This is a genomic window from Streptomyces sp. SAS_270 (genome assembly GCF_052543295.1).
This window is the reverse complement of sequence record NZ_JBMNDS010000027.1, coordinates 1-57,056: the sequence shown is the minus strand read 5'-3', so window position 1 is coordinate 57,056 and position 57,056 is coordinate 1. Positions and strand designations below refer to the sequence as shown.

The window sequence follows — 57,056 nt, the reverse complement described above, 5'->3', positions numbered from 1 at the left end:
CGGACCCCACGGCTCAGAAGGCCGGCGCGGGCGCCAAGGGGCCGCAGGAGCTGCGGCGGGACATCGAGCAGACCAGGGGCCAACTCGGCGACACTGTCGAGGAGTTGGTGGCCAAGACGGACGTGAAGGCCCGGGCCAGGGCACGCGCCGCCGAACTCAAGGGCCGGGCGGGCACCATGACCGTTCAGGTACGGGAGACGGCGACGCACGCCGGCCACACGGTGCAGGACAAGGCGGCCCACGCCGGGCACGTCGTGCAGGACACCGTGCCGCCGCCCGTGCGGACCGCGGCCACCACGGTCGTCCGGGCAGGATTGCGGCACCCCCGCCCGGTGCTGATCGCGGGCGCGGGCGCTGTGGTCGCGGCGGGTCTGCTGCGGCGGCGCCGCAACGGGCACCACTGACGCCGGCACGCCGAACGGCTGAAACGGTGGGCGGGACCGCAGGAGCGGTCCCGCCCACCGTTTCAGCCGGTTTCCGTTGTCCGGCCGGGTCTCCTACGGGTCCGTGCCGTCCGGCGTGGTCGGCCGCGTCCGGGCCCGTGCCTCGCGCAGGGCCTGCAGCCGCGGCGGCCACTTGCGGGTGTCGCGCGGTTCGACGTACGGCTCCTCGGTGGGCGGCTGTCCGCCGGTGATCGCCCGCTGGCGGGCCAGTTCGGCGTCGAACTCCAGGCCCAGCAGGATCGCCAGGTTGGACAGCCACAGCCACACCAGGAAGACGATGGCGCCCGCGAGTGTGCCGTAGGTCTTGTTGTACGAGCCGAAGTTGGACGCGTAGAGGGCGAACCCGGCGGACGCGGCCAGCCAGATCAGCGTCGCGAGAACGCTGCCGGGGCTCACCCAACGGAAGCCGCGACCACGGACGTTGGGGGCGGCCCAGTACAGCAGGGCGATCATCAGGATCACCAGGAGCACCAGGACCGGCCACTTGGCGATGCCCCAGACCGTGATCGCCGCGTCGCCCAGGCCGATCGTGGTGCCCGCCCGCTCGGCCAGCGGCCCGGTGAACACCACGATCAGCGCGCTGGCCGCGAGCATCAGCATCAACGTGATCGTCAGCACCAGCCGCAGGGGCGTGATCTTCCAGACGGGGCGGCCCTCCGGCAGGTCGTACACCGCGTTCGAGGCGCGGATGAACGCGGCGACGTAACCGGACGCGGACCACAGGGCCGCGATCAGGCCGACCATCGCCAGCACGCCGCCCGTGCCGCCGCTGTCGCTGAGCTGCACCACCGCGTCGTGCAGGATGTCCCGGGCCGGGCCAGGTGCGAGGTCGCCGATGTTGTCGAGGATCTTGTCCGTCGCGTGCTGCCCCACCACGCCCAGCAGGGACACCAGCACCAGGAGCGCGGGGAACAGCGACAGGACGCCGTAGTACGTCAACGCGGCGGCCCGGTCGGGGAGTTGGTCGTCCTGGAACTCCTTCGCCGTGCGCCGCACCACATCCCGCCAGGATCGCGCGGGCAACTCGGAGGGGCTGTCCTTCTCGTCCATGACCTGGCGAGTCTCCCGAATCCGGGGGGCGAATCGCGGGGCCGACCTGATTCTTGGACCGGCGACCGGCGACCGGCGACTCCGACCGACAACTTAAATCGTCTGGACAAAAAAAGTGTTCGGTGGGATGGTGGAGTCATGTTGGACGTGACCGTGATCGAGGACCCTGCGGCAGCCGCCGTCTCACTGGACCCGATACGGGCTCGGCTGCTGGCCGAGCTCGCTGTCGGCCCCGCGTCGGCCGCCATGCTGGCCGGCAAGGTCGGGCTGCCCCGGCAGAAGGTGAACTACCACCTCAAGGCGCTGGAGCGGCACGGCCTGGTGGAGCTGGCGGGGGAGCGCCGCAAGGGCAACGTCACCGAGCGGCTGATGCGCGCGACCGCCGCGTCGTACGTCATCTCGCCGCTCGCGCTCGCCGCCGTACAGCCCGACCCGGACCGCTTCCGCGACCAGCTCTCCGCCCGCTGGCTGCTCGCGCTCGGCGCCCGGCTGGTCCGTGACGTCGGCACGCTGATCACCGGCGCGGCGAAGGCGCGCAAGCGCCTGGCGACCTACGCCCTCGACGGCGAGGTGCGCTTCGCCTCCGCCGCCGACCGGGCCGCGTTCATCGAGGAGCTGACGGCGGGCGTCAGCGCCCTGATCCGCAAGTACGACGCCCCAGGCACCGACGGCGGCCGGGACCACCGGATCGTCGTCGCCGTCCACCCCACGGTCAAAGCCACGGCCGAACCCCAGCCCGCCCCGGAACTCGACCAGTAACCCCGTAGTACTCAGGAGCCACCATGTCCAAGGAATTCGAGATCGTCTGCGAGACCGAGATCGACGCCACGCCCGAGGAGGTGTGGGAGGCCTTCACCAACGGCACCGGCGGCTGGCTGTGGCCGATGGAGGCCCCCGAGCCGCGCGAGGGAGGCAAGGGGCCGTTCGGTTCCACGATCACCACCTGGGACCCGCCGCACCGCTACGTCAACCGCGTCGAGGACGTAGACGGGATCTCCGAGCAGACCCTCAACCAGCTCGACTACACCGTGGAGCCCCGCGACGGCGGCAAGCGCGCCTGGGTGCGGTACGTGCACAGCGGCATCTTCGTCGACGACTGGGACAACCAGTACGACGGTGCGAGCAGGCACAACGACTTCTATCTGCACACCCTGCGCGAGTACGTGACGCACTTCGCGCGCCGCCCGGTCGCCTTCACCACCTTCGACGGCCCCGAGGCGTCCAAGACCCCCGACGCCTTCACCGCCGTCGGCCGGGCGCTCGGCCTCGCGCAGGACACGGAGGCGGGCGCCCGCGTGCGGGTGCAGGGCCCGGGCGGTCAACTCCTCGACGCCGTGGTCGACTTCCGCAACCCGTACTTCATCGGGCTGCGCACCGGCGACGCCCTGATCCGCTTCTTCGGCCGCAACCACTGGGGCGCCCCGGTGGGCATCTCCGTCCATGACTTCGCGGCCGGCGCGGACGCCCAGGCCGATGAACTCGCCTGGAAGGGCTGGCTGAACGCGGCCTTCGCCGCCTGAACCGCTCGACTCACCTGAGCACTCGACTCACCTGAGCAAGGGACGAGCCCGGCCCCCCGGACGACGGGGCCGGGCTCGTCGGCATGCGGCGGCCGAAACCGCCTGCAAGGACTACGGCTTGAAGCGCAGCACCTGCGGGTCGTGGTCGCTGATCTGGTCGTTGAACTCCGAGTTGACGTGCACGGAGTCGTAGTCGAGGTCGCAGCCGCGCCGGATCGACGGGCTGACCAGGATCTGGTCGAGGACCTGCTGGTTGCCCTGGTAGTCGTACGTGTAACGCTCGCTCTTCGGCAGCGACTTGATCGCCGACCAGAGCTCGCCGTCACCCTCCAGGATCTTCGCGGTGTCGGAGAACTCGAAGTCGTTCATGTCGCCGAGCGCGATGACGTCCGCGTTCTTCTGCACGTCGAGAACGCTCTTGACGAACGCGTTGACCAGCGTCGCCTGGGCGTGGCGCTGGACCTCCGAGCTGCGTACCACCGGCTGGTACTGCGAGGTCAGTCCCTGGTCGCCGCCCTTGGAGTTGAGGTGGTTGGCGATGACGAAGACCGTACGGCCGCGGAAGACGAACTCGCCGGCCAGCGGCTTGCGGCTGGACTTCCAGGCGGTGTCGGCCGGGGCGATACGGCCGGGAGAGGCCGTCAGCTGCGCCTTGCCGTGCACCTTGGTGACGCCCACCGCGGTGGTGGAGTCGCCGCCCGCACGGTCCGTGAAGGAGACGCGCTCCGGGTTGAACAGGAACACCTGGCGGATGTTGCCGCCGGGCTCGCCGCCGTCCTGGTCGTTGACCGGGTCGATCGAACGCCAGTCGTACTTCGGGCCGCCCGCCGCGACGATCGCGTCGATCAGCTTGTTCACCGTCACGTCGGCGGCGACCGTGCCGTCGTCCGTCGCGCCGTTGTTGTCCTGGATCTCCTCCAGGGACACGATGTCGGGCGACTGCAGGTTGTTCACGATCGCGGCGGCGTGCGAGGCGAAGGTGGCGTCGGACGGGTCGAGGTTCTCGACGTTGTACGTCGCGACCGCCAGCTCGCCGCGCGACTGCTTCTGCGTCGTCTCGCGCTGCAGGCCGCCGCTCTTCAGCGTGCCGAGCTCGCTCGCCACGAGGGTGTAGCCGCCGAACTGGTTGTAGTCCAGCGGGCCGGTCGTGGCGCCGGTCAGTGTGTCGCCGACGTTCGCCTTCGGGAAGTCGGCCGTCGAACCCAGCGACTGGATCTGCAGACGGCCGGTGTTCTGCGAGTCGTACGAGCCGTAGAGGGTGCCGCCGCGGCGGGTCCGGTTCTCGTGCGGCTTCACCGTGACCCACACCTCGGAGTACGGGTCGGTGGCCGTCACCACGCGGGCGTCGGCGACCTGGACGTTCATGCCCTCCAGGGACTCGTAGTAGTCCAGGGCGTACTTCGTCGGCTCCAGCGTCAACGCGTTGATCGAGCCTGCCGCGGCGGTGTCGCCGGCGGGGGTGTACGCGGCTGGGACCGAGTGGGCGTCCACGACCGTGGCGGCCGGTACCGCGTTGCCGCTGGAGAGCACCGTCACCGTCGGCTTGGTGATCTCCGTCAGCGACTGGTTGCCGGTGGAGACGCCGCCGGGCACGTACTCGGAGACCGTGCCCGTCACGGTGACCGAGTCGCCCACGGCGACCTTCGGGGCGGAGCTGGTGAAGACGAACACGCCCTCACTGGTGGCCGGGTTGTCGTCCGCGTTCGGGTCCTGGAGCCAGAACCCCTTCGACGAACCGTAGGTGCGCAGGGCCGTGACGACACCGGCCACGTCCGTGACCTTCTGGCCGGCCAGCGGGGATATCCGGGTGGTGCCCTGGATGTCATGGATGCGTACGACGTCGGCGTGGGCCGGCGAGGTGAGGACCACCGTGGACACCGCGGAACAGACGGCGGCGACGGTGAGCGCGGCGAGGCGCGAGGAAGACTTGCTCGGCAACGGGATCCCTCCGGGGACGTGCAGAAGCGCCGGGACGAGGGTGGAGCACTGGACGGGGGTGGAGCACTGGGGGGAATGCAACCGGTGGGGCGGTTGGTGACGCGCGTAGAAACCGTTCCAGGAGCTACCGGTGAGTTTCTACGCGCGTCAATCTCGTGTGTGGGTCGGCCACTTGTCAAGGTTTCGGCCATGTCCGGAGCCGGTCGAGGAGATGAACCGGGCGGCATGGGGCGAAATCCGTCTAGGCTGAGCGTGCATTTTTCCCGGGGCGTTCCCCCGGTCCGCAGGTACGTCCGGAGGAGACCCACCCGATGTCAGACAGCGCCCCCCTGCCGCCGGTTCGGCTGCACTCCGAAGCGGAGCTCGCACGGGACGCGCTCGCCGCGCCGTTGCTCTCCCGCGCCGCCCGGCTCGCCCGCTGGGCGAGCGAGGACACCCGGGTCGGAGCGGGCGGCGAACTCGTCGAGGAGCAGCTGCCGGAGGCCGCCGCGGAACTGGGTCTCACCGGCGACGACGCGGCCGCCTACGCCTCGGAGGCCTGGCAGGTGGCCGTCGACACCGGACTCGTCGAGATCGTGGACGAGGAGGAGGGCACGGTCGCCGCGGGCGAGGACCTCGCGCTGCTCACCTCCGGAGCACCGCAGGACGTGCTCGGCGTATGGCTCGCCGCCCTGGAGACCGTCATCGCCGACGCGAGCGTGCCCGACCTCGACGACCTCGTCGGTGCGATGGACGAGGACGGGGAGGTCGACTTCTCCCAGCTCGACTGGGACCCCGAGGCGGAGGCCGAGTTCCTCGACGGCGTGCTCGGCAACCTCTACCTGCTCACCGTCAGCGAGGACGGCGCCGCCGACGGCCCCGTGCCGCTGCCCGCCCTGGCCGCGTCGATGATCGTGCCCGACGACATGGGGGAGCCCACCAACGACGTACTGGAGCAGGTGTCGGACGCGATGATGCGGCTCGACGACCAGTTCCGTCTCCTGGAGCCCGTCGGCCTGGTCGATTTCCAGCCCGTCGACGAGGCACTGATGGCGGACGCCGACGAGGGCGAGGAGCCGACGGCGTCCCTCGACGACACCGACGTCTCGCGCTACGGAATGGTGCGGCTCACCCCGCTCGGGCTGTACGGGCTGCGGGCGCGGTTCCTCGAAGCGGGCTTCGAGGCCCCCGCGGTGGGCGACCTCGCGGACAAGGGCGCGGACGCGCTGCTCGACGGGACGTCCGCGTTCGGGCCCGCCGCCGCCCAGGCCGAGACCGAACAGTGGCTCGCCCGGCGTGAACCCCTCGCCGCGGCAAGGGAGTTGCTCGCCGCAGCGCGCGGCGCGGACACCGGCGCCCCGCTGCGGCGGCTGCGCTGCCAGCAGGCGCTGTCGCTCGTCGGCCCGGGGGCCGAGCCCGCGCTGCGCGAGGTCCTCGGCGACGCGGAGCTGGGCGGGCTCGCCCGGGTGTGGCTCAGCGAGCACGGCGCGGCCGACGTGCCCGCGCCGTCCGAGGCCATGGTGTTCTGGCTGACCATCGACACCGTCGCCGCACAGCTCGCCGCCGAGGGCAACTCGACGGAACTGCAAGGGCTCGTGGAGGGCCTCGCCCAGCAGCACACCGGGTTCTTCGCGGCGGCCTGGCGGGTGGACCACCCCGCCACCCCGGAGGTCCTGGAGGCGATGGGGCGGCTGCACCCGGACAAGAAGGTCGCCAAGGAAGCCCGTAAGGCGGCTTTCAAGGCACGCTCCCAGCAAGGCGGCTGACGGGCAGCGGCGGGGAGGCGGGCTTCCCCGCCGCGGGAGGCGTCGCGTGTGAAATGCCAGGTCCGCGGGTGATCCGTGTCCGCCGGTGTTCTTCGTGAAGGTTGTTCGGGCCGGCGGTCCGTGTGCGGACGTCCGGGTGGATTCATGGAAGCAGGACCCCTGACGTCGGCCTGCGTTCAACTCCTGTTCAGGCGCGGACGGGACGGTGTGGCCGCGACCGAGATCGCCACTCGCCCCCCACGCCAGTCCCACTCCACCGTCACAGGAGACACCATGTCGCTCACCCGCAGGGACTTCGCCAGAAAGTCCGCGATCACCGGTGCCGGTGTCGCGCTGGCCGGCAGCGTGGGGGCCCTCGCCACCGCGCCCAACGCCCTCGCGTCCACGGAGACCGGCATCGACAGCGCGGAGTCGGGGCACGGGCACGGCGGCGTCGGCTACGGGCCGCTCGTTCCCGACCCCAAGGGCCTGCTCGCGCTGCCCGCCGGGTTCTCGTACCGCGTCATCACCTACAGCGGCAGGACCAAGCTGGAGTCCGGCGAGTTCACGCCGTCCAACCACGACGGCACGGCCACCTTCCACGGGCCGCGCGGCGCCACGCTCCTGGTCAACAACCACGAGCTCAAGGGCCCGCGCGCCGGCTGGCAGTACCCCGTACCGCTCACCGAGGGCCTCGTCTACGACCCGGCCGCGGCCGGCGGCTGCACGGTCGTCGAGGTCCGCCACGACAAGGTCGCCGAGTGGGTCGGCGTCGCGGGCACCTCCACCAACTGCGCGGGCGGCAGCACCCCTTGGGGCACCTGGCTCACCGGCGAGGAGACCGAGGACAAGGCCGGCCAGAACGGCATGACCAAGGACCACGGATACATCTTCGAGGTGGACCCCTGCGACCGCCGCGCCAACCAGAACCCCAAGCCCGTCAAGGCACTTGGCCGGTACGCCCACGAGGCCGCCGTCGTCGACCCCAAGCGCGGCCGCATCTACCTCACCGAGGACGCCGCGGGCCCCAACGGCCTGCTGTACCGCTGGACGCCGCCGCAGGGCTTCGAGCACGGCCACGGCCGGCTGAAGACCCTCGCCGACGACGCGGGCTCGCTGCAGGCCTTCAAGTGCTTCGACTCCGGCGGCCAGTTCGTCGACGACCTCTCCCGCGCCACGAAGATCGGCACGGTCTACGGCGTGGACTGGGTGGACGTCCCCGACCGCGACGCGAAGACGGTCTCCGTCCGCAAGCAGTTCACCGACGGCCAGGTCACCCGCGCCCGCAAGCTCGAAGGCATGTGGTGGGGTGACGGCGGCACGTACATCGTCTCCTCCTTCGCCCGCGAGGAGAGCCCCGTCCAGCACGACGGCGCCGTCTGGTTCTACGACCCCAAGCGCCGCACCCTGACGCTCAAGGTCCTGCTCGGCGTGAACCCCGACCCGTCCGTCGACGGCGCCTTCGACGGCCCCGACAACATCACCGTCTCCCCGTACGGCGGCCTCGTCATCGCCGAGGACGGCGAGGGCATCCAGCACCTCTTCGGCGCCACCGACAGCGGTCGCACCTACCCGATCGCCCGCAACGAGCTGAACATCGGCACCGAGGAGGAGCCCGAATACAGCGAGTTCACCGGCGTCACCTTCTCGCCCGACGGCAGGATCCTGTACGCCAACATCCAGACGCCGGGCATCATGCTCGCGATCACCGGCCCCTGGAAGCGCCAGAAGCGCAGCTGAACTCCCGGCGGTAATTAATTCGTTCGCTCGGCCCGCGGTACGCCTCCTAAAGTGATGCATGTCCAGGTGCGAAGGCAGGACCTACTTCCACTGATAATGGGGCGGCCGCGGGTTCGAGTCCCGCCACCGGTACAACGCGCCGGTGTAGCTCAGGGGTTAGAGCACCTACGTCGGTTCCGCCGGCCTTGAACTCTGGACACCACAACTTCATGAACTTCATGCACCTCCCGGTGCGCAGGCTGCGGCTACTTCTCTCTCAAAGAATCCACGCCGCCGCCGAATTGATCTCGGGAGGCGCAGCTCATGGTGGGTGTCCGGTGCGCAGGCAACGGTTACTTCATTGGATCAGAAGGTTGCGGGTTCGAATCCCGTCATCGACCTCGGGTCGATGTAGCTCAATGGATAGAGCATCCGACTAAAGTCCGCCGCCGACCCCTGATCTCGGGCACCCTCCATTTGCTGTGCCTCCCTCCGAAACGCGACCGCATGGTCGCAGAAGAGAATTCGGGGGAATTCACCATGGCACGATTCAACACCAAGGCGGCCCGGGCGCAGCCCACTTCGCGGGTCACCTCCACGGGCCGAGTGCTCCGTACCTTCCAGGGCGGACGCGGCCGTGAGCGCGACGCACGCTCCGAGCTCTTCCTGCTGGCGATCGCCAACTTCGTCTCCCAGAACACCTTCTACGAGACCGGCGAGGACCGCGACGAGCGGTTCGCGACCCTGGTGCGCGAGCTCGCCGTCGAGGACCCGCAGTGGACCGCGGGCCTGCTCGGCTGGCTGCGCGGCGAGGGCAACCTGCGCACGGCCTCCATCGTGGGCGCCGCCGAGTACGTCAAGGCACGTCTCGACGCGGGCGCCACCGACGGACCGGCCAACCGCGAGGTCATCGCCTCCGTGCTGCGCCGCCCCGACGAGCCGGGCGAGCTGCTCGGGTACTGGACCTCGATGTACGGCCGCAACGTGCCCAAGCCCGTCAAGCGCGGCATCGCCGACGCCGTACGCCGTCTCTACAGCGGCAAGTCGCTGCTGAAGTACGACACCGCCTCCAAGGGCTACCGCTTCGGCGACATCCTCAACCTCGTGCACGCGGCGCCGGACCCCGGCAAGCCGTGGCAGGGCGACCTCTTCCAGTACGCGCTGGACCGTCGGCACAACCCGGACACCGCCGTGGTGCCCAGGTCGCTGCCCGTCCTTGCGGCCCACCGCGACCTGATGGCGCTGCGGCCCGCCAAGCGGCGCAAGGTCGTGACCGGTGCGCACGGCGCGCAGCGCCTCGCGGACGCCGGGATGACCTGGGAGGCGCTGGCCGGCTGGCTGCAGGGGCCGATGGACAAGGAGGCCTGGGAGGCCGTCATCCCGTCCATGGGCGCGATGGCGCTGGTCAGGAACCTGCGCAACTTCGACCAGGCCGGTGTCTGCGACGAGGTCGCGGCCCAGGTCGCGGCGAAGATCAGCGACCCGGCGGAGGTGGCGCGTTCGCGGCAGTTCCCGTTCCGCTACCTCGCCGCGTACCAGCACGCGCCCTCGCTGCGCTGGTCGTACCCGCTGGAGCAGGCGCTCGGCCACTCGCTGGCCAACGTGCCCGCGCTCGGCGGCCGGACGCTGGTGCTCGTCGACCGGTCCGGCTCGATGTTCTACTCGCGCCTGTCGGAGCGCTCGGAGCTCAACCGGGCCGACGCCGCCGCGATCTTCGGCACGGCGCTCGCGCTGCGGGCGGCGGACGCGGATCTCGTCGAGTTCGGCACCGGCAGCAACCGGGTGAGCTTCCGCAAGGGCGAGTCGGTGCTGAAGGTGCTCGACCGCTTCGGCGACCTCGGCGGCACGAACACCAGCGAGGCCGTGCGCCGGCACTACAAGAAGCACGACCGCGTGCTCATCGTCACCGACGAGCAGGCGACGTACAGCCACTACGGCGACCCGACCGAGCAGGTTCCGGCGCACGTCCCGGTCTACACCTGGAACCTCGCGGGGTACCAGGCGGGCCACGGCCCGTCCGGGAAGGGCAGCCGGCACACCTTCGGAGGACTTTCGGACGCGGCCTTCCGGATGGTTCCGCTCCTTGAGGGGGCGCGGGACGCCGACTGGCCGTGGGTCGCCTGAGAGGCGAGGTGTGAGTGCGGCCCGTACCTCGGTGCGGGCCGCACTTTCGTATCCACGGCGGTCTTGCGCGCATCCACATCTGATATCTAACATTTCAGTTCATGGAGGCGATACGGCCCGTGCGCCGGACCCTGCTCAGGGACCGTGCGTACGAGGCGATACGGGACGCCATCGTGGCCGGTGAGATCGAGCCGGGCGCGGTGGTGCGGGACGCCGACCTCGCGGACCGGCTCGGGCTGTCCCGGGCGCCCGTGCGGGAGGCGTTCGCGCGCCTCCTCGACGAGGGTCTGCTGGAGTCGAAGCCGCAGAGCTACACCCGGGTGACACCCGTCGTCGCCGCCGATGTGCGGGACGCGGCGGCCGTGGTCGCCGCCATGCACGAACTGGCCGTACGGACCGCGGTGCCCCTGCTGCTCCCGGTCCACCTCGACGCCCTGCGGGACGCCAACCTGCGGTTCGCCGCCGCCGTACGCGAGGGGGACGTGGACGCCGCCCTGCGTGCCGACGACGAACTGCACGACGTCCTCGTGCACGTCGCCGGCAATCGTGCGGCCGCCGCCACCATCGCCCGCTACACGCCGCTGATCCGCCGCCTGGAGCGGCGCCGCTTCGGCGAGGGCGGAAGCTGCCGTTCGGCCGGACTGCACGACCGGCTGATCGACGCCTGCGGCGACGGGGACACGGACGAGGCGGTCCGCGTCACGGCGGAGATCTGGCGTGCCCTCGAAGAGCTGGCCGACGTCGTCGACCCATGACCCCGGAGGACCCATGTCCCTTTCCTCGTACGCCCGTTACCCCCTGCTCTTCGGGCCCTCGCCCGTGCATCCCCTGGAGCGGCTGACCCAGCACCTCGGCGGCGCCGCCCTCTGGGCCAAGCGCGAGGACTGCAACTCCGGTGTGGCGTACGGCGGGAACAAGACCCGCAAGCTGGAGTACCTCGTCGCCGACGCGCTCGCGCAGGGCTGCGACACCCTCGTCTCGATCGGCGGGGTGCAGTCCAACCACACCCGCCAGGTCGCCGCCTGCGCCGCCCGCGCCGGACTCAAGTGCGTGCTGATCCAGGAGAGTTGGGTCGACTGGCCCGACTCCGTGTACGACAAGGTCGGCAACATCCTCATCAGCCGTCTGGCCGGCGCCGATGTGCGGCTCGTACGGGCCGGGTTCGGGATCGGCTTCAAGGAGAGCTGGGAGCAGGCGCTGCGAGAGGTGGAGGAGAGCGGCGGCAAGCCGTACGCCATTCCGGCCGGCGCCTCCGACCATCCGCTGGGCGGGCTGGGATTCGCCGGATGGGCTTATGAAGTCGCCGAGCAGGAACGGGAGTCGGGGGTCTTCTTCGACACCGTCGTGGTGTGCTCGGTGACCGGGTCGACCCAGGCGGGCATGGTCGCCGGGTTCCGTGCGCTGGAGGAGGCGGGCGGGCGGACCCGGCGGGTGATCGGGATCGACGCGTCGGCCGCGCCCGCCCGCACCCGTGAGCAGATCGCGCGCATCGCACACGGCACCGGGCAACTCATCGGCGTACAGAAGGAGTTGACGCAAGGCGACATCGAGCTGGACGAGCGCTACCACGCGGGCACCTACGGCATTCCGGACGAGGTCACGCTGGACGCCATGCGGCTCGCCGCGCGCACCGAGGGGATGGTCACCGACCCCGTGTACGAGGGGAAGTCGATGGCCGGGATGGTCGATCTGGTGGCGCGGGGCGAGATCGGCCGTGACTCCACCGTGCTCTACGCGCACCTGGGCGGACAGCCCGCGCTGAACGCGTACAGCGCGCTCTTCTAGGGGGCGTTTTGAAAGTCCTGTGCGGTGCCCGCGGTGTTCGGTGCGGCGCCGTGGGTGCTGTGCGGGACTTTCAAAACACCCCCTGGCATTCACCGCGCTCTTGGCAGAGCGCTCAGGGGGCTGCGCGCCTTCCGGTGATCACGAGTGCCGACACGAGCAGGGCGGCCAGCGCGATCAGCGCTCCGACGCCGAACGCGCGGGACGCGCCGTCGACGAGGATCTCGGACGGCGAGCCGGTGGCATGCCGGGTCGCCGTGCCGAACACCGTGACCAGGACGGAGAGTCCGAGGGTGCCGCCGAGCCACTGCAGGGTCTGCAGCAGACCGGAGGCGGCGCCCGACTCCCGCGGCTCGACACCCGCGAGGATGGTCGCGTTGAGGGGCATGAAACTCAGGCCGACGCCCAGGCCCATCAGCAGCAGTGGGCCGAGCAGGCCACGGGCGTACCCCTCGCCGGGTTCCAGCCGCCACAGCCACCCGGCCGCGGCGATGAGCAGGGTCATGCCGGTCAGCAGGACGGGCCGGGCGCCGAAGCGCTGGAGGAGACGCGGCACGAACCGCACGACGGTGAACATCGCCAGGGTCATGGGCAAGAAGGCCAGTCCTGCGCGCAGCGGGCTGTATTCCAGGACCTGCTGGGTGATCAGAGTGAGGAAGTAGAAGGCGCCGAACATGCCCGCGGGCAGCAGCAGGACGCCCGCGTAGGCGCCCGCGCGGTTGCGGTTGGCGAACAGGCGCAGCGGCATGATCGGCTGAACCGCGCGGGCCTCGATGAGGGTGAAGCCGGTGAGCAGGGCCGCCGCCGTGGTGAAGGCGAGCAGCGACCGTGTGTCGCTCCAGCCGTCCTGCGATACCCGGATGAACGCGTAGACCAGGGAGGTCATGCCCGCTGTGCCGGTCAGTGCGCCCGCCGCGTCGAAGCGGCCCGTGTGGCGCGGGGTTTCGGAGACGAAACGGGGAACGGTGAGAGCGACGCCGATCCCGATCGGCACGTTGATCAGCAGGGCCCAGCGCCAGGACGCCCAATCGGTGAGCATGCCACCGAGGACGAGGCCGACGGAGGCACCGATGCCCGCCATCGACGAGTAGATGCCGAGTGCGTGGTGACGTCGTGGGCCCTCCGGGAAGTTGGTGGTGATCAGGGCGAGGGTGCTGGGCGCGATGAGCGCGGAGCCCGCGCCCTGGAGCGCACGGGCCGCGAGCAGCCAGGCGCTGTCGGTGGCGAGACCGCCCAGCAGCGAGGCGAGTGCGAAGACCAGGACGCCCGAGGTGAGTGCCCGCCGCCGGCCGACGATGTCGCCGACCCGGCCGCCGAGGAGCAGCAGTCCGCCGAAGGCGAGCGTGTAGGTGTTGAGGACCCAGGAGAGGTCGGTGGGGCTGAAGTTCAGGTCCTTCTGGATGTCGGGCAGCGCGACATTGACGACGGTGGAATCGACGCCGACCATCAGGTAGGCGGTCACGATCACGAACAAGGCGGTGCGAAGCCCGGCCGGGTGCGGCGGGGAGATGGCGGGGGATCCGCCGGAGGTGGGCGATGCCGATGCGCTGGACGGACCGGACGGACTCGCCGGTGCGGACGGGGTGGACATGGAATGCTCCCTGTCTGGTGTCCCCGGTCGATCGGTGTGCGGGCAGCGCGGACTGCCCGCACAGGTAAGCGGGGACTGTCTCCGTTTAGTGCTCGCTAAGATACGGAGACGGTCCCCGGTTGGCAAGGAGTTTCTGGATGGCGCAGGTCAAGCCCATGCGTGCGGACGCTCGCCGGAACTATGAGCGGTTGCTGAAGGAGGCGGCACTCGCCTTCGCCGCGCATGGGGAGGGTGCGTCGCTCGATGACATCGCGAAGCGGGCCGGCGTCGGCTCAGGGACGCTGTACCGGCACTTCCCCACGCGGCAGGCGCTGTTGGAGGCCGTCTACGTCGACAGCATCGAGGAGATCGCCGCGCGCGCCGACGCGATCGCGGCCGAACTCCCGCCCGGCGAAGCCCTGGTGGAGTGGCTGAACGAGCTGAGCGAGCGGATGATCCAGGTGCGTGGGCTCAAGACGCTGCTGGGGTCGGCCGTCACGGACGGGAGTTCGGCCGTCCTCACCGCGTGCGGCACCTCCGTCAAGGGCGCGGCGACCCGCCTTGTCGGGGCCGCCCAGCGGGAGGGCACGCTGCGCACGGACGTGGAGCCGATCGAGATCCTGCGGCTGGCGCACGGGGTCGCGACGGCGTCGGAACTGGCCAGCGGCGAGGGCAAGTACATCCGCAGGTATCTGTCGCTGCTGACGGACGGGCTGCGCCCGGAGCGATGAGGCGTTGCGTACGACGACGGGGCGCCCTCCGCGAAGAGGGCGCCCCGGATCACCTGCAGGCGGCCCTCACAGGGACTGTGCCGCCGGCTTCACCATCCCCCGCACCGTGCGGGACTTCACGAAGTCGCCCATGGCCGTCATGTCCCACTCGCCGGAGAACTGCTTGATGAGCTTGGCCATCATCACGCCGGTCTGCGCCTCGGCGTTGGTGAGGTCGAAGCGGACCAGTTCCTCGCCGGTGGTGGCGTCGATCAGACGGCAGTACGCCTTGGCGACCTCGGTGAACTTCTGACCCGAGAACGAGTTCACCGTGAAGACCAGGCCGGTGACCTCCTGGGGGAGGCGGCCGAGGTCGACCACGATCACCTCGTCGTCGCCACCGCCCTCGCCCGTCAGGTTGTCCCCGGAGTGCTTGATCGCGCCGCCCACGATCGAGAGCTTCCCGAAGTAGCAGCTGTCGATGTGGTTGCGCTGCGGACCGTACGCGATCACCGAGGCGTCCAGGTCGATGTCCTTGCCGCGGAACGCGGGCTCCCAGCCGAGACCCATCTTGACCTGGGAGAGGAGCGGGCGGCCGCCCTTGACCAGGGACACCGTCTGGTTCTTCTGGAGGCTGACGCGGCCCTTGTCGAGGTTGATCTTCCCGGTGCCCGGGGCCGGGGCCGGGGCCGGGGGTGCCGGAGCCGCCGGGGGTGCCGCCGGGACGGGCGGCGCGCTGAGGCGCGGATCCAGCGGCGGGGCCGGGGGCGTCACCGGGGCCTGCATCGTGGGCGTGGGCGTGGGCGCGGCCGCGGGGGCCGCCGGGGCGGCGGGCTCCTCCACCGAGACGCCGAAGTCCGTCGCGATGCCCGCCAGGCCGTTCGCATACCCCTGGCCGACCGCGCGGGCCTTCCACGCGCCGCCGCGGAGGTAGATCTCCACGATCACCAGCGCCGTCTCGGTGCCCAGCCGGGGAGGGGTGAACGACGCCAGAACCGCGTTGTCGTCCGCGTTGCGGATCGTGGCCGTCGGCTCGATGCCCTGGAACGTCTGGCCCGCCCCGTCCGGGCTCGCGGTGACGACGATCTTCTCGATGCCGGGAGGAACCGCGGCGGTGTCGACCGTGATCGCGTCGGGGGCCGTGCCGCCGCCCGAGCGGTACGTCACACCCGGGCCGTTGGGCTGGTTGTAGAAGATGAAGTCGTCGTCGGAGCGCACCTTGCCGTCGGCGGTGAGCAGCAGGCTCGACACGTCGAGCCGCACCGGGGCGGCGACGTCCACCGTCACGCGGGTGACCGGGAGAGGGATGTTCGAGCCGGGGGTCATAGCTGTCATGCCGGGAGAACGACCGGGGCCGCTTTACCGTTCCCTTACCCTTCGGCCAATTGGGTCAGTGGGTGGTGCGCGAGTGGTAAGCGGGTGGTCGGAGGCTAGTTCCGGGGCCGGTTGCGGGGGTGATTTCGGGCCGTGCGTTCGTTGCCGTGCTTGTAGTTTCCGGTCCAGCGGGCCATGACGAGCTGAGGGTCGCCCGTCTCGACCTCTTCGAGGAAGCGGGCGGCTCGGGGGCCGCGGAGGGTGCTCGCGGCCTGGCCGCGGTGCGTGATCGTGACGCTTGCGTCGGGGTGCTGCTCGTAGGTGAATCCCTGGGGTCGGGGCATGGTCGGATGCTAGGTCCGCGGGGGCGGGCGGGAGTAGCGGTTTTCGCCCCCTCCGCCCCCGCCCGCGGCTGGAGCGCCCTTCTACGGCACCACCACGATCTTCCGTCCCACCCCCGACGCGAACTGTTCCAGCGCCTGCGGGTAGTCGGTCAGTGGCAGGCGGTCGCTGATGAACACCGAGGGGTCCAGGACGCCGGTGGCGAAGAGTTCCGCCGCTCGTTCGAAGCTGTGGAGCACGGCCATGGAGCCGGTGATGGTGATCTCCTGGTTGTAGATGCGGTACGGGTCGATGGTGACCCGGGTCGCGTAGTCGGCGACGCCGAACTGGAGGAAGGTGCCGGCCTTGGCCACGCGGCCGAGGCCGTCCTGGATGGCGGCGGCGTTGCCGGTGGCGTCGACGACCACGTCCCAGCCCTGCGGACGGTCCAGCTCGTCGGCGTTCACGGCGGACCCGGAGACACCGAGCAGCTGCGCCGTGGCCAGCCGCTGCGTGTTCAGGTCCACCACGTCCACGCTCGCGGCGCCGGTCCGCTTGGCGAGTTCCAGCATCATCAGGCCCATCGTTCCGGAGCCGTAGATCAGGACGCGGGAGCCGAGGCGGGAGCGCAGGACGTCGTAGCCGCGTACCGCGCAGGAGAGCGGCTCGACGAGGGCCGCGTCCTGGGTGCGGATGTGCTCGGGCAGTTTCACGCAGTTGGCGACCGGGGCCACCGCGAACTGGGCGGCGCCGCCCGCCGTGGTCACGCCGATCGCGGCCCAGCGCTCGCAGAGGTTGTTGTGGCCCGTACGGCACTGCCGGCACTCGTAGCAGTAGAGGGAAGGGTCCACGGCCACGCGGTCGCCGGTCGAGACCTCGGTGACCTGGGCGCCGACCCCGACCACCTCGCCCGCGAACTCGTGCCCCGGCACGATCGGCAGACTGGGCGCGAACTCGCCCTGGAGGATGTGCAGATCGGTACCGCACAGGCCGCACGCCGCGACCTCGACGACGACCTCGCGGGGCCCCGGCGTCGGGTCCGGGACCTCGGTGACGACGGCCTTGCCCACGGACTCGATGACGGCGGCCTTCATTTCACGGCTCCCAGTGACAGGCCCTGGACCAACTTGTCCTGGGCGGCGAACCCCGCGGCGAGCACCGGCAGGGAGATGACGAGCGAGGCGGCGCACACCTTGGCCAGGAACAGGCCCTGGCTGGTGATGAAGCCGGTCAGGAACACGGGGGCCGTCTCGGCGACCACACCCGTGAGCACACGGGCGAAGAGCAGCTCGTTCCAGCTGAAGATGAAGCAGATCAGCGCCGTCGCGGCGATGCCAGGCAGCGCGATGGGGGCCACCACGCGCGCGAGGACGGTCGGCAGCCTGGCACCGTCGATCTGCGCCGCCTCGATGACCGCCACCGGGACCTCGGCGAGGAAGGACTGCATCATCCACACCGCGATCGGCAGGTTCATGGAGGTGTAGAGGATGACCAGGAGCCAGATGTTGTCCAGCATTCCGGTGTTCTTCGCGAAGAGGTAGATGGGCAACAGCCCTGCCACCACCGGCAGCATCTTCGTCGAAAGGAAGAAGAACAGGACGTCCGTCCACTTCTTCACCGGGCGGATCGAGAGGGCGTACGCCGCCGGGAAGGCCAGCAGCAGCACGCAGAGGGTGGAGACCACCGACGCCACCGTCGAGTTCACCAGCGCCGGCCAGGGGCTCGCGCCGCCGCCCGTGCCGAAGAAGTCGCGGTAGCCGTCGAGGGTGAGGGCGGCGCCGAAGGACGGCGGGTTGGTCGCCGCGTCGGACTCGGAGTGGAAGGACGTCAGCGCCATCCAGGCGAGGGGCAGGAAGAAGACGATTCCGGCCAGCCAGGCCGCCAGGCCCAGACCCGCTCCCCGGGTACGACGGGGACGTACATGTGTCGCGGTGGCGCTCATGCGCGGGACACCTCCTCGCGGAACAGGGACGAGACCACGCGCAGGGCGAAGGTCGCGATGATGATCGAGCCGATGACGACGAGGACGCCCGCGGCCGAGGCGAGACCGTTCTCGTGGGCCTGGTAGAAGCTCTGGTAGACGGTGTACGGCAGGTTCGCGGTGCCCAGGCCGCCGGAGGTGAGGGTGAAGACCGCGTCGAAGTTCTGGACGATGTAGATCGACCCGAGCAGGGCGCCGAGTTCGAGGTAGCGGCGCAGGTGCGGGAGCGTCAGGTAGCGGAAGACCTGCCAGTCGCTCGCGCCGTCGACCCGGGCCGCCTCGATCTGCTGGTGGTCGCGGCTCTGCAGCCCGGCGAGCAGGATCAGCATCATGAAGGGCGTCCACTGCCACACCAGGGAGGCCTCGACCGCGAGCAGCGGGGTGCGCGACATCCAGTCCGGCTGTGGGCCGCCCACATAGTGCAACAGCCCATTGAGGAGGCCGTATTCAGGGTTGTAGAGCACATGTTTCCAGAGCAGGGCGGCGGCCACCGGCACCACCAGGAACGGGGCGATCAGCAGCGTGCGGACGAGGCCGCGGCCCGGGAACTTACGGTCCAGGAGCAGTGCCAGCAGCAGACCGAGGACCAGGCTGGCGAGCACGACCGCCACCGTCAGCAGGACGGTCGTCCACACCGAGTGGCGCAGATCGGCGTCGGTCAGTACGTCCGAGTAGTTGCCGAGGCCGGTGAAGTGGCGGGCCTTCGGATAGAGGGAGTTCCAGTCGAAGAAGGAGATCACCAGCGTGGCCACGAACGGGAGCTGGGTCACGGCGATCATGAAGACGAGGGCGGGCAGCAGCGGGGCCCGGGTCGCCCAGGTGCGCAGCCGGGCGGAGGGCCTGCGTGTCGTGCGTACGGGTGCGGCGGCGATCGGTGCCGTGGTGGTGGCGGTCATCGTCCCTCGTACTCCTTGGCGATCTTCTCGGCGAGTTTCTGGGATTTCCTCAGGGCCGAGTCGACGGACTGGCGTCCGGCGACGGCCGCGCTGATCTCCTGCGAGACCCTGGTGCCGAGATCGGTGAACTCGGGGATGCCGACGAACTGGATGCCGGGCGCGGGGCGCGGCTGCACCCCCGGGTCGCGGGGCCGGGCGCCTTCGATGGCGGCGCGGGTGGTCTCCTGGAAGGCCGCCGCCTCCTTGCGGTACGCGACGTTCGCGTACGTAGAGGCGCGCTTGCCCGCGGGCACGTCGGACCAGCCGATCCGGTCGCCGACCAACTGCTCGTACTGCTTGCCGGACGCCCAGGAGACGAACTTCCAGGCCTTGTCCGGGTTGTGGGAGGCCTTCTGCAGGCCCCAGGCCCAGGTGTAGAGCCAGCCGGAGGACTTGGTCCTCTCGACGGGAGCGGGTACGTAGCCGACCTTGCCCTTGACCGGGGAGTCGTCCGCTTCCAGGGATCCGGCCGCGGAGGTGGCGTCGTACCACATGGCGACCTTGCCCTGCGTCATGTTGTTCAGGCACTCGGCGAACCCGGACTGGGCCGCGCCCGCCTCGCCGTGCTTGCGGACGAGGTCCACATAGAACGCCGTCGCCTTCTTGAACTCGGGTGAGTCGAGGCGGGCGTTCCAGTCCTTGTCGAACCAGGTGCCGCCGAAGGTGTTCACGACGGTGGTGAGCGGTGCCATGATCTCGCCCCAGCCCGGCAGTCCGCGCAGACAGATGCCCTTCATGCCGGACTCGGCGCCGTCGACGTCCGCCGCGAGCCTGCCCACCTGCTCCCAGGTGGGGTGGGCGGGCATGGTCAGGCCCTTCTCCGCGAAGACGTCCTTGCGGTACATCAGGAACGACGACTCGCCGTAGAAGGGCTGCCCGTAGAGCTTCCCGTCGGCGGCGGTGAGGGACTGCCGCATGGGGGCGAGGATGTCCTGCTCGTCGTACGCGCTGTCCTTGCGCACGTAGGAGTCCATCTCGTGCAGCCAGCCGTTCCTGGCGTAGATGGGTATCTCGTAGTTGGAGAGCGTGGCGACGTCGTACTGGCCCGCCTGGTTGGCGAAGTCCTGGCTGATCTTGTCGCGGACGTCGTTCTCCGGCAGCACGGTGAAGTTCACCTTGATGCCGGTCTCCTTGGTGAAATGGGCCTTGGTGAGCTTCTGCAGCTCGACCATCTGCGGGTTGTTGACCATCAGGACGTTGATGGAGTCACCGCCCGATCCGGCCCCGCCGGCCCCGGCCCAGCAGCCGGAGAGCAGCGGGGCGAGCAGCGTCCCTGCGGCGGCCGCGGCGAGTGCGCGCGACCTCCGTCGGCTCTGGGTTCGCATGGATCACTCCTGGACGTATGGGGAGATATAGGGCGCGTCGAGGGATGGACGTGCCCTACGGAGTGGGTGAGTTGGGTTTTCGGACTCGTCCGGTGGGGGGTCGGGTCGGTAGTCAGACGCGGATGACTTGGGGGCCCTGCAGTGAGTAGCGGTGGGCCTCGGAGGTGGGGAGCAGGGTGCTCGTGACGATCGACTCCAGAGAGCTGATCTCCGCGAACCGGCAGAAGCTGACCGCCCCGAACTTGGTGTGCACGCCCGCGAAGACCGTGCGCCGGGAGGCCCGGATCGCCTGCGCCTTGACCTCGCTGACGGCTGGATCGGGGGTGGTGAGGCCGTGTTCGCGGGAGATGCCGTTGGCGCCGATGTACGCCAGGTCGATGACGAAGCCGGCGAGCATCTTCGTCGTCCAGTGGTCGACGGTCGCGAGCGTGCCCGGGCGGACCCGGCCGCCGAGCAGCAGCACCGAGGTGTTCTCGGCCTCGGCGAGCGCGCCCGCGGTGGCCAGGGACGCGGTGACCACGGTCAGCGGCCGGTCCCTGGGAAGTGCCTCGGCGATGAGCTGCGGGGTGAACCCCTCGTCGACGAAGACCGTCTCGGCGTCCCCGAGCAGCTCGGCCGCGGCGGTCGCGATCCGGCGCTTCTCGGGCACGTGGCTGGTGGCACGGAAGGCGAGCGTCGTCTCGAACCCGGCGCTCTCCACGGGATAGGCGCCGCCGTGGGTGCGGCGCACCAGACCGTGGTCCTCCAGGGCGCGCAGATCCCGTCGTACGGTCTCCTTGGCGACGCCGAGTTCGTCGGCGAGTGCGGTGACGTCGACCGAGCCGGCCCGGCGGGCCGCCCGGACGATCTCGCGCTGGCGTTCCTCCGCGGTCATGGTCACCACCTCGTCCCCACCTGTGCCGCTCGCCCGTTCGGGCTGTGTGGAGATGTTTCTACAGCGGTCGCGTGGCACTGACCAGGTCTGTTGCAGGACCGATGGTGCCCGTGTGTGCCCGTTTCGCCGGGTGCCTGCCCGCCGCGGACCTGCGGCGGATCCCGGATCGGGCAGGGCCGGTGCCCGAACAGCGGAGTGGGCGGGCCCGTTCGGTGCCCGCCCGCTCCGTCCGCCGCTCTCCGCGCCGCGTCAGTACGGCCATATCGGCGGGTTCGTGGTGAAGTGACCGCCCAGGTGGGCGTGGTCCGGATTGTCCGGGTCGAGCGCGCCGTGCTCCGCGATGAGCTTCTCGGCGTACGGCTCGGAGTCGTCCTGGGGTTCGTAGCCGAGCGACCGGGCGGTCGAGAGGTCCCACCACAGGCGGGTGTTGGCCGAGGAGCCGTAGACGACCGTGTGCCGTACGTCCTCGGCCGTCAGGGCCGCGTGGAGGAGGCGGGCGCCGTCGGCGGGGCTCATCCAGACGGACAGCATGCGTACCGCGGTCGGCTCCGGGAAGCAGGAACCGATGCGGACCGAGACCGTCTCCAGGCCGTGCTTGTCCCAGTAGAACTGGGCCAGGTCCTCACCGAAGGACTTGGAGAGGCCGTAGAAGGTGTCCGGGCGGTGCGGGGTGTCGATGGGGATCAACGCCTCCGGGGCGATCGGCGTCTCGCCCTCGGGGCGCGGGGTGAAGCCCACGGCGTGGTTGGAGGAGGCGAAGACGATGCGGCGTACGCCTTCCTGGCGCGCCGCCTCGTACAGGTTGTACGTCCCCTCGATGTTCGCCTTGAGGATCTTCTCGAACGAAGCCTCCAGGGAGATGCCCGCCAGATGGATGATCGCGTCCACGCCGCGGACCGCCTCGCGCAGGGCTTCCTTGTCCGCGAGGTCCGCGGTGAGCGCGTCCGGTTCGCCCTCGATCGGGAGCAGGTCGAGGAGGCGCAGTTCGTAGCCGTACTCCGGCAGCAGGCCCCGCATCAGGGTGCCGAGTCCGCCGGCGGCGCCGGTGAGCAGAACGGTGCGGGGTGCGGGCATCCTCGGGTCTCCTTGAATCGAACAGCCGCATTCGTGTACGGCATTCACATTCTTGGACACGCTAAGGATCGTCTAGGCGGTCCGTCAAGTGTCGCGCGCGCGGACGCGACTGTCGCGCGGAGGTGGGAAATCCGCTCCCGTGGGGCTCGTTTGCGCGCTTGACCGGCCCCAAGGGGGCGTTTTAGCGTGGGCGCGTTCAGAAATATGGACATGGATCAGAAACGTGCACTGCGGCGTGACGGCCGGCCCGTACGTGCGCGTGTCCGTTCAGTGTGAGTGTCTGTTCGGCCTGTCTAGGGAGAGCCCGTGACGTCAGCCCCTCTTGCCGCTCGGCTCAGCGTCCCCAGCGGGCCGCTGTTCTTCCCCGTCACCGCCTACGGTCCCGACGGCGCCGTCGACCTCGACGTCTACCGCGCACATGTACGGCGCGGCGTCGACGCCGGTGCCGCCGCCGTCTTCGCGTGCTGCGGCACCGGCGAGTTCCACGCACTCACGCCGGAGGAGTTCCAGAGCTGCGTGCGGGCGGCCGTCGAGGAGACGGCCGGGCGGGTGCCGGTCGTCGCCGGCGCCGGCTACGGGACCGCGCTCGCCGTGCGCTACGCCCGGCTCGCCGAGGACGCCGGCGCCGACGGGCTGCTCGCCATGCCGCCGTACCTCGTCGTCGCCGGACAGGAAGGCCTGCTGCGGCACTACCGCGAACTCGCCGCGGCCACCTCGCTGGACGTCGTCGTCTATCAGCGCGACAACGCCGTGTTCACACCGGAGACCGTGGTGGAACTGGCACGGACCGACGGCGTCATCGGCTTCAAGGACGGCGTCGGCGACCTCGATCTGATGCAGCGGATCGTGAGCGCGGTGCGCAGCGAGGCCCCGGGGGACTTCCTGTACTTCAACGGGCTGCCCACCGCCGAACTGACCGCTCTCGCCTATCGCGGCATCGGGATCACCCTGTACTCGTCCGCCGTGTTCTGCTTCGCGCCCGAGATCGCGCTCGCCTTCCACCAGGCGCTCAACGCCGGTGACTTCGCGGGCGATACGGTGGTCGACCAGCTGCTCGACGGGTTCTACCGGCCCTTCGTCGACCTGCGCGCGCAGGGACGCGGATACGCCGTCTCGCTCGTCAAGGCCGGGGTGCGGCTGCGGGGGCTCGACGTGGGGGAGGTCCGGCCGCCGTTGCACGAGCCTGCCGAGGAGCATGTGAAGCAGCTCGCGCAGTTGATCGAGCGTGGGTACGAGCTGCTTGAGGAGGGCGTGTGAAGGCGTCGACCTTCGTCTACCCGTGGGATGTCAACGGCGACCCCGACGCTGCGGCACGCATCGCCGGGCTCGGGGTGCGGCAGGCGACGCTCGCCTCCGCGTACCACTCCACGCGCGCACTGACCCCTCGGCACCCCCGGCACCGGATCGTCACCGCCCTGCACGCTGCCGTGCTCTACCCGGTGGACGGTGAGCGGTGGCAGGGGCGTCGGCTGCGGCCGTACGCCGCCGGGGACTGGGCGCCCGGGGACGCGTACGGAGAGGCCGCCTCGGCCCTCGCGGAGGCTGGCCTCGACGTGCACACGTGGGTGGTGCTCGCGCACAACTCCCGTATGGGCGAGGAGTTCACGGACACCTCCGTGGTCAACGCCTACGGAGACCGCTATCCGTGGGCGCCCTGCATCGCGCAGCCCGACACGCGCGCGTACCTGGTCGAGCTGGCCGTGGAGGCGGCGGTACGGCCGGGCGCGGGGGGCACGGAGCTGGAGTCCCTCGGCTGGTACGGGCTCGCGCATCTCCACGCGCACGACAAGACGGGGGGCGTGGCGCTCGGGGACGCAGGGCTGTACCTGATGTCGCTGTGCTTCTGCCCCTCCTGCCGCGACGGCTATGCGCAACTGGGCCTGGACCCGGACGAGTTGATGGGCGCGGTCCGGCGTGCCCTGGAACCGGTCTGGCGCGGCGAGGCACCCGCGGGGGATTGGGAAGCCGTCGAGAAGCTGCTCGGCGCGGAGTTGGCGACGGCCACGCGCGCGTGGCGCGATTCCGTCGCCCGTTCGCTCCAGGAGGAGGCCGTCGGCGCGGTGCGCTCGGCCGCCCCCGAGGGGTTCCAGATCCTGTTGCACGCGGATCCGGCCTCGTACCGCGTCGGCGCGAACGTCGGCGTGGATCCCGCGCACATCCTGTCGGTCGCCGACGGTGTGGTCGTGCCGTGCGCCGGAGGACCGGAGCCGCTGGCTTCCTTTGCCGGGCAGGCAGCCGGGCCCCATGTGCTGGCGGCCAACTTCACCGTGGTGAGCGGCATGGGCGGCCGCCCCGGGGCACTCGGCGAGGACGTGGCACGGGCGGTCGAGCTCGGGGCCACCGAAGTGCGGCTCTATCACGCCGGGTTGGCATCCGACGAGGATCTGTCGCGCGTGACGGAGGCGCTCGCGCGGCTCGGCTGACGCCGCAGCAAGGGTGCGGCCGTCACCAGCCGCACCAGCCCGAGCACCGCCAGCAGGACCTGATGGGGAACCAGTTCGACCAGACCCGCGCCCAGCGCGAGTCCTGCCGCGTTCGGGCCGAACAGCAGCGTGTTGGCGGTCGCCGTCGTACGGCCCAGGAGCGCGTCCGGCGTCTCGCGCTGGACCGCGGTGAGGGCCGCGATCAACACGCACGGCAGCCCCGCGCCGACCGCCACGGCCGAGGCGAGCACCACCGCGTCGTACGGGAGCGCGCGAGCCGCCACGGCCGCGGCGGTGAGCGCGATGCCGCAGCCCGCGAACCGGCGCTCGCCCAGGCGGCGCAGGAGCGGGCCCGCGGCCGGTCCGATCGCTACCGAGCCGATGCCCTGGGCGACGTACAGCACGCCCACGTACGCGGGGGAGTGGCCGAGGCCCTCCGCCACCGCGTAGATCGTCGCGCCGTTGATGCCCGCGAACAGCATCGTCGTGCCGCCGGCGACGACGAGGGGACGCAGCGTCGCGTGGCCCCAGAGGTAGCGGGCGCCGTCGGCCGCCCGCGTGCGCCAGTGGGCGGGTGCCGGGAGCGGCTTCGGCTCGTGTACGCGCAGAAGCGAGCAGAGGCCCGCGGCCAGGACGAAGGTGAGTGCGTCCAGAAGCGCGACGCGGGCACCCCCGTACGCCGCGTACAGGCCCGCTCCGGCGAGCGGGGCGAGCAGCTTCATGCCCTCGGTGGCCGTCATCCGGAGGCCGTTGAAATCACCGAGGAGCTGTTTGTCGACGGCGGTGGCCACCAGGGCCGACTCCGCCGCGTCGTGGACGACGCCGGCCGCGCCGTAGACGAGGAGGACGGCGAAGAGAATCCACAGGGTGTGCACGGAGTCGACGGTGAACAGGGACATGAGGAGCGCGGCCAGACCCAGGTTCGTCCACACCAGCAACGGCCGGCGGCGGACACGGTCCGCGAGAGTGCCGAGAGCCGGGCCGATGAGCGTCGGGGCCCAGAGCGCGAAGACGCAGAGCGCGGCCAGACCGTCCGATCCGGTGAGGTCCTTCACCCAGACCCCGGACACCAGCCACAGGGCCGACGTGCCGAAACCGGAGACCAGGACCCCACCCAGGTAGAGGCCGGCGTTGCGATCGCGCAGGACGCGCGTCACCGGCCATGCGGATGGCGATGGCGATGCTGATGGCGATGTCGTCATGCCTGGTCATCGTGGAGCTAAGGCCCCCTGCCCGGGATCGGGCGGTTGCCTTAGAAGCGGGCTGGGGGCGGTCGGCCGCTCGGCACGCGGCCCTGGCACCTTCCGCCGTCAGATGGTGACGACGAGCTTGCCCCGGGGGTGGCCCTTCTTCAGATGGCGGATGGCGGCGGGGGCCTCGGAGAGGGGGTACGTGCGGTCGATGGCCGGTGTGATCAGGCCCTGCTCCGCGAGGTCCTTGAGGGTCTGGAGGTCCTCGCGGCGGGCGACGGAGACGAGGTTGCGGAGGTTCTGGCCGATGAACGGGGAGAGCAGGACGGCCCGGATGTCGCGACTCATGCCGCCGAAGAAGCCGGTTCCGCCCTCGCCGCCGACGATGACGAGGGTGCCGCGCGGGGTGAGCGCGCGACGGAGGGCGGTCAGGGAGCGGAGACCCGCGTTGTCGACGACTACGTCGTAGCGGTGCGGGCCGTCGGTGATGTCCTCGCGGGTGTAGTCGATGACGTGGGCGGCCCCCTGGGAGCGGACGAAGTCCGCGCCGGCGGGGCCGCAGACGCCGGTGACCTCGGCGCCGTACATCGCGGCCAGTTGGACGGCGTAGGACCCCACACCGCCGGAGGCGCCGACGACGAGGACCTTCTGACCCGGCTGCGGGCGGCCGTTGCCGCTCAGGGCCTGGAGGGCGGTCATGCCCGAGACGGGGAGGGCGGCGGCCTGCTCGAAGGTGAGGCCCGCGGGCTTGAGGGCGATCTTGGCGGCCCTGGCGCACGCGTATTCGGCGAACGAGCCCTCGCAGTTGCCGAAGACCTCGTCGCCCGGCTCGAACCCGGTCACCTTCGCGCCGACCGCCTCGACGCGCCCGGCGCCGTCCCAGCCGCGTACCGGGTTCTTCGGCTTTCGGAGCCCCAGGACCGCACGGGCCACATAGGGCCGGCCCGTCATGAGGTGCCACACCTCGGGGCCGACGCCGGCCGCGCGCATCTCGACGAGCACTTCGTCGTCACGGGGCACGGGGCGGTCGATGTCGCGCAACTCCAGGAGGTCCGCTGATCCGTAGGCATCCTGAACGATCGCCTTCATGGCGTGGCTCCCCTTCGTGGTCCCGGACACCGAACATCGTGGATGGACCGAGCATTCCGGGGCTTCGAACGCCTGAACAGACTCCTGAGCACGATCGTGGGAGTGGGTGCGATGAGTTTCCGTACGTCCGGCGGTCTACCCCCTGACGACCCTGTGACCGGAGGAGCCGAGCATGACCGATGGCGGTACGACACCGACGACCCTCGACCTGGAGCCGCAGGCCCGGATCGTGGCGCGCCTCGCGGCGAACGTGACACAGGAGCAGCTACAGGGCGCGACGCCTTGTCCGCAGTACGCGGTGCACCACCTGCTGGGGCATCTCGTCGGGCTGACCGTCGCGTTCCGTGACGCCGGGCGCAAGGATCTGGGGGCGACCACGGACACCAACCCGGGCGCCGCCCTGCCGGACCTCGGGCCCGGCTGGCGCGAGGCCCTGCCGACGGAACTCGACGGTCTCGCCGAGGCCTGGCGCGACCCGGCCGCCTGGACCGGGATGACCCGGGCGGGCGGGATCGATCTGCCGGGCGAGATCGCCGGTGCCGTCGCGGTCGACGAACTGGTGGTGCACGGCTGGGACCTCGCCCGGGCCACCGGGCAGGAGTACGAGCCCGACGAGGCCGCGCTGCGTGCGACGCACGACTTCCTTGCCGCCGCGGCCACGGAGATGCGGGGCAGCGATGGACCCTTCGGAGCCGTCGTGTCCGTGCCGGACGACGCGCCCCTCCTCGACCGCGTGATCGGGCTCAGCGGGCGCGATCCCGGCTGGAAGCCCTGATCCGGTGAGCGGCAGTTGAGCGGCCGGGGATGAGCTCCGGTCAACAAGGGGGGCGGCCACGCAGGCCGTTTCGTACGCTCCCCGTATGTCTCTCAGCCTCACCGTCCTCGGTACCGCCTCCCCGCACCCGCGGCCCGGTCGTCCCTGCTCCGGGTACCTGCTCAGCGGCGGGGGCGCCGAGGTGTGGGTCGACGCCGGGCCGGGGAGCTTCGCCGAGTTGCAGAGGCACACGGATCCGGCCCGGCTGGACGCGATCTGGATCTCGCATCTGCACGCGGATCACTGTGCCGATCTGCTGTCCGCCTTCTACGCGCTCGCCTACGGCGGACTCACTCCGGCCGCACCCGTTCCTGTGTACGCGCCCGGCGACTGCGCACAGCGCCTCGCCGGGTTCTTCGGGCGCCCGGACGCCGGGTTCATGGGTGGCGTTTTTGACTTCCGGACCCTGCACGACGGGCACACCGCCCGGCACGGCGACCTGCTCCTCACGTCCGGCGCCGTCCTGCACGACGTGGAGGCCTACGGGCTGCGCGCCGAGTGCGCGGGGCGGACGCTCGTGTACTCCGGGGACAGCGGGCCGTGCGACGCCCTGCTGCATCTCGCCGCCGGCGCCGACCTGTTCCTGTGCGAGGCCGACATCGACGAGCATCGCGAAGGCGAACAGGTTCATCTGACCCCCGAGGAGGTCGGCGCAGCCGCCCGGCTGGCAGGGGTGGGGGAGCTGCTCGTCACGCACGTCGGACCCACTCTCACCACCGAGGCGGCGACCACCCGTGCCGCCGCGGCGTTCGGCGGGCCCACCGCCGCCGCCCGCGTGGGCGAGATGCGCGTCGTCTGAACGCAACTCCGACTTCGTTTGTCAGAAGCATTGACGAAACACGGCGACGCTCCTACCTTCAACGCGTCGTACTTCGTACGTCATATATGAGACGCGATACGCCAGATCAGATACACCTGATCCGGCACGCGATCTGACACGCGAGATCCGAGAGGCGCGCATGACCTCTGTGCCCACCCCGATCCCGTCCCGCACGCAGTTCGTGCTGGAAGGGATCAAACACCGCATCCTCACCGGGCAGTTGACCCCGGGGCAGGCTCTGGTCGAGACCGAGCTCGCCGCGCAGTTCGGCGTGTCGAAGACACCCGTCCGCGAGGCGCTCAAGACACTGGCCGGCACCGGGCTCGTCGTGATGAACCAGTACAAGGGCGTCACGGTGCGCATGGTGGACGCGGACATGGCGCGCGAGGTGTACGACGTGCGGCTGCTCCTCGAACCCGAGGCGCTGCGGCGCGCGGTGCGGCGCGGGTCGTCGCTGGACGCGGCACGCGACGCGCTCGGCCGCTCCGACGAAGCCTCCGACACCGCCGAACGCTCCCTGGCCAACCGGGAGTTCCACCGCGCCCTGTACGTGTCCTGCGGCAACCCGCTGCTCGGTCGCATGCTCGACGAAGTACGCGACCAGGCGGCTCTGGTCTCGGCCGTCGCGTGGGCGGCAAACCCGTCCTGGGAGCGCGAGGCCGACGAACACCGGGAGATCCTGCGGCTCGCCCTCGACGGCGATGCCGACGGCGCCGCCGACGCCCTGCATGCCCATATCGCGTCGTTCGTGCAACGGGCCTTCCCCGGGACCCAGGAAGAGGATGGACAGGAATGACAGCGACGTACGAGACCCAGCGGGCGGCACTCGCCGAGGTCGTGGCCATCCCCGTGACCCCGTTCGCCGAGGACGGGTCGGTCGACCGCGACACCCACCGGGCCCTGCTGCGTCGGCTGCTCGACGGCGGCGTCAAGACCCTCACCCCCAACGGCAACACCGGGGAGTTCTACGCCCTGACGCCCGAAGAGCGGCGGCTGGTCACGGAGTTGACCATCGAGGAGGCCGGGGACCGGGCCGCCGTCGTGGTCGGCGTCGGGCACGACGTGCCGACCGCCGTCGCCTCCGCACAGCACGCCCGTGAGCACGGCGCACAGCTGGTGATGGTGCATCAGCCCGTGCATCCGTACGTGTCGGAGGCGGGTTGGGTCGACTACCACCGGGCCATCGCCGAGACGGTGCCCGAGCTGGGTGTCGTCCCCTACATCCGCAACGCGCGACTGAGCGGCGCCCGGCTCGCCGAACTCGCCGACCACTGCCCCAACGTCGTCGGCGTGAAGTACGCGGTGCCGGACGCCGCACGCTTCGCCGCCTTCGCGCGGGACGCCGGGCTCGAACGGTTCGTGTGGGTGGCCGGGCTCGCCGAGCCGTACGCCCCCTCCTACTTCTCCGCCGGCGCCACCGGCTTCACCTCGGGCCTGGTGAACGTCGCCCCGTCCGTTTCGCTGAACATGATCGAAGCGCTTCGATCCGGCGACTACCCGGCCGCCATGAAGGTCTGGGAGCAGATCCGCCGCTTCGAGGAACTGCGGGCCGAGGACGCTTCCGCCAACAACGTCACCGTGGTGAAGGAGGCGCTCGCCTCGCTCGGGCTGTGCCGCCGCGATGTGCGCGCGCCGAGCAGGGCACTGCCCAAGGGCGAGCGGGCCGAAGTCGCCGCCATCGCGGCCGGGTGGTCCATATGAAGAGCCCCGAGGAGTTCAGAAGCCACCAGTGGTACGGCACGGACGGGCTGCGTTCCTTCAGCCACCGGGCCAGGACACGGCAGCTCGGCTACCTGCCCGAGGAGCACCTCGGCAAGCCGGTGATCGCGATCCTCAACACCTGGTCCGACATCAACCCGTGCCACGTCCACCTGCGCGACCGCGCACAGGCCGTGAAGCGGGGTGTGTGGCAGGCCGGGGGTTTCCCGCTCGAGTTCCCGGTCTCCACACTCAGCGAGACCTTCCAGAAGCCGACCCCGATGCTCTACCGCAACATGCTCGCGATGGAGACCGAGGAACTGCTGCGGTCGTATCCGGTCGACGGCGCCGTGCTGATGGGCGGCTGCGACAAGTCCACGCCGGCGCTGCTGATGGGCGCGGCCTCGGTGGACCTGCCGGCCGTCTTCGTGCCCGCCGGGCCCATGCTGCCGGGCCACTGGCGCAATGAAGTCCTCGGCTCCGGCACCGACATGTGGAAGTACTGGGACGACAAGCGCGCCGGCCTCATCGGCGACTGCGAGATGACCGAGCTGGAGAGCGGACTCGCCCGTTCGCCGGGGCACTGCATGACCATGGGGACGGCGTCCACGCTGACAGCCGCCGCCGAGGCGCTGGGTGTGACCGTTCCGGGGGCGTCGAGCATCCCGGCCGTCGACTCCGGGCACGACCGGATGGCCGCCGCAGCGGGACTTCGGATCGTCGAACTCGTGCGCCAGGACCGGAAGTTGTCCGACATCCTGACGGCGGAGGCGTTCGAGGACGCCGTGACGACCGTCCTCGGGCTGGGTGGCTCGACCAACGCCGTCATCCATCTGATCGCCATGGCGGGCCGCGCCGGCGTCACCCTCACACTCGACGACTTCGACCGCGTCGCGCGGACCGTGCCGGTGCTCGCCAACGTCCGGCCCGGCGGACAGACGTACCTGATGGAGGACTTCCACTTCGCCGGCGGCCTCCCCGGGTTCCTGTCCCGGATCACCGACCTGCTCCACCTGGACCGCCCGACGGTCTCCCACGACACCCTGCGCGAACAGCTCTCGACCGCGCAGGTGCACAACGACGACGTCATCCGCACCCGGGACAACCCCGTCGCGAGCGAGGGCGGCGTCGCCGTCCTGCGCGGCAACCTCTGCCCCGACGGCGCCGTCATCAAGCACATCTCCGCCGAGCCGCACCTGCTCGAGCACACCGGCACCGCGGTCGTCTTCGACGACTACCGGACCATGCAACGCACCATCAACGACCCGGAGTTGGGCATCACCGCCGACAGTGTGCTGGTGCTGCGCAACGCCGGACCCAAGGGCGGCCCGGGCATGCCCGAGTACGGCATGCTCCCGATCCCCGACCACCTGCTCAAGCAGGGTGTACGGGACATGGTGCGGATCTCCGACGCCCGGATGAGCGGCACGAGTTACGGCGCCTGTGTGCTGCACGTGGCACCGGAGTCGTACATCGGCGGACCGCTCGCCCTGGTGCGGTCCGGCGACACGATCACCCTCGATGTCGAGGCAAGGTCGCTCCGACTCAACGTGGACGACGCGGAGTTGGAGCGGCGCAGGGCGGCGTGGACACCGCCGCCCGAGCGGTACGAGCGCGGCTACGGGGCGCTCTACAACGAGCAGATCACCCAGGCGGACACCGGCTGCGACTTCGAGTTCCTCGCACGGCCCGGCAAGGTCCAGGACCCGTACGCGGGCTGAACGAACATCCTCGGCCACCCCTTCTTTTGGCCGAGATCTCGAACGACGCTCGGAAAGCGCTTCACCCCGCTGCACCCCGCACGAGAACGGAGAACAGTCATGGCCCAAGCCGCAGCCGTGGCGAAACAGCCCGCGCCACCCCGGCGGCGCCGTGGCTCAGCGACGCCCCGCAAGCTCCCGTACCTGCTGATCGCCCCCGCGGGCCTGCTGATGCTGGGCTTCATCGCCTACCCCGTCATCAGCGTCTTCTACTACAGCCTGCGCAACTACAACCCCACCAAGCCGTGGCGCAACGGCTACGCGGGCTTCGACAACTTCGTGCACGCCTTCACCGACGACCCGCAGTTCTGGGACACCCTGACCTTCAGCGCCAAGTGGGTCGTGGTGGAAGTCGGACTGCAGCTGCTGTTCGGCCTCGCGCTCGCCCTCATCGTCAACCAGACCTTCGTGGGGCGGGCGGTCGGCCGCGCGATGGTGTTCTCGCCATGGGCCGTCTCCGGCGTGCTGACCTCCGCGATCTGGGTGCTCCTCTACAACTCCCAGACGGGCATCACCCGTTACCTCGCCGACATGGGGATCGGCGCGTACGGCACCAGCTGGCTGTCGGACCCCTCGACCGTCTTCCCGGCCGCCGTGGTCGCCGACCTGTGGCGTGGCGTCCCCTTCTTCGCGATCCTGATCCTCGCCGACCTCCAGTCCGTCTCCAAGGACCTCTACGAGGCCGCCGAGGTCGACGGCGCCGGCCGCGTCAAGCAGTTCCTGCACATCACGCTGCCGCACCTCAAGGACGCCATCGTGCTGTCCACGCTGCTGCGCGCGGTCTGGGAGTTCAACAACGTCGACCTCCTCTACACCCTGACCGGCGGCGGACCCGCGGGCGAGACGACCACACTGCCGCTCTACATCGCCAACACCAGCGTCGAGGCACACAACTTCGGCTACGCGTCGGCCCTGACCACCGTCGCGTTCGTGATTCTGCTCTTCTGCTCGATCGTCTACCTGCGGCTGAGCAAGTTCGGAGGTGGAGACAAGTGATCACCAAGGACGCCGAGATCAGCGACGCTCCCGCGGCGCCCGCCCCGGTGGCCGAGGAGCCACGGCAGCGCCCGGGCAAGGCTCGTCGGGCCTGGGACGAGGTCCCGCGCTGGCAGATCTACCTCCCGCTCTCGATCTACCTGCTCTTCACCCTGATCCCCTTCTACTGGATCCTGCTGTTCGCACTGCGCCCGGCCGGCTCCACCTCGCTCGTGCCCTGGCCCATGACCTTCGAGCACTTCGACAAGGTGTGGACCGAGCGCAGCTTCGGGACCTACTTCCAGAACAGCGTGCTCATCGGCGTCGCCACCCTCGTGATGACCACTGTGGTCGCGCTGGCCGGCGGATACGCCCTCGCCCGCTTCGAGTTCAGGATCAAGCGCGCCTTCATGCTGGCGCTGCTGTGCTCGCAGTTCGTGCCGGGCGCCCTGATGCTGGTGCCGCTCTTCCAGATCTTCGCCAAGCTCCAGATGATCAACTCGCTGGGCAGCGTCATCATCGCCGAGACCGTCTTCCAGTTGCCGCTGTCGATGATCCTGATCAGCGGCTTCATCCGGAACGTGCCGCCCTCGCTGGAGGAGGCCGCCTGGGTCGACGGCTGCAACCGCTTCAAGGCCTTCAGGATCGTCGTACTCCCGCTGCTGCGCCCCGGGTTGATCGCCGTCGGCTCCTTCGCCTTCGTGCACGCCTGGAACCACTTCCTGTTCGCCCTGATGTTCCTCAGCGACCAGAGCAAGCAGACCATCCCCGTCGGCCTCAACACCCTGATGAGCGCGGACAGCGTCGACCTGGGCGCCCTGGCCGCGGGCGGCATCATCGCCGCCGTCCCCGTGGTCATCGTCTTCGCCTTCATCCAGAAGTGGCTGATCACCGGCTTCAGCGCAGGGGCGGTGAAGGGATGAGAAGGATCCTCCAAGTTGCCGCCGTGACCGGCCTGTTGGGGCTTGCTCTCGGTGTCCCGGCCGACGCCGACTCCCGCTCCCGTGACATCAGCCGCGACACCCTGGCCGCGGACGACGGCTGGGCCGCGGCGGACGGCGGCACCACCGGAGGCGCCGCCGCCGACGACGCCCATGTCTTCACCGTGACCAGCAGAGCCGAGCTGGTCCGCGCGCTCGACGGCGGCAGCGCCACCCCGAAGATCATCAAGGTGGCGGGGACGATCGACGCCAACACGGACGACGACGGCCGGCACCTGGACTGCGACGACTACGCGACCGGCGGCTACACCCTCAAGAAGTACCTGACCGCCTACGACCCCCGCACCTGGGGCTCCGCCAGGCCCAGCGGCGCACAGGAGGAGGCCCGTCAGGCGTCCGCCGCCGCCCAGGCCTCCCGCGTCGAGTTCCTCGTCGGCCCCAACACGACGATCGTCGGCCTGGGCTCCGGCGCCGTCCTCAAGGGCGCGAGCCTCCAGGTCAAGAACGCGGACAACGTCATCGTCCGCAACCTCGACCTCCGCGACGCCTACGACTGCTTCCCCCTCTGGCAGCCCAACACCGGAGGCCTCGGCGACTGGAAGACGTCGTACGACACCCTGTGGCTGAACGGCGCCACCCATGTGTGGGTCGACCACATCACCGCGAGCGACCAGGACCACCCGGACGCGAAGGAGCCCACCTACTTCGCGCGCAACTACCTGCGCCACGACGGCCTGTTGGACATCACCGGTGGCTCCGACCTGGTCACCGTCTCCTGGAGCCGGTTCGCCGACCACGACAAGGCGATGCTCATCGGCAACAGCGACTCGGCGACCGGCGACCGCGGCAAGCTGCGCGTCACGCTGCACCACAACGAGTTCGAGTCCGTCGTACAGCGCGCGCCGCGCGTCCGGTTCGGGCAGGTGCACGTGTACAACAACCGTTATGTCGTGCCGGAGGACTCCGAGTACCGCTACTCGCTGGGCGTCTCCACCGAGTCGGGCATCCACGCCGAGAACAACGCCTTCACCGCGCCGGGCCATGTCGAGGTCGCCGATCTCGTGAAGAGCTGGAACGGCACGGCCCTGCACCAGACCGGGACGCTCTTCAACGGCTTCCCCGTCGACCTGCTGGCCATTCACAACGCGTACAACTCCGGCAGCGAGCGTGATCTGACCGCCGACGTCGGCTGGACGCCCTCGCTGCACGGGAAGATCGACAGCGCCCGCCGGGCCGACCACGACGTCGAGCGCGGCGCGGGCGCGGGGAGGATCCCATGAACCCCACCCATCCCATGAGCCTGCCGGTGCCGGTCGTTCTCGCGGGCGCTCGCGGCCACGGCCGCTGGCACCTGGAGAACATCCGCCGCCTCCAGCACAAGGGTCTCGTACGACTCGCGGGCATCTGTGAGCTGACACCGCTGAGCGAGGACGAGCTCGACGGCCTCGGCGCCCCCGAGCAGTCCGCGGACTTCGGCGCCCTCCTCGACTCCACGGGCGCCGCGATCGCGGTGATCTGCACGCCCATCCCGACCCACACCGACCTCGCGCTCGTCGCGGCCGGCAAGGGCGTACACCTGCTCCTGGAGAAGCCGCCCGCGCCGTCGTACGCCGAGTTCCGGCGGATGGCCGACGGGGTCGCCACCGCCGGAGTCGTCTGCCAGATCGGCTTCCAGTCGCTCGGCTCGCACGCCGTTCCCGCGATCCGGCAGCTGATCGCGGAGGGCGCGCTCGGCACGGTGACCGGGATCGGCGGCGCCGGGGCCTGGGCGCGCGACGAGGCGTACTACCGGCGGGCGCCCTGGGCCGGCCGGCGCCGCCTGAACGGGGCCGACGTGATCGACGGGGTGCTGACCAACCCCCTCGCGCACGCCGTCGCCACCGCCCTCGCGCTGCACGGCTCCACCCGCGCCGAGGACATCGCCGACATCGAGACCGAGCTGCTGCGGGCCAACGACATCGAGTCCGACGACACCTCCTGCGTCCGTGTGACGACGAAGGACGGCGGGCGCATCACCGTCGCCGCGACGCTCTGCGCCCAGCAGCCGGGCGAGCCGTACGTCGTGGTGCACGGCAGCAGCGGGCGGATCACCTTCTGGTACAAGCAGGACCGGGTGCTCGTCCAGCGCTCCGGGCGCGGCCCCGAGGAGATCGAGTACGGCAGGACGGACCTGCTGGAGAACCTCGTCGCGCATCTGACGGACGGCACCGAACTGCTGGTCGAACCCGACGCGACGGGCGCCTTCATGAAGGTCGTCGAAGCGATTCGCCAGGCCCCCGACCCGGTGGCGCTGCCTGCCGACGCCTGGCGTCTCGTGCCCGAGGACAACCGCCGTGTCGTGCCCGGCATCGACGCCCTCGTCGCGGCCGCCGCCGACACCCTCGCCCTCTACTCCGAGCTGGGCGCCCCCTGGGCGCTCCCGCACGCCGCACCGCACTCCGCCGCGAAGGCTCTCCCCGACGAGGTGAGCACCCGATGAACATGAACAACGAGTCGCTCGTCCTGCGCGTCGCGGGCCGTCCGGTCGGCCGCTACATCACCCGACCCGAGCTGCCGCCCAGGCTCTCCCCGCGCCCCTATCTGCACCCTGTCACCACCCTGGCCGGTACGGCGGTCACCGAGCTCAGCCCCGCCGACCACATACACCACCTCGGCGTCGGTGTGGCCGTACCCGACGTCGAGGGGCACAACTTCTGGGGCGGTCGCACCTATGTGCAGGGCCAGGGGCCGACCGAGCTCGACAACCACGGCGCGCAGCGGCACACCTGCTTCCAGCTGCGCGACCCCGACGGCTTCGTGGAGGAGCTGCGCTGGGTGGCCGGCGGCGGCGAGCTGCTGCGCGAACGGCGCACCGTCGCCGCGAGCGAACTCCCCGAGTCCGCCTGGGCGTTGGACTTCACCTTCTCGCTCACCAACATCACGGACGCGGACCTGTCGGTCGGCAGCCCCGCGACGAACGGGCGCCCCGGCGCGGCGTACGGCGGCTTCTTCTGGCGGGCCCGCAAGGAGGCGGACGCACCGCGTGTGTTCACCGCCGCCGCCGAGGGCGAGGAGGCGGTGCACGGCACCCGCGCCGACTGGCTCGCCCTTGCCGGCGCCGGCTGGACGCTCGTCTTCGCCGGTGCCACCGAGCCCACCCGATGCGACCCGTGGTTCGTGCGCACCACCGAGTACCCGGGCGTCGGCTCGTCCCTCGCCCACGGCGAACGGCTGCCGATCGCCGCCGGGGAGACCGTCGTGCGCCGGATCGTCACCGTCGTCGCCGACGGCATCCTCGACCGGGACGGGGCGGCGGCCCTCGTCCGCAAGGCGGTGAGCCCGTGATCACCTCGTCCGACCTGGGGGACGGGACCTACCGCAACCCCGTCCTCGACGCCGACTGGTCCGACCCCGACGTCCTGTGCGTCGGCGACGACTTCTATCTGACCGCCTCCAGCTTCGGCCGGGCGCCGGGTCTGCCGCTGCTGCACTCCCGCGACCTGGTGAACTGGACGCTGGTCGGGCATGCGCTGGCACGGCTGGAGCCCGCCGCCGAGTTCAGGAAGCCACGGCACGACTGCGGCGTCTGGGCTCCGTCCCTGCGCCACCACGACGACCGGTTCTGGATCTTCTGGGGCGACCCCGACCAGGGCGTCTTCCAGGTCAACGCCCCCGAGATACGCGGCCCTTGGACCCGGCCGCACCTGGTGAAGGCGGGCAAGGGGCTCATCGACGCCTGTCCGCTGTGGGACGAGGAGAGCGGCGAGGCGTATCTCGTGCACGCCTGGGCCAAGTCCCGCGCCGGGGTGAAGAACCGGCTCACCGGGCATCGCATGCGGCCCGACGGCACCGCACTGCTCGACGAGGGCAAGGTGATCGTCGACGGCGACCTGATACCGGGCTGGTTCACGCTCGAAGGCCCCAAGGTCTACCGCCACGACGGCTGGTTCTGGATCCTCGCCCCCGCCGGAGGAGTGGAGACCGGCTGGCAGGGCGCCTTCCGCTCGCGCGGCTTCTTCGGCCCGTACGAGGAGCGGGTCGTGCTGGAGCAGGGCGACACCGACGTCAACGGCCCCCACCAGGGCGGCTGGGTGCGCACCCAGGCGGGCGAGGACTGGTTCCTGCACTTCCAGGCCAGGGGCGCGTACGGCAGGGTCGTCCACCTCCAGCCGATGCGCTGGGGCACGGACGGATGGCCGGTGCTCGGCGACGAGGGTGCCCCCGTCGCCGTGCACAGGAAGCCGGACCTGCCGCGGCAGCCGCTCTCCGCGCCCGCGGTCGACGACAGCTTTCCCGGCGGCCGGTACGGGCGGCAGTGGCAGTGGACGGCCAACGCGCAGGACGGCTGGGCCACCCACCACTCCGCGGACGGGCTGCGGCTGACCTGTGTGCGGACGGCGGACGCGCACGACCTGCGCACCCTGCCGAACGTCCTCACCCAGCGCCTGCCCGGCACCCTCTGCACCGTCGAGGTGGAGCTGCGGCTCGACAGCGAGGAGCCCGGCGCACGGGCCGGACTCGCCGTACTCGGGGACGCGTTCAGCTGGATCGGGCTGCAGCGGGGGAGCGACGGGTCGGTGCAGCTCGTGCACCGGTTCGCGGAATCCGTCGCCGACCGGGAGCGGGACGGCGCGCCTGCCCGGCTCGCGCCCGGGGGACGGGCCCGGCTGTGGATCGAGATCGGCGCGGGGGCGCGCTGTCGCTTCTCCTACGACGTCGGTGACGGCCGGGGCCGCTCCGGTCAGGTCTTCGCCGCCACCCCCTGGCGCTGGGTCGGCGCCCTGCTCGGGCTCTTCGCGCTCGCGCCCCTCGGCGGGGGCCACGCGGGCGCGGCCACGTTCACACAGTTCCGTATCACCGAGACCCGCTGAGGGTCATTTCCTGCCATCCGTACACCTGTTGTGCCTGTTGGGAGCCGCAATGACGCAGCACCTTCATAGCAAGCGCTTGCCGAGACCGGGTCACGGCAGGGTCGTGGCCGCCGTGATCGCCCTGGCCGCCGCACTGAGCCTCGGAGCGATCGGGGAGGCGAAGGCCGTGGGCCCGGCGGCCGGCGAACCGACGGGGGCTGCCGCTGCCGGGCCGGCCGCGACGGCAGCCCGCCTCTCCGACCGCCCGCACGGCTTCGCCTCCCTGGACGGCGGCACCACCGGCGGAGCGGGCGGCAAGGTCGTCACCGTCACCGACCAGGCCTCGCTCGCCCGGTACGCGGCCGCCGAGGAGCCGTACGTCATCCGGGTCTTGGGCGCGATCGACGTCGAACCCTTCGGCTCGGACATCGTCGTGAACTCGGACAAGACCCTCATCGGCGTCGGCGACACCGGCGAGATCGTCCACGGCGAGCTGCACCTCAACCCCGGCACGCACAACGTGATCATCCGCAACCTGACGATCCGCGACAGCTATGTCGAGGGTGACTGGGACGGCAAGACCACCGACTTCGACGCCGTCCAGATGGACACCGTCGACCACGTGTGGATCGACCACAACCGCTTCACACACATGGGCGACGGGCTGCTCGACATCCGCAAGGACAGCCAGTACATCACCGTCTCCGCCAACCGGTTCACCCACCACAACAAGGCGTTCGGGATCGGCTGGACGCCCAACGTCACCACGCAGATCACCATCGACCACAACCTGTTCAGCGGCACCAAGCAGCGCAACCCGTCCGCCGACAACTGCGCCTACGCACACCTCTACAACAACTACTTCACCAGCCAGGTGGCCGACGGCGACCCGGTGTGGACGTACGGCAGCTGGTCGCGCGGCCACACCAAGATGGTCATCGAGAACAGCTACTACGACGGTGTCCAGCACCCCTACCAGGCCGACGCCACCGCCGAGTTGGTGCAGCGCGGCTCCATCCTGAAGAACACCACCGGGCGCCAGGACACGTGGGGCAAGGCCTTCGACCCGCACGACTTCTACGCCTACCGTCTCGACCCGGCGGCCGCCGTACCCGCACTGGTGACGCGTTTCTCCGGGCCGCAGAAGAACCTCGGCACGAACACCGTGCTGAACGTCCCCGCGGACTACCCGAGCGTCCAGGCCGCCGTGGACGCAGTGCCCGACGGCAACGCCGGCACGGTGACCGTCGCGATCGCGCCCGGCACCTACCGCGCGAAGGTCTACATCCCCGCGACCAAGCCGCGGATCGTGCTCCAGGGCACCGGCCGGGACCGATCCGACACCGTCGTCGTGTACAACACCCCCGCCGAGTACGGCGGTTCGACCGGCAGCGCCACCGTGCGGATCGCCGCGAACGACGTCACGGCCCGCAACCTCACCTTCAGCAACGACTTCGACGAGGCCGCGGTCGAGCTGAAGGGCGAGCAGGCCCTCGCCATGAAGACCACCGGTGACCGGATCGTCTTCGATAACACGGCCTTCCTGGGCAACCAGGACACCCTGATGACCGACAGCCCCAAGCTGGACGTCATCAGCCGGGTCTACCTCCGCGACTCGTACATCGAGGGCGACGTCGACTTCATCTACGGGCGCGCGACCACCGTCATCGAGCACTCCGTCATCAAGGCCCTCAGCCGCGGCTCCACCACCAACAACGGCTACCTCACGGCCGCTTCGACGTGGAAGGACAACCCGTACGGGTTCCTGATCACCCGGTCGAAGGTCGTGAGCGACGCGCCCGCCGGGTCCTTCCACCTCGGCCGGCCCTGGCACCCCGGCGGCGAACCCGACGCCGTGGCCCAGGTCCTGTTCCGCGACACCGAGCTGCCCGCGGCGGTCAAGTCCGCACCGTGGGCCGACATGAGCGGCTTCTCGTGGAAGGACGCCCGCTTCGCCGAGTACCGCAGCCACGGCCCCGGCGCGACCGTCACCGTCGACCGGCCGCAGCTGCCGGACGCCGACACGACGACGTACACCGTCGCCACGTACCTGTCGGGCACGGACGGCTGGGCGCCGTACGCCCGCCACTGACCCCACAACCGCACAGCCGACCCCACAACCGCACAGCTCCGTTGGATCCAGAAGAAGAGAGCCGGTCAATGAAGATCAACATTCGTAGAAGCAGGCGCGCCGCCGCGGCCGTCGCCCTGGGGTCCGTCCTCGCCCTGACCGCCACCGCCTGCGGCGACGACGGAAGCGGCACCGCCGGCGACAAGGGCAACGAGGGCTCCGGCAAGGGCGAGATCACCTTCTGGGACAACAACGGCGGTGTGCGTACCGACGTCTGGAAGGAGATCATCAAGGACTTCGAGAAGAAGTACCCCGACATCAAGGTCAACTACGTCGGAGTGCCCGCCACCAGCATCCAGTCCAAGTACGACACCTCCATCAGCGGCGGCGGTCTGCCCGACGTCGGCGGTGTCGGCGCCGCCATGCTCGCCGAGGTCGCGGCCCAGAAGGCCCTTGAGCCGCTGGACAGCCGGATCGAGAAGAGCACCCTGAACGGCAAGCTCAACCAGGGCATGCTCGACAGCGTCCGCAACGCGGGTGGCGGCGACAAGCTCTACTCGGTGCCGACCTCCGCCAACAACGGCACGCTGTGGTACCGCACCGACCTGTTCAAGTCCGCGGGCCTCGCCGAGCCGTCCAGCTGGACGAACTTCTACAAGGCCGCCGACAAGCTCACCGACAAGGGTGACAACAAGTTCGGCTACACCATCCGCGGCGGCGAGGGCTCCATCGCGCAGGCCCTGGACGCCAGTTACGGCCAGAGCGGCATCACCGAGTTCTGGAACGGCGACAAGACCACGGTCAACGACCCGAAGAACGTCGCCGCGTTGGAGAAGTACGTCAAGCTCTACAAGAAGGACACCCCGTCCGCCGACGTCAACAACGACTTCACCAAGATGGTCGCCCAGTGGGACAGCGGCACCATCGGCATGCTGAGCCACAACCTGGGCTCCTACCAGGACCACGTGAAGGCACTCGGCACCGGCAAGTTCCGGGGCATACCCAACCCGACCCTGGACGACGGCACCCGGGTGCAGGTCTCCAACCCCGTCGACGGTCTCGGCCTGTTCAAGGCCAGCAAGCACAAGGCGGCCGCCTGGAAGTTCATCGAGTTCGCCGCCTCGCACGAGTCCAACAGCAAGTGGAACGAGTCGGCCGGCGCCATTCCGTCCAACATCGAGGCCGCGAAGGACTCCTGGATCCAGCAGGCCGAGCCCACGAAGCTCGCCGCCGAGGCACTGAACGGCGGCAAGACCAAGATCGTGCAGCTGCCGTACTACCTGCCCGACTGGAACAACATCTCCAAGTCCGACAACGAGCCGAACTTCCAGAAGGTCCTGCTCGGCAAGATGTCGGCGAAGGACTTCCTGAACACGTTGGCTGAGCAGCTCAACGCTGCGCAGGCCGACTGGAAGAAGAACGGATAGCTCCGCTGGGGTTGCCGCCGGATCGGTCCGTGGTCTTTGAGGTGGGTTTTCGACCGCGGGCCGGTCGTGGCTGGTCGCGCAGTTCCCCGCGCCCCTTTCCCGGCACTCCCCTTCACCCCCGTTGAAAGGCACAGCGACGTGTCACTGTCTCGTAGACAAATCACCTCGGCCGCCCTCGCCGCCGTCCCCCTCGCCGTCGCCGCGACGGCGCCCGCCTTCGCGGCTCCCGGCGCGGCGCGGCACCGCACCCTCTACATCGCCGGTGACTCCACCGCCGCCCAGAAGTACTCCGATGCCGCGCCCGAGACCGGCTGGGGCATGGCGCTGCCCTTCTTCCTGAACAAGGACGTGGTGGTCGCCAACCACGCCGTGAACGGGCGGAGTTCGAAGAGCTTCATCGACGAGGGCCGGCTCGACGTCATCCTCCAAGCCATCCGGCCCGGCGACCTCCTGCTGATCCAGTTCGCGCACAACGACGAGAAGAGCGCCGACCCCACGCGCTACACCGAGCCGTGGACGACGTACCAGGACTATCTGCGTCAGTACATCGACGGGGCGCGCGCCCGCGGTGCGCGCCCGGTGCTCGCCACCCCCGTCGAGCGCAGAAAGTTCGACGCGGACGGCAACGCCGTGCCGACCCACGGCGACTACCCGGCAGCGATGCGCGCTCTCGCGGCCGAGGAGGGCGTGGCGCTGCTCGACATCCAGGCGCTGTCGCTCGCCCTGTGGCAGAAGCTCGGTGTCGAGGAGACCAAGACGTACTTCAACTGGACCGCGACCGAGCAGGACAACACGCACTTCAACCCGCCCGGCGCGATCGCCGTGGCCCGTCTCGTCGCGGCCGGGCTGCTGCACCGCCGGGTGCTCGCGCCCCGGGACGTACGCCGCCTCGACGACGCGATCCCCACGTCGTGGATCACCTGGCCCGAGGGCACCGCCGCGTAGGTCCCACCTCGGAGCTCCACCCACGTCAGTACCCCTGAAGTCGCACCCCCGAAGTCGCACCCCGAAGCCGCACCCCGGAAGTCGAAAGAGGAGCCGCACAGTGAACGCACAGGTATGGCATGGGCATGTCATTACAAAGGCTGCCGCGCTGATCGGCTGCACCGCACTGGTGCTGTCCGTCACCGGTACGACCGCGCAGGCCGCCCAGGCCCAGGCCGCCCAGGCCCAGGCCGCCCAGGCCCAGGCCGCCCAAGCCAAGGACGTCGCCCGTCAGACCCTGGCCGCGAACGACGGCTGGGGCTCCTACGGCACCGGCACCACCGGCGGCGCGAGCGCCGACGCCGCGCATGTGTACACCGTCACCACCTGGGCGGAGTTCAAGGCCGCACTCAAGGCCGGCGGCACCGCACCGAAGATCATCAAGGTCAAGGGCACGATCGACGCCAACGCCGACGGCTGCGCGTCCTTCGCGGCCGAGGGCTACGACTTCGCCCAGTACCTCGCGGACTACGACCCGGCCGTGTGGGGCCACGACAAGGTGGTCAGCGGTCCGCAGGAGGACGCGCGCGCCGCCTCCGCAGCCAACCAGGACACGGCCATCAAGGCGAACGTCCCCGCCAACACCACCATCATCGGCATCGGGAAGAACGCCGGGTTCAAGGGCGCCAGCCTGCAGATCAAGGCCGTCGACAACATCATCGTGCGCAACCTCGCCTTCGAGAGCCCCCTCGACTGCTTCCCGCAGTGGGACCCCACCGACACCGCGGACGGCAACTGGAACTCCGAGTACGACAGCGCGGTCGTCTACGGCTCCACCCATGTCTGGCTGGACCACAACACGTTCACCGACGGCGACCACCCCGACAGCTCGCTGCCCAGCTACTACGGCCGGATCTACGAGCAGCACGACGGCGAGCTCGACATCGTCAAGGGCGCCGACTACGTCACCGCGTCCTGGAACGTGTTCACCGACCACGACAAGACGATCCTGATCGGCAACAGCGACAGCGCGTCCACCGCCGCCGTCGACCGCGGCCATCTCAAGGTCACCTTCCACCACAACCTGTTCTCGAACCTGGTGGAGCGCGCGCCGCGCGTCCGCTTCGGTCAGGTCGACTCGTACAACAACCACTTCGTCGCCGAGGCCGGGTTCGCCTACAGCTACGGCATCGGCATGGAGTCCCAACTCGTCGCGGAGCACAACGCGTTCACACTTCCCGGCGGGGTCAAGGCCGGTTCGATCCTGAAGAAGTGGAAGGAGGCGCCGGTCACCGCCGCCGACAACTACGTCAACGGCTCGCCGACCGACCTCATCGCCGTGCACAACGCGGAGATCCCGGCCGAGACCCTGCAGTCGGGCGCCGGCTGGACGCCGACCCTGCGCACGAAGGTCGACGCACCGCGGGCCGTCCCCGGCATCGTCGACCACCGCGCGGGTGCCGGAAAGGTCTGCTGACCATGCGGGCAGCCATGGACCGCAGAAGCTTCCTGGTCGCGAGTGCCGGCGCCGCGGTGGCGCTCGGCCTCGCGGCCCCCGCGCCCGCCCGCGCCGCGACACGCCCGCGCTCCCGCTTCGGGCGCTACGGCTCGCCGGCCGCACGCCTCACCGAGCACACGCTGTACGTGGACGCGGGTGGCGGCGGTGACTTCACCACCGTCCAGGCCGCCGTGACGGCCGCCACCGGCAGCGGGTACACGCTCGTCATCGCTCCTGGCGTCTACCGCGAGACCGTCGCGGTCGCCGCCGCCGCGACCGAGCTGACCTGGATCGGCGCGTCCGAGGACCCGCGCGATGTCGTCGTCGTGTTCGACCACGCCAACGGGACACCCAAGCCCGGCGGCGGCACCTACGGCACCACCGGCTCCGCCACGACGACCGTGCAGGCCGACGGGTTCACCGCCCGCTGGATCACCTTCGCCAACGACTGGCTGCGCGCCGACCACCCCGAGATCACCGGCACCCAGGCCGTGGCCATCAAGGTGCAGGGCGACCGCTCGGCATTCCTGCACTGCCGCTTCCTCGGACACCAGGACACGCTCTACGCCGACTCGATGGCGCTCGGCACGTTCGCGCGCCAGTACTTCGCGCACTGCTACGTCGAGGGCGACGTCGACTTCGTCTTCGGCCGGGCCACCGCCGTCTACGAGCACTGCCACTTCCGTACGCTGAACCGCACCGACCTGGCCGGGGCCCCGTACGGCTTCGTGTTCGCCCCGTCCACGGCGGTCGCCAACCCGCGCGGCTACCTGGTGACCCGCAGCCGGATCAGCAGCGAGGCACCGGAGGCGTACTACAAGCTCGCCCGCCCCTGGGTGCCAGGCTCGGACACCACCGCCCGCCCGATGCTCACGGTTCGCGACAGCGTCCTCGGCCCCGGCATCGACGCGATCGCGCCCTACACCAACATGTCGGACACCTTCCCGTGGCAGAGCCAGCGATTCGCCGAGTACCGCAACACCGGGCCCGGCGCCGTAGTCACGGTCCAGGCCAACCGGCCCCAACTCACCGACGAGGAGGCCGAGTCGGCGACCCGCGAGGCCTACCTCGGCGACTGGGCCCCGTGGGAGAGGTGCTGACATGAACCGGCGCACTCTGCTGACCGGGATAGTGGGAGGGCTCGTCGCCGTCGGTACGACCCCCGCCTTCGCGGGCGTGCGCGGCCATACGCTCCACGTCCGCCCCGGCGAATCCGTGCAGGCCGCAGTGGACGCGGTGGACGGCAGCGGCTGGACGATCGTCGTGCACCCGGGAACGTACCGGGAAGTGGTGAACATCCCTGCAGGCAAAGCGGAGTTGACCGTCCGCGGTGCCACGTGCGACCCGCGCGACGTCGTCATCGTCTTCGATCACGCGAACGGCACGAAGAAGGCCGACGGCACCACCTACGGCACCGCGGGCTCCGCCACCTTCACCTCGGCGGCGCCCGGTCTGACCGTCCGCGACCTGACGCTCGCCAACGACTGGCTGCGCGCCGACCACCCCGACATCACCGGCACGCAGGCGGTGGCCGCCTACACCTACGGCGACCGCACGCACTTCGAGAACGTCCGGCTGCTGGCCCACCAGGACACCCTCTTCGTCGACACGACCGCGCTGGACACCTTCGACCGGCAGTACTTCCACCGCTGCTACATCGAGGGAGACGTCGACTTCGTCTTCGGCCGGGCGACCGCCGTCTTCGAGGAGTGCCACTTCCACACGCTGCAACGGGACGTGACCTTCACCCCCAAGGGCATGGTCTTCGCACCCTCGACGGCCCGCGCCAACCCGTACGGCATCCTCGCCGTCCGCTCCCGGATCACGTCCGGCGCGGAAGACGGGGCGTACAAGATCGCTCGTCCCTGGGTGCCGTCGTACGAGACGACCGCCTGGCCCTCCCTCGTGGTCCGGGACACCCGGATCGGCCCCGGCATCGACGCCGTGGCCCCCTACACCAACATGCGCGAGGCCTACCCCTGGCAGTCCATGCGCTTTCGCGAGTACCGCAACACCGGGCCGGGCGCGGAGATCACCGTCCCCGACAACCGTCCCCAACTCGCCGACGCCGAGGCCGCGTTGCACACCCCCGCCGCCTACCTCGGCGACTGGCGTCCCTGAAGAACCGCAGGAAACCCCTCCCCACAGAACGACGAAAGGACCGCACTCCTATGTCTCGTCGTACCGCTCTCACCCTCGGCGCAGCCCTGGCGTTCGGCGCCGGGCTCGCCGTGCTCCCCAGCCAGGCCCAGGCCGCCACCGTGGTCGTCAGCAACTCGACCGACCTGTCCAACGCCATCAAGAACGCCACCGCCGGCACCGTCATCCAGGTCCGTGGGGGCACGTACTACCCGACGGCCACGCTCCAGTCGACGGCCAACGGCACCTCTGCGAGCCGGATCTCCCTTCAGCCGTACGGCTCGGAGACCGTGAAGATCGACGGCTCCTCGCTGCCCGACGGCGACTGGATCTTCAAGCTGACCGCCGACTACTGGAACGTCTCGAACATCACCTTCCAGAACTCGCCGGACAGCGCCGTCGTCTGCCAGTCCTGCACCGGCACGGTGTGGAGCAACATCAAGACCGTCAACGGCGGCGACTCCGGGTTCACGCTGACCGGCGACGGCACGGTCAACAACACCGTCAGGAACATCGACAGCTACGGCAACTACGACGCGGCCAACCACGGCGAGAACGCGGACGGCGTCGCCGTGAAGTTCGGCTCCGGCACCGGGAACCTGATCACCGGGGCCCGCCTCTACAACAATTCGGACGACGGGATCGACTTCTGGTCCTTCTCCTCGCCCGTCACCGTGGAGCACACCTGGTCCTTCGGCAACGGGAAGAACCGCTGGTCCGACTCGGCCTTCGCGGGCGACGGCAACGGCTACAAGCTCGGCGGCGACGGCGAGGTCGTCGCGCACGTCATCAACAACTCCGCCGCCTGGGACGACGCCGGCAACGGCTTCACGGAGAACTCCAACACCGGAGCGATCGTCATCAACCGCACCACCGCCTACGCCAACGGCAAGTACGGCTACTACTTCGCCACCAGCTCCGCGAAGCTCGGCAAGAACCTCGCCGTGAAGAACGGCAGCGCGGCGGTCTCCAAGGGTTCCGCCGTCAGCTCGTCCGGCAACAACTGGGACTCCGGCATCTCGACCCCCTCGTTCGTCTCCACGGACGCGACGACCTGCTACAACGCCCGCAAATCGGACGGCTCGCTGCCCGCGACCACCTTCCTGACGACGGGGAGCACGACCATCGGCGCGACGATGAACTGAGCCGGCCGGGGGACGCGAGGCCTCTTTGTCTGTGGAATATGTATCGATCAGGCAACGAGCCTCGCGTTCAGGGGGGTGACGCGCGTAGAAACCTGTCATGCATAAGCCACTGCGTTTCGCGGCGATCGCCGCCACCTGTGCCGTCGCCGGTGCCGCCCTGTACGGCACCGGCGCCGCCACCGCCGACCAGTCGACGGCGAACAGCACCAGGGAGCCCCACAACATCGGGCTTCTGGTCGGGGAGATCGACACTTACTACGGCACGACGCTCGACAGCAACGGCGTGTACCAGGCGTCCAAGGACAGCCAGTACGCCAAGGACCTGGCGCGCCTCGAGTCCGACGCCAAGAAGTACATCAAGAAGGCGGCCGGCAAGGCCCACCACAAGGGCGAGAAGGCCGCGGTCGTCTTCGACATCGACGACACGCTGCTGCTCTCCCTCGACTACGAGAAGAAGACCAACTACACGTACAACGGCACCACTTGGGCCGACTACGTGAACAAGGCGGACCGCCCGGCCGTCTTCGGCACCCCCGAGCTCGTCGCGTACGCCGAGTCCAAGGGCGTCGAGGTCTTCTACAACTCGGGCCTGAGCGAGGCGCAGCGCTCCGCCGCGGTCGCGAACCTCAAGAAGGTCGGCGCCGACATCAACCTCGACGCCGACCACATGTTCCTGAAGGACAAGACGAACCCGCCGGCGTACCTGAGCGCCTGCGCCACCCCGGGCGCCTGGACCTGCACGACCGTGCAGTACAAGTCCGGCACCCGCAAGCACATCGAGGACCTCGGCTACGAGGTCGTCGCCAACTTCGGCGACCAGTACTCGGACCTCGAAGGGGGCTACGCCGACAGGACGTACAAGCTCCCGAACCCCACGTACTACGTGAGCTAGTCGCTTGCTGCGGTCCGCACGGGGCGGACCGACTCCAGGGTCGGCACCACCGGCTCGATCGTGCCGTCGGCCGCGAAGCGGAGACGGTCGATCGTGGTCTCCCGGTGCGTGCCGTCCCCACCCGCCCTGCCGGGGCCGTTGAGTGCGAACCGGTGGTAGACGATGTACCAGTCGTCGGTGCCGGGGACGTTCACCACCGAGTGGTGGCCGGTGCCCTTGATGCCGTACTCAGGGCGCTTGGACAGGATCGTGCCCCGCTTGGTCCAGGGACCGAGCGGGGAGGGTCCCGTGGCGTAGGCGACGTGGTAGTTCTCGCTGCGCGTGTCGTCCTCGGACCACATGAAGTAGTACGTGCCCTGCCGCTTGACCACGAAGGAGCCCTCGCGGAAGTTCGCCGGGGTGATGTCCTTCACCTTCGCCGGGTCGTAGGACACCATGTCGTCGTTGAGCGGGACGACGTAGCCGTGCCCGTTGCCCCAGTAGAGGTACGCCTGCCCGTCGTCGTCCGTGAAGACCGCCGGGTCGATCATCTGGCCGCTCAGCGAACCGCCCTTGGCGACCAGGGGCTTGCCCAGCGCGTCCTTGAACGGGCCGGCCGGCGAGTCGGCGACCGCCACGCCTATCTGCTGCTCGGCGCAGAAGTAGAAGTAGTACTTGCCGTCGCGTTCGGCGATCGCCGGGGCCCAGGCGTTCTTGTCGGCCCAGCTCACGTCCGGCCCGAGGTCGAGGATCACGCCGTGGTCCTTCCAGTGGACCAGGTCCTTCGACGAGTACGCCTTGAAGCTCGTCCCGCTCCAGCCCGGGTGGCCGTCCGACGTCGGATAGATCCAGTAACGGCCGTCCAGGTACTGGACGTCGGGGTCGGCGGTGAGCCCTGGCAGGACCGGACTGCGGGTGGGCACGGCCTCGACCGTCCAGGTGCGGCTGGTCCCGTCCGCGGCCGTCACGGTGTACGTCTGCGGGGTGCGGAAGTCGCGAGAGGTGCCGGAGGCGGGGGTGAGGGTCGCGCCCGCGCCGACGGCCAGCTTCGGCGCCAGGTGCCGCAGTGCGGCGTCCGGCTTCATCGGCAGCACCACCTTGGACGAGCCCTCGGTGACGACCGCGTAGCCCTTCTGTCCCGTGGCCGTCGCGTCCACGACCGAGGCCGGAGTGGACGGATACGCCGCGAGCAGCCGGTCGTACTGGGCCTGCGTCACCGGCAGCACCGTGCCGTGCCGGGGGCTCGCCGGCAGCTGGTAGTTCGTGGACATCGTCCACTTGCCGGAGTCGAGGTCGGTGGTCTCGAAGGGCACATAGCCGCGGCCGCCGTACTCGTCGATGAACAGGTACCACTTGTTCTCGGTGTTGGACCTGAAGACCGTCGGGCCCTCACCGCGGTCGATCGAGCCGCTGCCGATGCAGTCGGAGACGAAGTCGTACTTCTCGGACGTCAGCATGGCCGACTTCTCCGCGGTGATGAACTTCGAGCACGGGGAGTCGGACGACGGGTTCCGCTCGTCCTTGGTGAAGCGGTAGTAACTGCCCTTGTTCTTGATGACCGTTGAGTCGATCACCGAGTAGCCGGGGTCGTCCCAGACCTTCGGCTCGCTGAAGGTGCGGAAGTCCTCCGTGGTCGCGTACAGCATCTTGTTGTACGTCGATCCCGTGTGGTCCGGGTCGTCGTCGGCGTAGAGCTTCGACGCCCAGAAGACGACGTACCGGCCGAGCGTGTCGTCCCAATAGGCCTCCGGCGCCCAGGTGTTGCCCGCCGTGTCGGGGGCGACCTTCACCAGCCGCTGGTCGGTCCAGTGGACCAGGTCGGTGGACTCCCAGATCATGATCGACCTGCTGCCGTGCCGCTGGACCTGGTCCCAGCTGCCGCTGGAGTTCTTGTACATCTTCAGGTCGGTGGCGATCAGATAGAACTTGTCGCCCTTGGGGGAGCGGATCACGAACGGGTCGCGCAGGCCCTTCTCGCCCAGCTCGGAGGTGAGAACGGGCTTGCCCGCGTTCAGCTCCCGCCAGTGCAGTGGGTCGTTGCCGCGGCTGAGGGCGTAGCGGATCTGCTCGCCGTCGGCGGTGCCCTCGCCGGTGAAGTAGGTGAAGAGGTATCCGGCGTACTTCTGCTGGTTCACGGGTGGTGCTCCTGAATGCGCGGTGCTGGGTGGGGCGTTGAGCAGCGTGAGGAGGAGGGTGAGGAGGGCGAGCAGGGGGAGCAGGACCGTGCGGGCGATGCGGGGGCGCATGACACATCCTGTGGGGGTCTGATGGTTTCTGTTGATTGAGCTGCCCTCGGAGTGTCACCAGCGGGGGACAGTGCGTCAATCGGTGGGGGCGGGACTGCGGCGAGCGAAAATTTCGGACGCTTTCGCGGCCGCGTGGCAACCCTTCCGGGGGCGGCGGCGACAAGAGGGCAGAAGCGGGTCGGGGCGGCCCCTCCGGCCCGCTTCGCCGCCTCCCATTCCCGAGGAAAGGAACGCCCCGTGCGTCAGAGCATCGGACGCCACCGCAGGACCCGCACTCTCTCGATCGCCGCCGCCGTGGCGGTCGCCGCGGGGGCGGGCGGCGTCTACCTCGGCCTCTCGGACGACGGCGCGCAGGCGGCCGCCTCGACGGTCTCCGTCTCCACCACCGCAGAGCTCCAGACAGCCGTCAGCAATGCCGTCGCCGGTACGACCATCCAGGTGCGCGGCGGCACGTACTACCCGACGAGCACCCTCAAGTCCACGGCGAACGGCACCGGTTCGGCGCGGATCACACTCCAGGCGTACGGCAGCGAGAAGGTGAGGATCGACGGCTCCAAGCTGGCCGACGGCTCCTGGCTGGCCGGGATCTACGGCGACTACTGGACCGTCCAGAACATCACCTGGCAGAACGCGCCGGCCCAGGGCTTCGTCGTCACCTCCTCGGTCGGCGGCGTCTTCAAGAACCTGGTCACCGCGGACAACGGCGACTCCGGCTTCACCCTGCGCGGCGACGGCACGACGAACAACCTCGTGCAGAACCTGGACAGTTACGGCAACTACGACGCCGCCAACCACGGCCAGAACGCCGACGGCATCGCCATCAAGTTCGGCTCGGGCACCGGCAACAGGATCACCGGCGCCCGCCTCTACAACAACGCCGACGACGGCCTCGACCTGTGGCAGTTCTCTTCGCCCGTCACCGTCGAGCACTCCTGGGCGTTCGGCAACGGCAGGAACCGCTGGAACGACTCGGCCTTCGAGGGCAACGGCAACGGCTTCAAGCTCGGCGGCGGAGGCGCCTCGGTCGCCCACGCCGTCAACAACGACGCGGCCTGGGACAACGCGGGCAACGGCTTCACGGAGAACTCCAACACCGGAGCCATCGTCCTCAACCGCAACACCGCGTACGCCAACACCGACGCCGGTTTCTACTTCGCCACCGGCAAGGCCAGGCTCGCCCGGAACCTCGCCGTGAGCAACAAGGGCGGCCCGGACAAGCTGGGTTCGTCCACGGTCTCCGCGGCCAACAACTGGGACAGCGGCGTCTCCACGCCGTCCTTCAGGTCGACGTCCGCGACGACCGCGTACGGCGCCCGCTCCGCCGGAGGCTCCCTGCCCTCGACGACGTTCCTGACGACGGGCTCCACGGCCATCGGTTCGACGATGAACTAGAGGGAGTGCGAACGCCCCCACCGGTCGTCACCGGTGGGGGCGTTCTGCTGCCGGTCCGAGGGGGGCTCGAATCGGCTGCGCCGGACCGAGGGGGGCTCGGCGGCCGGCGTGCCCGCCTGAGGGGGGCTCAGACGGGCAGCTCAGGGACTGCTCACTCGTAGCTGATGTCGGACGTGGTGAACCTGCAGAAGGTTCCGTCGGGGCCGGTGCCCAGCTCCTTCGGCTCCTTGCCGGAGTTGTTGCCCTGGAAGCGGACGCACGTCTTGATCTTCTTGCCGCTGTCGCCGTGGACGCGGATGTTGCGCAGCGCCGCGGTGTCCCCGTAGTTGGAGTTGATGCCGACGATCGCCTTGAGGGGCGCGGTGACGTCGACGTCGTTGATGATGACCGTGCGCTTGTACTGCGTCTTGCAGTTGCCGCAACTGCGCACCAGCTTGCCGGAGTTCTCGACCTGGAACCTGCTCACGACCAGTTTGCCCGCGCCGTTGAACTGGAGCACCTTGTCGTCGGCGTTCTTCGCGCCGCCGCCGTAGACCTTGTAGACGGCCGAGGAGGACTTGCCCTTGAAGCTGGCGGCGTCCTCGCCGACATCCAGCCACCACACGTTCTGCAGCGTGCAGGAGCCCTTGCAGTGGACACCGTCCGCGGCCGGGGTGCCGATGATGACGTTCTTGAGCGTCGCGCCGTCGGCCAGCTCGAAGATCGGTCCCTGGTCCTCGTCCTGGCTGTCGGTGCCGAGGTCGCCGCTGCCGTAGAACTTCGTGAGCTTGCCGTCGTAGGTGCCCGAGACCTCGATCGTCGAGGACACGGCCTTGCTGCCCTTGGCCGTCGGCCAGGCGGAGGCGGCACCGGCCGTGGACAGCATCGTCGTGGTGACGATCGCCGCGCCCGTGATGGCGAGGGCGGCGGACCCGCCGATCACCGCCCGCCGCCTGGTGACCCGGCGGCGGTGGCGGACGCGCTGTTCAGCTCGTGCAGTCATGAACCGACTTCCCTGCGTGGACGGCGAAGCTTGCGTCTCTTGGTCGCCACGGGTCAGGAAAGGGTTGCCGGTTGTCGGGAGATTCTTTTCGGCCAGGGATTCTCCCCGGCCGGAGATCGTTACGAATCGCCCTCGGCTGCCGAGTCGTTGTCGCTGTGCGCCGCGAAGTCGCCGCCGACGCCGAGCTGCCGCCCGCCCGCCCGGGCGGTCAACGTGTAGCGGTCGTCCTTGGCGTCGCGGCCGCCGCGCGTGTGGTCGTACTGCCCGGCGAACACGAACTCGCCGGAGGGGACCGTACGTCCGTCCCTCAGCACCCACGTGTAGACGAGGAAACCGTCCTTCTCGGCGACCGTCTGCGTGAAGTCGCCCTCGGGCAGCGAACGCCAGGCGCCCGTGGAGGTGACACCCCCGGTCTGCGCGATCCGCAGCTCGACCGTCAGCTCGGTCAGCGGCTTCGACGTCTTCAGCGTGACATTGCTCTGCGCCCAGAACTCGTTGCTGTGCGGGTCGACCGAACCGTCCGACCACAGCGGACCGTCCTCGGTGCCGGCCGGGGGCGGCACCTGCGTGGAGGGCGCGCTGCTGTGGGACTCCGGGGTGCGGGAGGGGGGCGAACTCGGCTTCCCGGTCGGCTTCGACGTACCGGAGCGGTGGGTGGGGTCGGGGTGGACCGGCGCGCGACTAGTCGCGTCGGGCGAGGGGTCCGGGGTCGGCGACACCGCGACCGTCTGCTGTTGCGAGCGGTCCTCCTGCACCGCGGAGGCGACCGTGTAGCCGCCCACCGCGACCACACCCGCGACCGCGGCCGTGGCGCCCACGACCCGCGCCCAGCCCAGCACGGGCGGCCGTGCCGCCCGCCTGGCCGCGCGGGCCGTGCGCGGCTCCGCACCGGCCATGCCGCGCTCGACCCGGGCCAGGATGCGCGCGCGGTCGGGCTCGTGCGCCTCGGCCGCCTCGTGCAGCCGGGCACGCAGCTCGTCGTGCACGTCCTGCGCCTTCCTCATCGGTCCCTACCTCCGGCTCCGCCCGTGCGCCCCACTGCCGCGTGAACCCGCTGGGGGGCCTCGGCATTGCCGAGGTGCCGCTGAAGTTCAGCCATGCCCTTCGACGTCTGGCTCTTCACCGTACCCACAGACACACCCAGCGCGAGAGCGGTGTCCTTCTCCGAGAGGTCGAAAGCATGGCGTAGTACGACACATGCCCGCTTGCGGAACGGCAGTCGGCGCAGGGCCTCCTGGACATCGACCACTCCGGGGATGTCCGGGTTCTCGGTCCTGTCGTCGCGCTGCGACCAGAACAGCGTGATGCGGCGGCGCTCGCGGACCGCGCTGCGGATGCGGGTGCGGGCCAGGTTGGCGACCACACCGCGGGCGTACGCCGCAGGATGGTCGGCCGCGCGCACCCGGTCCCAGCGGTTCCAGAGCGCGAGCAGCGCATCCGCCGCCAGATCGTCCGCCGCGTCCGCCTCGCCCGTCAGCAGATGGGCGAGGCGGGAGAGTTCGGCGTAATGGCGCTCGAAGAAGTCATGGAACTCCACGGAGGCGGCGTCGTCGACGACTGTGCCCACGGGATCTCTCCTCGCTGCGACTGCGGCACTTGTGCGGGTACCTGTGTGTGTCATGTGAATGCCATGTGATCGTCCGGGGGTCGTCCGGGACGAGATCCGGAAGCGTAGCAGTGTCCGTACAGGCCTTCGAACGGCGTATGGCAGGCCGAACCCGATTCCGTAACACGGAGAAAACCTGAAACTGGTTCAACGCGGGAACAATCCAGCCAGCATCCGCACACCCGGCACCGCAGGTCACAAGGAGCATCGCCATGTCCGACACCCAGAAGCAGACCGACCGGCCAAGTGCCGCGCCACCTGCGGCGAACAGCGTCGACCGGTACTTCAGGATCTCCGAACGGGGGTCCACCCTGGGCCGGGAGATACGCGGCGGCTTCGCCACGTTCTTCACGATGGCCTACATCCTTGTCCTGAATCCCATCATCCTGGGAAGCGCCAAGGACAAGTTCGGACACCACCTCGACGCGGTCCAACTCACCACCGCCACCGCCCTGGTGGCCGCCGTCATGACGATCGTGATGGGCCTCGGCGGCAATCTCCCGCTCGCGCTCGCCGCGGGCCTCGGCCTCAACGCGGTCGTCGCCTTCCAGATCGCCCCGCTGATGAGCTGGGACGACGCGATGGGCCTGATCGTCCTGGAAGGTCTGCTGATCTGCGTCCTAGTGGTGACGGGGCTGCGCGAGGCCGTCATGCACGCGATCCCGCAGCCGCTGAAGCAGGCGATCAGCGTCGGCATCGGCCTGTTCATCGCGTTCATCGGCTTCGTCGACGCCGGCTTCGTCAGCCGCATCCCGGACGCCGCGAACACCACCGTGCCGGTTCAGCTCGGCGGCACGGGCACCCTGGCCGGCTGGCCGATCCTCGTCTTCTGTCTCGGGGTGCTGCTGACCATCGGGCTGCTCGCCCGCAAGGTCAAGGGCGCGATCCTGATCAGCATCGTGACCATGACGGTCGTGGCGATCATCATCAACTCCCTCGCCGACATCAAGAGTTGGGGCCTGACCACGCCGAAGGTCCCCGACGACGTGGTGGCCTCACCGGACTTCGGACTACTCGGTCACTTCAGCCTGTTCGGCGCCTTCGGCGAGACCGGTGCGATCACCGTCGTCCTGCTGATCTTCACGCTCATCCTGTCGGACTTCTTCGACACCATGGGCACGGTCGTCGGCATCAGCGCCGAGGCGGGCCTGCTGGACGAGGAGGGCAGGGTCCCGAACCTCGGGCGCGTGCTGCTGATCGACGGCGCCGCGGCGGTCGCGGGCGGCGCGGCCTCGGCGTCCTCCTCGACCTCCTACATCGAGTCCGCGGCGGGTGTCGGCGAGGGCGCCCGCACGGGCTTCGCGAACCTGGTCACCGGTGGCATGTTCGCCCTGGCCCTGTTCCTGACCCCGCTGCTGACCATCGTCCCGCTGCAGGCCGCCGCCCCCGCCCTCGTCGCGGTCGGCTTCCTGATGATGACCCAGGTCAAGCACATCGACTGGGACAAGTACGAGATCGCCATCCCGGCGTTCCTCACCATCGCCGTGATGCCGTTCACGTACTCGATCACCAACGGCATCGGCGCCGGCTTCCTCGCCTACGTCCTGATCAAGACGGTCCTCGGCAGGGCGAAGGAGGTCCACTGGCTGCTGTGGGCGGCCTCCGCGCTGTTCCTGGTGTACTTCGCGATCGACCCGGTCGAACAGATCCTCGGCACGAAGTAGCACGAAGTAGCACGAAGCAGTGCGCGGCGCGCAGGGGCCGCCCTTAAGCGACTCTGTTGGTTAAAGGCGCTCTCCGCGTGACGTTGGGCTTCACCGCTTGGTTGTAGGCGGTGAAGGCCAACGTTGTGTTCGGGGAGGGCGTCGGTGT

At 70.0% G+C, this 57,056-nt stretch carries 49 protein-coding genes (1 of these 49 running past the window's edge); 32 read left to right on the top strand and 17 right to left on the bottom strand.

The annotated features are described in order from the left end of the window. Positions 1–404: the 3' portion of a DUF3618 domain-containing protein gene (locus ACN6LB_RS19845; protein WP_356142610.1), read on the top strand. It extends 52 nt beyond the left edge of the window; 404 of the gene's 456 nt are visible here — the last part of the coding sequence; its start codon lies beyond the left edge, outside the window; its stop codon occupies positions 402–404. A gap of 93 nt (positions 405–497) precedes the next feature. Here ACN6LB_RS19845 and ACN6LB_RS19840 read toward each other — a convergent pair whose 3' ends face one another. Further along, the gene (locus ACN6LB_RS19840; protein ID WP_445027098.1) at positions 498–1,493 is read right to left on the bottom strand and encodes a YihY/virulence factor BrkB family protein; all 996 of its coding nucleotides are present in this window, start codon (positions 1,491–1,493) and stop codon (positions 498–500) included. A gap of 138 nt (positions 1,494–1,631) precedes the next feature. On the opposite strand from ACN6LB_RS19840, the gene ACN6LB_RS19835 reads away from it, so the two are divergent. Then, a complete protein-coding gene (locus ACN6LB_RS19835) occupies positions 1,632–2,252 on the top strand; it encodes an ArsR/SmtB family transcription factor (RefSeq protein WP_445027097.1) in 621 nt (206 codons plus the stop codon). 23 nt (positions 2,253–2,275) lie between these two features. Then, positions 2,276–3,013: an SRPBCC family protein gene (locus ACN6LB_RS19830; protein WP_445027096.1), complete on the top strand. Its 738-nt coding sequence runs from the start codon at positions 2,276–2,278 to the stop codon at positions 3,011–3,013. 111 nt (positions 3,014–3,124) lie between these two features. On the opposite strand, the gene ACN6LB_RS19825 is transcribed toward ACN6LB_RS19830, so the two are convergent. After that, complete coding sequence (locus ACN6LB_RS19825) at positions 3,125–4,951, bottom strand: endonuclease/exonuclease/phosphatase family protein (RefSeq protein ID WP_445027095.1); 1,827 nt, start codon at positions 4,949–4,951, stop codon at positions 3,125–3,127. A 311-nt stretch (positions 4,952–5,262) separates the two neighbouring features. Here ACN6LB_RS19825 and ACN6LB_RS19820 point away from each other — a divergent pair, with 311 nt between their 5' ends. The 5 genes from ACN6LB_RS19820 to ACN6LB_RS19800 all read left to right on the top strand — a co-directional run bounded on the left by ACN6LB_RS19820 (position 5,263) and on the right by ACN6LB_RS19800 (position 12,303). Beyond that, positions 5,263–6,696 (top strand): hypothetical protein, encoded by a 1,434-nt coding sequence (locus ACN6LB_RS19820; RefSeq protein ID WP_445027094.1) that lies wholly within the window; start codon positions 5,263–5,265, stop codon positions 6,694–6,696. 273 nt (positions 6,697–6,969) lie between these two features. Continuing rightward, positions 6,970–8,415, top strand: coding sequence for an alkaline phosphatase PhoX (locus tag ACN6LB_RS19815; protein WP_445027093.1), 1,446 nt, complete (start codon positions 6,970–6,972; stop codon positions 8,413–8,415). 519 nt (positions 8,416–8,934) lie between these two features. Beyond that, positions 8,935–10,518 (top strand): TROVE domain-containing protein, encoded by a 1,584-nt coding sequence (locus ACN6LB_RS19810; RefSeq protein ID WP_445027092.1) that lies wholly within the window; start codon positions 8,935–8,937, stop codon positions 10,516–10,518. A 101-nt stretch (positions 10,519–10,619) separates the two neighbouring features. Further along, positions 10,620–11,273, top strand: coding sequence for a GntR family transcriptional regulator (locus ACN6LB_RS19805; protein WP_445027091.1), 654 nt, complete (start codon positions 10,620–10,622; stop codon positions 11,271–11,273). 13 nt (positions 11,274–11,286) lie between these two features. Continuing rightward, positions 11,287–12,303, top strand: a complete 1,017-nt coding sequence (locus ACN6LB_RS19800) for a 1-aminocyclopropane-1-carboxylate deaminase (RefSeq protein ID WP_445027090.1) — start codon at positions 11,287–11,289, stop codon at positions 12,301–12,303. A 112-nt stretch (positions 12,304–12,415) separates the two neighbouring features. On the opposite strand, the gene ACN6LB_RS19795 is transcribed toward ACN6LB_RS19800, so the two are convergent. Beyond that, the gene (locus tag ACN6LB_RS19795; protein ID WP_445027089.1) at positions 12,416–13,891 is read right to left on the bottom strand and encodes an MFS transporter; all 1,476 of its coding nucleotides are present in this window, start codon (positions 13,889–13,891) and stop codon (positions 12,416–12,418) included. 137 nt (positions 13,892–14,028) lie between these two features. Between ACN6LB_RS19795 and ACN6LB_RS19790 the strand changes: the two genes are divergently transcribed. After that, a complete protein-coding gene (locus ACN6LB_RS19790; RefSeq protein ID WP_356135388.1) occupies positions 14,029–14,601 on the top strand; it encodes a TetR/AcrR family transcriptional regulator in 573 nt (190 codons plus the stop codon). 66 nt (positions 14,602–14,667) lie between these two features. Here ACN6LB_RS19790 and ACN6LB_RS19785 read toward each other — a convergent pair whose 3' ends face one another. The 8 genes from ACN6LB_RS19785 to ACN6LB_RS19750 form a co-directional block, all read right to left on the bottom strand. After that, complete coding sequence (locus ACN6LB_RS19785; protein ID WP_445027128.1) at positions 14,668–15,906, bottom strand: TerD family protein; 1,239 nt, start codon at positions 15,904–15,906, stop codon at positions 14,668–14,670. Positions 15,907–16,010: 104 nt separating this feature from the next. Further along, positions 16,011–16,238, bottom strand: coding sequence for a hypothetical protein (locus ACN6LB_RS19780; protein ID WP_445027088.1), 228 nt, complete (start codon positions 16,236–16,238; stop codon positions 16,011–16,013). An 81-nt stretch (positions 16,239–16,319) separates the two neighbouring features. After that, positions 16,320–17,309 carry a zinc-dependent alcohol dehydrogenase family protein gene (locus tag ACN6LB_RS19775; RefSeq protein WP_356135384.1) on the bottom strand — a complete coding sequence of 330 codons (990 nt, stop codon included), beginning with the start codon at positions 17,307–17,309 and terminating at the stop codon, positions 16,320–16,322. Beyond that, entirely contained in the window at positions 17,306–18,157 is an 852-nt protein-coding gene (locus tag ACN6LB_RS19770; RefSeq protein WP_356135382.1) for a carbohydrate ABC transporter permease, read from the bottom strand. The genes ACN6LB_RS19775 and ACN6LB_RS19770 overlap by 4 nt, the downstream gene beginning before the upstream one ends. Beyond that, positions 18,154–19,092: a carbohydrate ABC transporter permease gene (locus ACN6LB_RS19765; protein ID WP_356135380.1), complete on the bottom strand. Its 939-nt coding sequence runs from the start codon at positions 19,090–19,092 to the stop codon at positions 18,154–18,156. Before ACN6LB_RS19765 ends, ACN6LB_RS19770 begins: the two co-directional genes overlap by 4 nt. Continuing rightward, a complete protein-coding gene (locus tag ACN6LB_RS19760; RefSeq protein ID WP_445027087.1) occupies positions 19,089–20,456 on the bottom strand; it encodes an ABC transporter substrate-binding protein in 1,368 nt (455 codons plus the stop codon). Before ACN6LB_RS19760 ends, ACN6LB_RS19765 begins: the two co-directional genes overlap by 4 nt. Positions 20,457–20,568: 112 nt before the next feature. After that, complete coding sequence (locus ACN6LB_RS19755; protein ID WP_445027086.1) at positions 20,569–21,339, bottom strand: DeoR/GlpR family DNA-binding transcription regulator; 771 nt, start codon at positions 21,337–21,339, stop codon at positions 20,569–20,571. A gap of 240 nt (positions 21,340–21,579) precedes the next feature. After that, complete coding sequence (locus tag ACN6LB_RS19750) at positions 21,580–22,404, bottom strand: NAD-dependent epimerase/dehydratase family protein (protein WP_445027085.1); 825 nt, start codon at positions 22,402–22,404, stop codon at positions 21,580–21,582. Positions 22,405–22,710: 306 nt separating this feature from the next. On the opposite strand from ACN6LB_RS19750, the gene ACN6LB_RS19745 reads away from it, so the two are divergent. Continuing rightward, positions 22,711–23,661 (top strand): 5-dehydro-4-deoxyglucarate dehydratase, encoded by a 951-nt coding sequence (locus ACN6LB_RS19745; RefSeq protein ID WP_445027084.1) that lies wholly within the window; start codon positions 22,711–22,713, stop codon positions 23,659–23,661. Beyond that, positions 23,658–24,827 (top strand): hypothetical protein, encoded by a 1,170-nt coding sequence (locus ACN6LB_RS19740; protein WP_445027083.1) that lies wholly within the window; start codon positions 23,658–23,660, stop codon positions 24,825–24,827. Before ACN6LB_RS19745 ends, ACN6LB_RS19740 begins: the two co-directional genes overlap by 4 nt. On the opposite strand, the gene ACN6LB_RS19735 is transcribed toward ACN6LB_RS19740, so the two are convergent. Continuing rightward, positions 24,761–26,029, bottom strand: a complete 1,269-nt coding sequence (locus ACN6LB_RS19735; protein ID WP_445027082.1) for an MFS transporter — start codon at positions 26,027–26,029, stop codon at positions 24,761–24,763. The genes ACN6LB_RS19740 and ACN6LB_RS19735 overlap by 67 nt on opposite strands. A 108-nt stretch (positions 26,030–26,137) precedes the next feature. Then, entirely contained in the window at positions 26,138–27,106 is a 969-nt protein-coding gene (locus tag ACN6LB_RS19730; RefSeq protein WP_445027081.1) for an NAD(P)-dependent alcohol dehydrogenase, read from the bottom strand. 172 nt (positions 27,107–27,278) lie between these two features. Between ACN6LB_RS19730 and ACN6LB_RS19725 the strand changes: the two genes are divergently transcribed. From ACN6LB_RS19725 to ACN6LB_RS19635, 19 genes are all read left to right on the top strand, one after another. After that, positions 27,279–27,881: a TIGR03086 family metal-binding protein gene (locus ACN6LB_RS19725; protein ID WP_445027080.1), complete on the top strand. Its 603-nt coding sequence runs from the start codon at positions 27,279–27,281 to the stop codon at positions 27,879–27,881. A gap of 85 nt (positions 27,882–27,966) precedes the next feature. Further along, complete coding sequence (locus tag ACN6LB_RS19720) at positions 27,967–28,719, top strand: MBL fold metallo-hydrolase (protein ID WP_445027079.1); 753 nt, start codon at positions 27,967–27,969, stop codon at positions 28,717–28,719. A 160-nt stretch (positions 28,720–28,879) separates the two neighbouring features. Continuing rightward, positions 28,880–29,536, top strand: coding sequence for a GntR family transcriptional regulator (locus tag ACN6LB_RS19715; RefSeq protein ID WP_356135362.1), 657 nt, complete (start codon positions 28,880–28,882; stop codon positions 29,534–29,536). Continuing rightward, complete coding sequence (locus ACN6LB_RS19710) at positions 29,533–30,441, top strand: dihydrodipicolinate synthase family protein (protein WP_445027078.1); 909 nt, start codon at positions 29,533–29,535, stop codon at positions 30,439–30,441. Before ACN6LB_RS19715 ends, ACN6LB_RS19710 begins: the two co-directional genes overlap by 4 nt. Next, complete coding sequence (gene araD, locus ACN6LB_RS19705) at positions 30,438–32,159, top strand: L-arabinonate dehydratase (protein WP_445027077.1); 1,722 nt, start codon at positions 30,438–30,440, stop codon at positions 32,157–32,159. Before ACN6LB_RS19710 ends, araD begins: the two co-directional genes overlap by 4 nt. 99 nt (positions 32,160–32,258) lie before the next feature. Further along, positions 32,259–33,194 (top strand): carbohydrate ABC transporter permease, encoded by a 936-nt coding sequence (locus tag ACN6LB_RS19700; protein ID WP_356135356.1) that lies wholly within the window; start codon positions 32,259–32,261, stop codon positions 33,192–33,194. Continuing rightward, complete coding sequence (locus ACN6LB_RS19695; protein ID WP_445027076.1) at positions 33,191–34,096, top strand: carbohydrate ABC transporter permease; 906 nt, start codon at positions 33,191–33,193, stop codon at positions 34,094–34,096. Before ACN6LB_RS19700 ends, ACN6LB_RS19695 begins: the two co-directional genes overlap by 4 nt. After that, the gene (locus tag ACN6LB_RS19690; protein WP_445027075.1) at positions 34,093–35,394 is read left to right on the top strand and encodes a pectate lyase family protein; all 1,302 of its coding nucleotides are present in this window, start codon (positions 34,093–34,095) and stop codon (positions 35,392–35,394) included. Before ACN6LB_RS19695 ends, ACN6LB_RS19690 begins: the two co-directional genes overlap by 4 nt. Beyond that, positions 35,391–36,593: a Gfo/Idh/MocA family protein gene (locus tag ACN6LB_RS19685; protein ID WP_445027074.1), complete on the top strand. Its 1,203-nt coding sequence runs from the start codon at positions 35,391–35,393 to the stop codon at positions 36,591–36,593. The genes ACN6LB_RS19690 and ACN6LB_RS19685 overlap by 4 nt, the downstream gene beginning before the upstream one ends. After that, complete coding sequence (locus tag ACN6LB_RS19680) at positions 36,590–37,438, top strand: PmoA family protein (RefSeq protein WP_445027073.1); 849 nt, start codon at positions 36,590–36,592, stop codon at positions 37,436–37,438. Before ACN6LB_RS19685 ends, ACN6LB_RS19680 begins: the two co-directional genes overlap by 4 nt. After that, complete coding sequence (locus ACN6LB_RS19675; protein WP_445027072.1) at positions 37,435–38,964, top strand: family 43 glycosylhydrolase; 1,530 nt, start codon at positions 37,435–37,437, stop codon at positions 38,962–38,964. The genes ACN6LB_RS19680 and ACN6LB_RS19675 overlap by 4 nt, the downstream gene beginning before the upstream one ends. 49 nt (positions 38,965–39,013) lie before the next feature. Further along, the gene (locus ACN6LB_RS19670) at positions 39,014–41,035 is read left to right on the top strand and encodes a pectinesterase family protein (RefSeq protein ID WP_445027071.1); all 2,022 of its coding nucleotides are present in this window, start codon (positions 39,014–39,016) and stop codon (positions 41,033–41,035) included. 68 nt (positions 41,036–41,103) lie between these two features. Continuing rightward, positions 41,104–42,441 carry an ABC transporter substrate-binding protein gene (locus ACN6LB_RS19665; RefSeq protein ID WP_445027070.1) on the top strand — a complete coding sequence of 446 codons (1,338 nt, stop codon included), beginning with the start codon at positions 41,104–41,106 and terminating at the stop codon, positions 42,439–42,441. A 138-nt stretch (positions 42,442–42,579) separates the two neighbouring features. Then, positions 42,580–43,386, top strand: coding sequence for a rhamnogalacturonan acetylesterase (locus ACN6LB_RS19660; RefSeq protein WP_445027069.1), 807 nt, complete (start codon positions 42,580–42,582; stop codon positions 43,384–43,386). A gap of 100 nt (positions 43,387–43,486) precedes the next feature. Next, positions 43,487–44,842 carry a pectate lyase family protein gene (locus tag ACN6LB_RS19655; RefSeq protein ID WP_445027068.1) on the top strand — a complete coding sequence of 452 codons (1,356 nt, stop codon included), beginning with the start codon at positions 43,487–43,489 and terminating at the stop codon, positions 44,840–44,842. Positions 44,843–44,856: 14 nt separating this feature from the next. Next, complete coding sequence (locus tag ACN6LB_RS19650) at positions 44,857–45,963, top strand: pectinesterase family protein (protein ID WP_445027067.1); 1,107 nt, start codon at positions 44,857–44,859, stop codon at positions 45,961–45,963. A gap of 1 nt (position 45,964) precedes the next feature. Beyond that, entirely contained in the window at positions 45,965–46,984 is a 1,020-nt protein-coding gene (locus ACN6LB_RS19645) for a pectinesterase family protein (RefSeq protein ID WP_445027066.1), read from the top strand. A 50-nt stretch (positions 46,985–47,034) separates the two neighbouring features. Further along, positions 47,035–48,147 carry a right-handed parallel beta-helix repeat-containing protein gene (locus ACN6LB_RS19640; RefSeq protein ID WP_445027065.1) on the top strand — a complete coding sequence of 371 codons (1,113 nt, stop codon included), beginning with the start codon at positions 47,035–47,037 and terminating at the stop codon, positions 48,145–48,147. A 97-nt stretch (positions 48,148–48,244) separates the two neighbouring features. Then, positions 48,245–49,039, top strand: a complete 795-nt coding sequence (locus tag ACN6LB_RS19635; protein WP_445027064.1) for an HAD family acid phosphatase — start codon at positions 48,245–48,247, stop codon at positions 49,037–49,039. Here the strand turns inward: ACN6LB_RS19635 and ACN6LB_RS19630 are convergent. After that, positions 49,036–51,264, bottom strand: a complete 2,229-nt coding sequence (locus tag ACN6LB_RS19630) for a family 43 glycosylhydrolase (protein ID WP_445027063.1) — start codon at positions 51,262–51,264, stop codon at positions 49,036–49,038. The two genes, ACN6LB_RS19635 and ACN6LB_RS19630, sit on opposite strands and share 4 nt — an antisense overlap. Before the next feature lie 237 nt (positions 51,265–51,501). Between ACN6LB_RS19630 and ACN6LB_RS19625 the strand changes: the two genes are divergently transcribed. After that, entirely contained in the window at positions 51,502–52,656 is a 1,155-nt protein-coding gene (locus ACN6LB_RS19625; RefSeq protein ID WP_445027062.1) for a right-handed parallel beta-helix repeat-containing protein, read from the top strand. Between the two features lie 151 nt (positions 52,657–52,807). Here the strand turns inward: ACN6LB_RS19625 and ACN6LB_RS19620 are convergent, their stop codons facing one another. The 3 genes from ACN6LB_RS19620 to ACN6LB_RS19610 form a co-directional block, all read right to left on the bottom strand. After that, positions 52,808–53,638, bottom strand: coding sequence for a pectate lyase (locus tag ACN6LB_RS19620; RefSeq protein ID WP_445027061.1), 831 nt, complete (start codon positions 53,636–53,638; stop codon positions 52,808–52,810). Between the two features lie 119 nt (positions 53,639–53,757). Next, positions 53,758–54,642, bottom strand: a complete 885-nt coding sequence (locus ACN6LB_RS19615; protein ID WP_445027060.1) for a hypothetical protein — start codon at positions 54,640–54,642, stop codon at positions 53,758–53,760. Next, positions 54,639–55,205, bottom strand: coding sequence for a SigE family RNA polymerase sigma factor (locus tag ACN6LB_RS19610; protein WP_445027059.1), 567 nt, complete (start codon positions 55,203–55,205; stop codon positions 54,639–54,641). Before ACN6LB_RS19610 ends, ACN6LB_RS19615 begins: the two co-directional genes overlap by 4 nt. Before the next feature lie 251 nt (positions 55,206–55,456). Between ACN6LB_RS19610 and ACN6LB_RS19605 the strand changes: the two genes are divergently transcribed. Further along, positions 55,457–56,908, top strand: a complete 1,452-nt coding sequence (locus ACN6LB_RS19605; RefSeq protein WP_445027058.1) for an NCS2 family permease — start codon at positions 55,457–55,459, stop codon at positions 56,906–56,908. The last annotated feature ends 148 nt before the right edge of the window (positions 56,909–57,056 follow it).

What these genes read in the sequence shown, in the direction of transcription:
- ACN6LB_RS19815 (WP_445027093.1), top strand. Translation starts at nt 6,970, where the DNA reads ATGTCGCTCACCCGCAGGGACTTCGCCAGAAAGTCCGCGATCACCGGT.
- ACN6LB_RS19710 (WP_445027078.1), top strand. Translation starts at nt 29,533, where the DNA reads ATGACAGCGACGTACGAGACCCAGCGGGCGGCACTCGCCGAGGTCGTG.
- ACN6LB_RS19630 (WP_445027063.1), bottom strand. Translation starts at nt 51,264, where the DNA reads ATGCGCCCCCGCATCGCCCGCACGGTCCTGCTCCCCCTGCTCGCCCTC.
- ACN6LB_RS19640 (WP_445027065.1), top strand. Translation starts at nt 47,035, where the DNA reads ATGTCTCGTCGTACCGCTCTCACCCTCGGCGCAGCCCTGGCGTTCGGC.
- ACN6LB_RS19715 (WP_356135362.1), top strand. Translation starts at nt 28,880, where the DNA reads ATGACCTCTGTGCCCACCCCGATCCCGTCCCGCACGCAGTTCGTGCTG.
- ACN6LB_RS19735 (WP_445027082.1), bottom strand. Translation starts at nt 26,029, where the DNA reads ATGACGACATCGCCATCAGCATCGCCATCGCCATCCGCATGGCCGGTG.
- ACN6LB_RS19720 (WP_445027079.1), top strand. Translation starts at nt 27,967, where the DNA reads ATGTCTCTCAGCCTCACCGTCCTCGGTACCGCCTCCCCGCACCCGCGG.
- ACN6LB_RS19780 (WP_445027088.1), bottom strand. Translation starts at nt 16,238, where the DNA reads ATGCCCCGACCCCAGGGATTCACCTACGAGCAGCACCCCGACGCAAGC.
- ACN6LB_RS19775 (WP_356135384.1), bottom strand. Translation starts at nt 17,309, where the DNA reads ATGAAGGCCGCCGTCATCGAGTCCGTGGGCAAGGCCGTCGTCACCGAG.
- ACN6LB_RS19770 (WP_356135382.1), bottom strand. Translation starts at nt 18,157, where the DNA reads ATGAGCGCCACCGCGACACATGTACGTCCCCGTCGTACCCGGGGAGCG.
- araD (WP_445027077.1), top strand. Translation starts at nt 30,438, where the DNA reads ATGAAGAGCCCCGAGGAGTTCAGAAGCCACCAGTGGTACGGCACGGAC.
- ACN6LB_RS19810 (WP_445027092.1), top strand. Translation starts at nt 8,935, where the DNA reads ATGGCACGATTCAACACCAAGGCGGCCCGGGCGCAGCCCACTTCGCGG.
- ACN6LB_RS19725 (WP_445027080.1), top strand. Translation starts at nt 27,279, where the DNA reads ATGACCGATGGCGGTACGACACCGACGACCCTCGACCTGGAGCCGCAG.
- ACN6LB_RS19835 (WP_445027097.1), top strand. Translation starts at nt 1,632, where the DNA reads ATGTTGGACGTGACCGTGATCGAGGACCCTGCGGCAGCCGCCGTCTCA.
- ACN6LB_RS19635 (WP_445027064.1), top strand. Translation starts at nt 48,245, where the DNA reads ATGCATAAGCCACTGCGTTTCGCGGCGATCGCCGCCACCTGTGCCGTC.
- ACN6LB_RS19795 (WP_445027089.1), bottom strand. Translation starts at nt 13,891, where the DNA reads ATGTCCACCCCGTCCGCACCGGCGAGTCCGTCCGGTCCGTCCAGCGCA.
- ACN6LB_RS19700 (WP_356135356.1), top strand. Translation starts at nt 32,259, where the DNA reads ATGGCCCAAGCCGCAGCCGTGGCGAAACAGCCCGCGCCACCCCGGCGG.
- ACN6LB_RS19750 (WP_445027085.1), bottom strand. Translation starts at nt 22,404, where the DNA reads ATGCCCGCACCCCGCACCGTTCTGCTCACCGGCGCCGCCGGCGGACTC.
- ACN6LB_RS19605 (WP_445027058.1), top strand. Translation starts at nt 55,457, where the DNA reads ATGTCCGACACCCAGAAGCAGACCGACCGGCCAAGTGCCGCGCCACCT.
- ACN6LB_RS19670 (WP_445027071.1), top strand. Translation starts at nt 39,014, where the DNA reads ATGACGCAGCACCTTCATAGCAAGCGCTTGCCGAGACCGGGTCACGGC.
- ACN6LB_RS19805 (WP_445027091.1), top strand. Translation starts at nt 10,620, where the DNA reads ATGGAGGCGATACGGCCCGTGCGCCGGACCCTGCTCAGGGACCGTGCG.
- ACN6LB_RS19730 (WP_445027081.1), bottom strand. Translation starts at nt 27,106, where the DNA reads ATGAAGGCGATCGTTCAGGATGCCTACGGATCAGCGGACCTCCTGGAG.
- ACN6LB_RS19790 (WP_356135388.1), top strand. Translation starts at nt 14,029, where the DNA reads ATGGCGCAGGTCAAGCCCATGCGTGCGGACGCTCGCCGGAACTATGAG.
- ACN6LB_RS19785 (WP_445027128.1), bottom strand. Translation starts at nt 15,906, where the DNA reads ATGACCCCCGGCTCGAACATCCCTCTCCCGGTCACCCGCGTGACGGTG.
- ACN6LB_RS19650 (WP_445027067.1), top strand. Translation starts at nt 44,857, where the DNA reads ATGGACCGCAGAAGCTTCCTGGTCGCGAGTGCCGGCGCCGCGGTGGCG.
- ACN6LB_RS19620 (WP_445027061.1), bottom strand. Translation starts at nt 53,638, where the DNA reads ATGACTGCACGAGCTGAACAGCGCGTCCGCCACCGCCGCCGGGTCACC.
- ACN6LB_RS19665 (WP_445027070.1), top strand. Translation starts at nt 41,104, where the DNA reads ATGAAGATCAACATTCGTAGAAGCAGGCGCGCCGCCGCGGCCGTCGCC.
- ACN6LB_RS19615 (WP_445027060.1), bottom strand. Translation starts at nt 54,642, where the DNA reads ATGAGGAAGGCGCAGGACGTGCACGACGAGCTGCGTGCCCGGCTGCAC.
- ACN6LB_RS19685 (WP_445027074.1), top strand. Translation starts at nt 35,391, where the DNA reads ATGAACCCCACCCATCCCATGAGCCTGCCGGTGCCGGTCGTTCTCGCG.
- ACN6LB_RS19690 (WP_445027075.1), top strand. Translation starts at nt 34,093, where the DNA reads ATGAGAAGGATCCTCCAAGTTGCCGCCGTGACCGGCCTGTTGGGGCTT.
- ACN6LB_RS19830 (WP_445027096.1), top strand. Translation starts at nt 2,276, where the DNA reads ATGTCCAAGGAATTCGAGATCGTCTGCGAGACCGAGATCGACGCCACG.
- ACN6LB_RS19645 (WP_445027066.1), top strand. Translation starts at nt 45,965, where the DNA reads ATGAACCGGCGCACTCTGCTGACCGGGATAGTGGGAGGGCTCGTCGCC.
- ACN6LB_RS19760 (WP_445027087.1), bottom strand. Translation starts at nt 20,456, where the DNA reads ATGCGAACCCAGAGCCGACGGAGGTCGCGCGCACTCGCCGCGGCCGCC.
- ACN6LB_RS19765 (WP_356135380.1), bottom strand. Translation starts at nt 19,092, where the DNA reads ATGACCGCCACCACCACGGCACCGATCGCCGCCGCACCCGTACGCACG.
- ACN6LB_RS19800 (WP_445027090.1), top strand. Translation starts at nt 11,287, where the DNA reads ATGTCCCTTTCCTCGTACGCCCGTTACCCCCTGCTCTTCGGGCCCTCG.
- ACN6LB_RS19840 (WP_445027098.1), bottom strand. Translation starts at nt 1,493, where the DNA reads ATGGACGAGAAGGACAGCCCCTCCGAGTTGCCCGCGCGATCCTGGCGG.
- ACN6LB_RS19820 (WP_445027094.1), top strand. Translation starts at nt 5,263, where the DNA reads ATGTCAGACAGCGCCCCCCTGCCGCCGGTTCGGCTGCACTCCGAAGCG.
- ACN6LB_RS19680 (WP_445027073.1), top strand. Translation starts at nt 36,590, where the DNA reads ATGAACATGAACAACGAGTCGCTCGTCCTGCGCGTCGCGGGCCGTCCG.